50 protein-coding genes and 1 tRNA gene (1 of these 51 only partly in view) are annotated in these 56,805 nt (G+C 73.4%); 23 read left to right on the top strand and 28 right to left on the bottom strand.

Translation table 11 applies throughout. From position 1 onward, the window contains the following. On the top strand, positions 1-593 hold the 3' portion of the coding sequence (locus tag EDF18_RS15025; RefSeq protein ID WP_123548657.1) for a DUF1697 domain-containing protein. It extends 1 nt beyond the left edge of the window; the window shows 593 of its 594 coding nt (coding positions 2-594); its start codon straddles the left edge of the window (only 2 of its three bases are visible, at positions 1-2); its stop codon occupies positions 591-593. Between the two features lie 30 nt (positions 594-623). On the opposite strand, the gene EDF18_RS16515 is transcribed toward EDF18_RS15025, so the two are convergent. Continuing rightward, positions 624-1,412, bottom strand: a complete 789-nt coding sequence (locus tag EDF18_RS16515) for a CYTH domain-containing protein (RefSeq protein ID WP_199732468.1) — start codon at positions 1,410-1,412, stop codon at positions 624-626. 119 nt (positions 1,413-1,531) lie between these two features. On the opposite strand from EDF18_RS16515, the gene EDF18_RS15015 reads away from it, so the two are divergent. Next, on the top strand, positions 1,532-2,887 hold the full coding sequence (locus EDF18_RS15015; RefSeq protein ID WP_123548656.1) for a phosphotransferase: 1,356 nt from the start codon (positions 1,532-1,534) through the stop codon (positions 2,885-2,887). Positions 2,888-3,002: 115 nt separating this feature from the next. Here EDF18_RS15015 and EDF18_RS15010 read toward each other — a convergent pair whose 3' ends face one another. After that, positions 3,003-4,760, bottom strand: a complete 1,758-nt coding sequence (locus EDF18_RS15010; protein ID WP_123548655.1) for a pyruvate dehydrogenase — start codon at positions 4,758-4,760, stop codon at positions 3,003-3,005. A gap of 75 nt (positions 4,761-4,835) precedes the next feature. Between EDF18_RS15010 and EDF18_RS15005 the strand changes: the two genes are divergently transcribed. Then, positions 4,836-5,108, top strand: coding sequence for a mycoredoxin (locus EDF18_RS15005; protein WP_123548654.1), 273 nt, complete (start codon positions 4,836-4,838; stop codon positions 5,106-5,108). An 88-nt stretch (positions 5,109-5,196) separates the two neighbouring features. On the opposite strand, the gene EDF18_RS15000 is transcribed toward EDF18_RS15005, so the two are convergent. The 3 genes from EDF18_RS15000 to EDF18_RS14990 all read right to left on the bottom strand — a co-directional run bounded on the left by EDF18_RS15000 (position 5,197) and on the right by EDF18_RS14990 (position 9,578). Next, on the bottom strand, positions 5,197-5,592 hold the full coding sequence (locus tag EDF18_RS15000) for a VOC family protein (RefSeq protein WP_123548653.1): 396 nt from the start codon (positions 5,590-5,592) through the stop codon (positions 5,197-5,199). Positions 5,593-5,775: 183 nt separating this feature from the next. After that, entirely contained in the window at positions 5,776-7,908 is a 2,133-nt protein-coding gene (locus EDF18_RS14995; RefSeq protein WP_123548652.1) for a DEAD/DEAH box helicase, read from the bottom strand. Positions 7,909-8,333: 425 nt separating this feature from the next. Then, a complete protein-coding gene (locus EDF18_RS14990) occupies positions 8,334-9,578 on the bottom strand; it encodes an aminoglycoside phosphotransferase family protein (RefSeq protein WP_158614700.1) in 1,245 nt (414 codons plus the stop codon). Positions 9,579-9,672: 94 nt separating this feature from the next. Between EDF18_RS14990 and EDF18_RS14985 the strand changes: the two genes are divergently transcribed. Both EDF18_RS14985 and EDF18_RS14980 read left to right on the top strand, forming a co-directional pair. After that, positions 9,673-10,806: an aromatic acid exporter family protein gene (locus tag EDF18_RS14985; RefSeq protein ID WP_123548650.1), complete on the top strand. Its 1,134-nt coding sequence runs from the start codon at positions 9,673-9,675 to the stop codon at positions 10,804-10,806. Continuing rightward, on the top strand, positions 10,803-11,771 hold the full coding sequence (locus EDF18_RS14980) for an alpha/beta fold hydrolase (protein WP_123548649.1): 969 nt from the start codon (positions 10,803-10,805) through the stop codon (positions 11,769-11,771). The genes EDF18_RS14985 and EDF18_RS14980 overlap by 4 nt, the downstream gene beginning before the upstream one ends. Here EDF18_RS14980 and EDF18_RS14975 read toward each other — a convergent pair. Continuing rightward, positions 11,746-12,504, bottom strand: coding sequence for a triacylglycerol lipase (locus tag EDF18_RS14975; protein WP_123548648.1), 759 nt, complete (start codon positions 12,502-12,504; stop codon positions 11,746-11,748). The genes EDF18_RS14980 and EDF18_RS14975 overlap by 26 nt on opposite strands. Positions 12,505-12,528: 24 nt before the next feature. Beyond that, on the bottom strand, positions 12,529-12,903 hold the full coding sequence (locus tag EDF18_RS14970) for a hypothetical protein (RefSeq protein WP_123548647.1): 375 nt from the start codon (positions 12,901-12,903) through the stop codon (positions 12,529-12,531). Between the two features lie 294 nt (positions 12,904-13,197). On the opposite strand from EDF18_RS14970, the gene EDF18_RS14965 reads away from it, so the two are divergent. After that, positions 13,198-13,704 (top strand): Dps family protein, encoded by a 507-nt coding sequence (locus EDF18_RS14965; RefSeq protein WP_123548646.1) that lies wholly within the window; start codon positions 13,198-13,200, stop codon positions 13,702-13,704. 104 nt (positions 13,705-13,808) lie between these two features. Further along, positions 13,809-15,011, top strand: a complete 1,203-nt coding sequence (locus EDF18_RS14960) for an NAD(P)/FAD-dependent oxidoreductase (protein ID WP_123548645.1) — start codon at positions 13,809-13,811, stop codon at positions 15,009-15,011. 96 nt (positions 15,012-15,107) lie between these two features. Here EDF18_RS14960 and EDF18_RS14955 read toward each other — a convergent pair whose 3' ends face one another. After that, a complete protein-coding gene (locus tag EDF18_RS14955) occupies positions 15,108-15,983 on the bottom strand; it encodes an SMP-30/gluconolactonase/LRE family protein (RefSeq protein WP_123548644.1) in 876 nt (291 codons plus the stop codon). Positions 15,984-16,106: 123 nt separating this feature from the next. On the opposite strand from EDF18_RS14955, the gene EDF18_RS14950 reads away from it, so the two are divergent. The 3 genes from EDF18_RS14950 to EDF18_RS14940 all read left to right on the top strand — a co-directional run bounded on the left by EDF18_RS14950 (position 16,107) and on the right by EDF18_RS14940 (position 20,822). Continuing rightward, positions 16,107-18,068, top strand: a complete 1,962-nt coding sequence (locus EDF18_RS14950) for a glycoside hydrolase family 15 protein (RefSeq protein ID WP_123548643.1) — start codon at positions 16,107-16,109, stop codon at positions 18,066-18,068. Next, positions 18,065-20,470, top strand: coding sequence for a phosphoketolase (locus EDF18_RS14945; RefSeq protein WP_123548642.1), 2,406 nt, complete (start codon positions 18,065-18,067; stop codon positions 20,468-20,470). Before EDF18_RS14950 ends, EDF18_RS14945 begins: the two co-directional genes overlap by 4 nt. 76 nt (positions 20,471-20,546) lie before the next feature. Continuing rightward, on the top strand, positions 20,547-20,822 hold the full coding sequence (locus EDF18_RS14940; protein ID WP_123548641.1) for a Rho termination factor N-terminal domain-containing protein: 276 nt from the start codon (positions 20,547-20,549) through the stop codon (positions 20,820-20,822). Positions 20,823-20,852: 30 nt separating this feature from the next. On the opposite strand, the gene EDF18_RS14935 is transcribed toward EDF18_RS14940, so the two are convergent. Further along, positions 20,853-21,863 carry a Ku protein gene (locus EDF18_RS14935; RefSeq protein ID WP_123548734.1) on the bottom strand — a complete coding sequence of 337 codons (1,011 nt, stop codon included), beginning with the start codon at positions 21,861-21,863 and terminating at the stop codon, positions 20,853-20,855. Between the two features lie 92 nt (positions 21,864-21,955). Here EDF18_RS14935 and EDF18_RS14930 point away from each other — a divergent pair, with 92 nt between their 5' ends. The 3 genes from EDF18_RS14930 to EDF18_RS14920 all read left to right on the top strand — a co-directional run bounded on the left by EDF18_RS14930 (position 21,956) and on the right by EDF18_RS14920 (position 27,097). Continuing rightward, the gene (locus EDF18_RS14930) at positions 21,956-22,843 is read left to right on the top strand and encodes an SDR family oxidoreductase (RefSeq protein WP_123548640.1); all 888 of its coding nucleotides are present in this window, start codon (positions 21,956-21,958) and stop codon (positions 22,841-22,843) included. A 160-nt stretch (positions 22,844-23,003) separates the two neighbouring features. After that, on the top strand, positions 23,004-25,589 hold the full coding sequence (locus tag EDF18_RS14925) for an ATP-dependent DNA ligase (protein WP_123548639.1): 2,586 nt from the start codon (positions 23,004-23,006) through the stop codon (positions 25,587-25,589). Between the two features lie 113 nt (positions 25,590-25,702). Then, positions 25,703-27,097, top strand: a complete 1,395-nt coding sequence (locus EDF18_RS14920; protein ID WP_123548638.1) for an MFS transporter — start codon at positions 25,703-25,705, stop codon at positions 27,095-27,097. A 21-nt stretch (positions 27,098-27,118) separates the two neighbouring features. Here EDF18_RS14920 and EDF18_RS14915 read toward each other — a convergent pair whose 3' ends face one another. Further along, on the bottom strand, positions 27,119-27,763 hold the full coding sequence (locus EDF18_RS14915; protein WP_123548637.1) for a MerR family transcriptional regulator: 645 nt from the start codon (positions 27,761-27,763) through the stop codon (positions 27,119-27,121). Between the two features lie 113 nt (positions 27,764-27,876). On the opposite strand from EDF18_RS14915, the gene EDF18_RS14910 reads away from it, so the two are divergent. Continuing rightward, positions 27,877-28,374, top strand: coding sequence for a DUF4188 domain-containing protein (locus EDF18_RS14910; RefSeq protein ID WP_123548636.1), 498 nt, complete (start codon positions 27,877-27,879; stop codon positions 28,372-28,374). Positions 28,375-28,450: 76 nt separating this feature from the next. Beyond that, complete coding sequence (locus tag EDF18_RS14905) at positions 28,451-29,011, top strand: GNAT family N-acetyltransferase (protein ID WP_199732467.1); 561 nt, start codon at positions 28,451-28,453, stop codon at positions 29,009-29,011. Positions 29,012-29,121: 110 nt separating this feature from the next. Here the strand turns inward: EDF18_RS14905 and EDF18_RS14900 are convergent, their stop codons facing one another. Continuing rightward, complete coding sequence (locus tag EDF18_RS14900; RefSeq protein WP_233569201.1) at positions 29,122-29,607, bottom strand: gluconokinase; 486 nt, start codon at positions 29,605-29,607, stop codon at positions 29,122-29,124. Positions 29,608-30,000: 393 nt separating this feature from the next. Here EDF18_RS14900 and EDF18_RS14895 point away from each other — a divergent pair, with 393 nt between their 5' ends. From EDF18_RS14895 to EDF18_RS14880, 4 genes are all read left to right on the top strand, one after another. After that, positions 30,001-30,312: a hypothetical protein gene (locus tag EDF18_RS14895; RefSeq protein ID WP_133738628.1), complete on the top strand. Its 312-nt coding sequence runs from the start codon at positions 30,001-30,003 to the stop codon at positions 30,310-30,312. Positions 30,313-30,348: 36 nt separating this feature from the next. Beyond that, positions 30,349-31,059 carry a 4'-phosphopantetheinyl transferase superfamily protein gene (locus EDF18_RS14890; protein ID WP_123548632.1) on the top strand — a complete coding sequence of 237 codons (711 nt, stop codon included), beginning with the start codon at positions 30,349-30,351 and terminating at the stop codon, positions 31,057-31,059. A 106-nt stretch (positions 31,060-31,165) separates the two neighbouring features. Further along, entirely contained in the window at positions 31,166-35,173 is a 4,008-nt protein-coding gene (locus tag EDF18_RS14885) for a Pls/PosA family non-ribosomal peptide synthetase (RefSeq protein WP_123548631.1), read from the top strand. A gap of 35 nt (positions 35,174-35,208) precedes the next feature. After that, positions 35,209-36,579 (top strand): M1 family metallopeptidase, encoded by a 1,371-nt coding sequence (locus EDF18_RS14880; RefSeq protein WP_233569198.1) that lies wholly within the window; start codon positions 35,209-35,211, stop codon positions 36,577-36,579. A 78-nt stretch (positions 36,580-36,657) separates the two neighbouring features. On the opposite strand, the gene EDF18_RS14875 is transcribed toward EDF18_RS14880, so the two are convergent. After that, the gene (locus EDF18_RS14875) at positions 36,658-37,173 is read right to left on the bottom strand and encodes a MarR family winged helix-turn-helix transcriptional regulator (protein ID WP_123548630.1); all 516 of its coding nucleotides are present in this window, start codon (positions 37,171-37,173) and stop codon (positions 36,658-36,660) included. Next, the gene (locus EDF18_RS14870; RefSeq protein ID WP_123548629.1) at positions 37,170-37,433 is read right to left on the bottom strand and encodes a hypothetical protein; all 264 of its coding nucleotides are present in this window, start codon (positions 37,431-37,433) and stop codon (positions 37,170-37,172) included. Before EDF18_RS14870 ends, EDF18_RS14875 begins: the two co-directional genes overlap by 4 nt. 116 nt (positions 37,434-37,549) lie before the next feature. Here EDF18_RS14870 and EDF18_RS14865 point away from each other — a divergent pair, with 116 nt between their 5' ends. Continuing rightward, positions 37,550-38,449, top strand: a complete 900-nt coding sequence (locus tag EDF18_RS14865; protein WP_123548628.1) for an SDR family oxidoreductase — start codon at positions 37,550-37,552, stop codon at positions 38,447-38,449. A gap of 87 nt (positions 38,450-38,536) precedes the next feature. Here the strand turns inward: EDF18_RS14865 and EDF18_RS16680 are convergent, their stop codons facing one another. From EDF18_RS16680 to obgE, 10 genes are all read right to left on the bottom strand, one after another. Next, the gene (locus EDF18_RS16680) at positions 38,537-39,259 is read right to left on the bottom strand and encodes a general stress protein (RefSeq protein WP_233569197.1); all 723 of its coding nucleotides are present in this window, start codon (positions 39,257-39,259) and stop codon (positions 38,537-38,539) included. A 335-nt stretch (positions 39,260-39,594) separates the two neighbouring features. Next, positions 39,595-39,670: transfer RNA gene (locus EDF18_RS14855), tRNA-Ala, on the bottom strand. Between the two features lie 117 nt (positions 39,671-39,787). After that, a complete protein-coding gene (locus EDF18_RS14850; RefSeq protein WP_123548627.1) occupies positions 39,788-40,495 on the bottom strand; it encodes an AAA family ATPase in 708 nt (235 codons plus the stop codon). 68 nt (positions 40,496-40,563) lie between these two features. Further along, positions 40,564-40,971, bottom strand: coding sequence for a ribosome silencing factor (rsfS, locus tag EDF18_RS14845; RefSeq protein ID WP_123548626.1), 408 nt, complete (start codon positions 40,969-40,971; stop codon positions 40,564-40,566). Positions 40,972-41,016: 45 nt separating this feature from the next. Next, positions 41,017-42,243, bottom strand: a complete 1,227-nt coding sequence (locus EDF18_RS14840; protein ID WP_123548625.1) for a hypothetical protein — start codon at positions 42,241-42,243, stop codon at positions 41,017-41,019. Then, positions 42,240-42,875: a nicotinate-nucleotide adenylyltransferase gene (gene nadD / locus EDF18_RS14835; protein WP_123548624.1), complete on the bottom strand. Its 636-nt coding sequence runs from the start codon at positions 42,873-42,875 to the stop codon at positions 42,240-42,242. Before nadD ends, EDF18_RS14840 begins: the two co-directional genes overlap by 4 nt. Positions 42,876-42,892: 17 nt before the next feature. Continuing rightward, positions 42,893-43,111, bottom strand: a complete 219-nt coding sequence (locus EDF18_RS14830) for a hypothetical protein (RefSeq protein ID WP_123548623.1) — start codon at positions 43,109-43,111, stop codon at positions 42,893-42,895. Positions 43,112-43,145: 34 nt separating this feature from the next. Continuing rightward, positions 43,146-44,426, bottom strand: coding sequence for a glutamate-5-semialdehyde dehydrogenase (locus EDF18_RS14825; RefSeq protein ID WP_123548622.1), 1,281 nt, complete (start codon positions 44,424-44,426; stop codon positions 43,146-43,148). A 45-nt stretch (positions 44,427-44,471) separates the two neighbouring features. Then, complete coding sequence (proB, locus tag EDF18_RS14820) at positions 44,472-45,308, bottom strand: glutamate 5-kinase (RefSeq protein WP_123548621.1); 837 nt, start codon at positions 45,306-45,308, stop codon at positions 44,472-44,474. Next, on the bottom strand, positions 45,305-46,840 hold the full coding sequence (gene obgE / locus EDF18_RS14815) for a GTPase ObgE (protein ID WP_123548620.1): 1,536 nt from the start codon (positions 46,838-46,840) through the stop codon (positions 45,305-45,307). Before obgE ends, proB begins: the two co-directional genes overlap by 4 nt. Positions 46,841-47,092: 252 nt before the next feature. Between obgE and EDF18_RS14810 the strand changes: the two genes are divergently transcribed. Then, positions 47,093-47,365, top strand: a complete 273-nt coding sequence (locus EDF18_RS14810) for a DUF4031 domain-containing protein (protein ID WP_123548619.1) — start codon at positions 47,093-47,095, stop codon at positions 47,363-47,365. Between the two features lie 19 nt (positions 47,366-47,384). On the opposite strand, the gene EDF18_RS14805 is transcribed toward EDF18_RS14810, so the two are convergent. From EDF18_RS14805 to EDF18_RS14785, 5 genes are read right to left on the bottom strand one after another with little or no spacing between them, the layout of a single operon-like run. Continuing rightward, positions 47,385-48,791: a hypothetical protein gene (locus EDF18_RS14805; protein ID WP_123548618.1), complete on the bottom strand. Its 1,407-nt coding sequence runs from the start codon at positions 48,789-48,791 to the stop codon at positions 47,385-47,387. Then, positions 48,772-49,683, bottom strand: coding sequence for a TIGR03943 family protein (locus tag EDF18_RS14800; RefSeq protein ID WP_233569196.1), 912 nt, complete (start codon positions 49,681-49,683; stop codon positions 48,772-48,774). The genes EDF18_RS14805 and EDF18_RS14800 overlap by 20 nt, the downstream gene beginning before the upstream one ends. Continuing rightward, complete coding sequence (locus EDF18_RS14795; protein WP_233569195.1) at positions 49,676-50,731, bottom strand: permease; 1,056 nt, start codon at positions 50,729-50,731, stop codon at positions 49,676-49,678. Before EDF18_RS14795 ends, EDF18_RS14800 begins: the two co-directional genes overlap by 8 nt. 58 nt (positions 50,732-50,789) lie before the next feature. After that, positions 50,790-51,611, bottom strand: coding sequence for a hypothetical protein (locus EDF18_RS14790; RefSeq protein ID WP_148050108.1), 822 nt, complete (start codon positions 51,609-51,611; stop codon positions 50,790-50,792). Positions 51,612-51,629: 18 nt separating this feature from the next. Next, positions 51,630-54,536, bottom strand: a complete 2,907-nt coding sequence (locus EDF18_RS14785) for an Rne/Rng family ribonuclease (RefSeq protein ID WP_123548616.1) — start codon at positions 54,534-54,536, stop codon at positions 51,630-51,632. Positions 54,537-54,978: 442 nt separating this feature from the next. On the opposite strand from EDF18_RS14785, the gene EDF18_RS14780 reads away from it, so the two are divergent. Continuing rightward, the gene (locus tag EDF18_RS14780) at positions 54,979-55,611 is read left to right on the top strand and encodes a vitamin K epoxide reductase family protein (protein WP_233569194.1); all 633 of its coding nucleotides are present in this window, start codon (positions 54,979-54,981) and stop codon (positions 55,609-55,611) included. A 16-nt stretch (positions 55,612-55,627) separates the two neighbouring features. Beyond that, complete coding sequence (locus EDF18_RS14775; protein ID WP_123548614.1) at positions 55,628-56,605, top strand: thioredoxin domain-containing protein; 978 nt, start codon at positions 55,628-55,630, stop codon at positions 56,603-56,605. Positions 56,606-56,805: the final 200 nt, after the last annotated feature.

Raw genomic sequence — 56,805 nt, 5'->3', positions numbered from 1 at the left:
TGGGGCACCTCGCGCAGGACACGGCCGCGCTCGACCAGGTCGGGCTCGACCACGTCGCGCTGCTGCGCGGGATCAACGTCGGGACGGCGAAGCGCGTGCCGATGGTCGAGCTGCGCGCGGCCGCGGAGGACCTCGGACACCAGCGCGCCGCCACGCTGCTGAACAGCGGCAACCTCGTGTTCTCGGCCGATCGTCCGCTCGGGGCCGAGGACGCCGACGCCCTGCGGGCAGCCGTCCGCCAGCGCACGGGCGTCGACGCCGAGCTCGTCGTGCTCGGCGGCGACGCGTTCGCGCGGATCGCGGCGGCGAACCCGCTGCGCGACGGGTCACGTGAGGCGAAGCTGCTGTCGGTCGCGTTCGCCCAGGCGGGGCGTCCCGTTGTCGAGGAGGCGCCTCCTGCGTCCGACCTCGCCCCCGAGCTGATGGTCGTGACGGGCGAGGCGGTCTACCAGTGGCTGCCCGACGGCGTGCTCGCCAGTCGCGTGCCCGCCGCGTGGTGGCGGTCGCTCGCCGCGCCGGTCACGGCGCGGAACGACGCGACCGTGCGCAAGATCGAGGCGCTGCTCGCCTCCCGCGGCGTCCCCTCCCCCTGACGTCCGTCGCCTGACCTCGAGGGCGCGGGCTCAGGCGGGCTCGGCGCCGAGGCCCCGGGCGAGCTTCGAGCGCGACGTCGAGGGGACGGCGCCGGCGGCGAGCAGGCGCGTCTCGATCGCGTCGAGCAGGGCGTCTCCCGACGGGCCGTCGACGCCGGGGGCGAGCTCCGCCTCCCACTCGCGCCAGCGACGGACGACGGGCTCGGCCCCCTCGCGGCCCGACACGGTCGCCGTGACGACGTCGTCGGCGAGCTCGGCCAGGGGCGCGCCCTCCCGGTCGCGGAGCGTCGTCGCCGTGCGCGTCGTCTCGAGCACGATCACGGGCGCGACCGTCCGGCCGCCGAGCTGCTCCTCGACCCGGGCGAGCAGCTCGGCGGGGACTCCCTCGTCCTCCGAGCCGAGGGGCGCGTGCACCTCGCGCCGCCCCCGGGTGCTGCCGTCGGAGGCTGATGCGGCCGTCGAGTGGTCGGTTCCTGTCCCCTGAGAGGTCTCGGAGGACATCTCCTGACCACTCGAGTCCTCACCACTCGAGGCCGAGCCGGCGGCCGCGGGAGGGAGCTTGAGGTGCCAGCCCTCGTCGTGGCCTCCCGTCCGTCGGCGGAGCGTGATGCGAGAGCCCAGCAGGAGGTGGTCCTCCGTGTCGTGGTAGACGGCACGGAGGTGCGCGGGGGCGGAGCGCTCGACGCGGGCGACCTCGAGGACGGAGCCGGCGCCTCCTGCGGGGTCCGCGACGCTCGAGACGCGGGCGAGGTCCGGGACGACCGCCTCCTCGTCGACGTCGTACTTGCGCTCGATCTCGGTCTGCTCGTTGGTGCTCATGGAGACCGTTCTAACGCACCGGCCTCCGGACCGCCTTCGCCCCGAGCCCGGCGGGTCCGGACCCGCCAGCCTCCGGACTCGCCGGTCTCCGCACCTGCCCGCGGGCGTAGGGTCGGGGCATGAGCGACGTCGCGCCGACCCTTGCCGGATGGATGGCGCGACAGCGCTGGTACGCCACGAAGGGCAGCACGCCCGCGATCCGGGTGATCGGGTCGTTCGAGGCCGACCTCGACGGCGTCCTCGCGATGACGCTGCTCGTGATCGACGAGGCGCCCGAGCTGCCCGTGCTGTACCAGGTGCCCGTGGTCGCGCGCCGCACCCCGCTGCCCGGCGGCGACGCGGCCTTCATCGGCTCGGCCGACGACCTCTACCTCTACGACGCCCCGCACGACCCCGCGTACGCGCGTCACCTCTTCGAGCTGATGTCGAGCCGTGCCCACGTGGAGGGGTCCGACGTCGTCGTCGACGGCACGCCGCTGGTCGAGGCCGGGCGGGTGCGGAGGTCGCGCGTGCTGAAGGGCGAGCAGTCGAACACGTCGATCATCTACGACCTCGAGGGCGGGCCCGTCGAGCACGCCATCGCGAAGGTGTTCCGGGTGCTGCACCACGGCGACAACCCCGACGTCACGACCCAGGCCGCGCTGACCGAGGGCGGCTCGACCAGGGTGCCGACGACGTTCGGGTCGCTGCACGCCACCTGGCCCGACCCCGGCCGCGACCACGGCGAGGCGCGCGGCCACCTCGCCTTCTCGCAGGAGTTCCTCGCCGGAGCCGAGGACGCCTGGCGCGTCGCACTCGACGCCGCCTCCGCCGGCCAGGACTTCACCGCCTCCGCCCGCGAGCTCGGGACCGCCGTCGCCGAGGTGCACGCCACCCTCGCCGAGCAGCTCGGCACGGTCGACGCCGACGCCTCGGCCGTCGCCGAGGCCCTCACGAGCATGCGGCGCCGCATCTCGATCGCGGCGCGCGAGGTGCCCGAGATCGCCGAGCACGAGGAGGCGGTCCTCGCGGTCTACGACGCGGCCGAGTCCCTGACGTGGCCGCGCCTCCAGCGGATCCACGGCGACCTGCACCTCGGGCAGGCCCTCCAGTCGCCCAGCCGCGGCTGGACCCTGCTCGACTTCGAGGGCGAGCCTCTCCGGCCGATGCCCGAGCGCTCGCGTGCCGACCTCGTGCTGCGGGACATCGCCGGCATGCTCCGCTCGTTCGACTACGTCGCCGGGTCGCTCGCGCAGCAGTCTCCCCCGGTCGACGCGGCAGCCTGGGCGCACGACTCGCGGGTCGCCTTCGTCGACGGGTACATCGCCTCCTCGGGGGTCGACGTGCGCGCCCAGCGCGCCCTGCTCGACGCGTTCGAGATCGACAAGGCCGTGTACGAGGCCATCTACGAGAAGCGGAACCGGCCGGACTGGATCGGCATCCCGCTCGCTGCGGTCGCTCGACTCGTCGCGCGGTCGGGTCGCCGCGCGGGCTGAGGCCCGCACCGCCGCCTCTGCCTTCGGGCCACGCGCAGTGGTGACGGAGCGGAGGAGGCGCGGCGCCGGCCCTCGGGACCAGTGCCGCGCCTCCTTCGTGCTGCCGTGCCGGGCCCTAGGGCCGCGGCACGTTGCGCAGGTTCGAGCGCGCCATCGACACGACCTCGCCCGCGCCTCCGTTCATGACGATCTTCGACATCGCCAGCGAGAAGCCCTTCACCTGGGCCCCCGTGATCGCGGGAGGCAGCGAGAGCGCCTGCGGGTCGGTCGCGATGTCGATCAGCGCCGGTCCGTCGTGCTCGAACACGGCCTCGAAGCCGTCGCGGAGGTCGCCCGGCTGGTCGACGTGCACCGCGTGGATGCCGATCGACCGCGCGACCGCGGCGTAGTCGACGTAGGGCACGTCGACGCCGAAGTCCGGGTAGCCGTCGACGAGCATCTCGAGCTTGACCAGGCCGAGGGTCGAGTTGTTGAAGACGACGATCTTCACGGGGATCTCGTACATCTTCGCCGTGATCAGCTCGCCCATCAGCATCGAGAGCCCGCCGTCGCCCGACATCGAGACGACCTGGCGGCCGGGGAACGCGAGCTGGGCTCCGAGCGCGTGCGGCAGGGCGTTCGCCATCGAGCCGTGCAGGTACGAGCCGAAGACGCGACGATCGGCCGTCGGCGTGATGTACCGGGCCGCCCACACGTTCGCCATTCCCGTGTCGGCCGTGAAGATCGCGTCGTCGGCGGCGATCTCGTCGAGGATCGACGCCGCGTACTCGGGGTGGATCGGGACGAGCTTCTCGGCCCTCTTCGTGTACGCGCCCACGACGCTGCCCATCAGCTTCTCGTGCTTCTTGAGCGTCTTGTCGAGGAACCGACGGCTCTTCTTGGGCTTCACCAGCGGCTTCAGCATGCGCAGGGTGGGCAGCACGGCACCGTGAACCGGCACGTGCACCGTCGCGCGACGACCGATCACGGCGGCCTCGACGTCGACCTGGGCGACCGTCACCTGGTCGCCGTCGGGCAGGAACTGCGGGTAGGGGAAGTCGGTGCCGAGCAGCACGAGCAGGTCGGCGTCGTGGATGCCCGCGTGCGCGGCCCCGTAGCCGAGCAGGCCCGTCATGCCGACGTCGTAGGGGTTGTCGTGCTGGATGACGTCCTTGCCGCGCAGGCTGTGGCCGATCGGCGCCCCGACGACGCCGGCCAGCTCGATGATCTCGTCGTGGGCGCCGCGGCCTCCCTCGCCGACGAAGAAGGCGACGGTGCCGGCCGCGTTGATCGCGTCGGCGAGGGCCTGCACGTCCTCCTGCGCGGGGACGAGCTCGGGGGCGCGGGTCGTGAGGTGGGGCGGCGTGGCGCCCTGCGCCTCGAGCTCCGCGATGTCGCCGGGCAGCGTCACGACGCTGACGCCGTGCCCGGCCACCGCGTGCCGGATGGCGGAGGCGACGACCGACGGCGACTGGACGGCCGTCGAGATCATCTCGGAGTAGCCCGAGCACTCGACGAAGAGCCGGTCGGGGTGCGTCTCCTGGAAGTAGTCGGTGCCGATCATCGCGCTGGGGATGTGGCTCGCGATCGCGAGCACCTTCGCACGGCTGCGGTGGGCGTCGTAGAGGCCGTTGATCAGGTGCAGGTTGCCGGGGCCGCAGGAGCCGGCGCAGACGGCGAGCTCGCCGCTCATCTGCGCGTCGCCGGACGCCATGAAGGCCGCCGCCTCCTCGTTGCGCACGTGGATCCAGTCGATGCCGCCCTTCGCCGAACCTCCGGTGCGGCGGACCGCGTCGACGATCGGGTTCAGGCTGTCGCCGACGATCCCGTAGATGCGCCGGACCCCGGCGGCGACGAGCTGGGCGATGATCTGGTCGGCGACGGTGTCTGCCACGGTGTGTCCTCCTCGTGTCGTTCCTCCCAGCCAACTCCCCCGTCCCTCACCGCCGACCGGGCATAGCCTGTGCCCATGACCGACACCGCCACCTCCTACGTCCCCGAAGCCGGCTCCATCACGATGTTCAGCACGTCGTGGTGCGGCTACTGCGCCCGCCTGAAGCAGCAGCTCGGCAAGCAGGGCATCGGCTTCACCGAGGTCAACATCGAAGAGGTCGCGGGCACCGCCGAGATCGTCGAGAGCGTCAACGGCGGCAACCAGACGGTGCCGACCGTGATCTTCCCCGACGGCTCGACCGCGACGAACCCGTCGCTCGCCGACGTGAAGGCGAAGCTCGGGCTCTGACAGCCACCAGGCGCACCGGCGCCTGCGACGCGAGAACGCCCCGTCCCTCCCTCAGGAGGCGCGGGGCGTTCTCGTGCGCCGAGTCGCGTCAGCTCTGCGGTGCGGCCGCGAAGAACTCGATCTGGTTGCCGTCGGGGTCCTTGACCATCAGGGTGGTGCCGAAGTCGGGGTCCTCGAGGTCGGACTCGATGCCGACCGACGCGGCGTGCTCCTGCCAGGCGACGACGGCGTCGCGGTCGGCCACGGCGAAGCCGATGTGGTCGAGGCCGGGCACGGTCGGGTCGAAGGGGACCGCCTTGCCCTCGGTGTAGGCGGTCACGCCGAGGATCTGGCCGTTGCCGACCGAGAAGAGGCGACGGTCGAGCCCGTCCAGCACGATCTGCCCGACGGGCGGAGCACCGAGCAGCGACTCGTAGAACGCGAGGCTCGCGTCGAGGTCGGACACGGTGATGGCGACGTGGGCGTAGCCCTGGATCTCGGGCATGGGGTGCTCCTTCGGGTGCGTGCGTGTGGTGGTCACCCGACCCAACTCCGGCCTCCTGGGAGGCGTCCCTCGACGGCGGGCGAGTTCGTCGCAGCCGGGCTGCCATGACGGCCCGGGACCGACGAACTCGCCCGCCGGGGCGGCCGGTGCAGTGTCGAGACGGCAGTCCGGCGCGAGGTGCAGCTACTCGGCGAGGGCCTCCGTGAGGAGGGCGACGAGCGCGCTGAGCTGGATGTCGGTCGAGTCGACCACCTCGCTGTCGTCGCCGTCGAGGGCGCGCGCCGCGAGGCCCGCCTTGCTGTCGATCAGCTCGGCGATCTTCGTGTCGATGGTCTGGGCGGCGATGACGCGCCAGGCGGTGACGGGTTCTTCCTGGCCGATGCGGTGCACGCGGTCGATGGCCTGCGTCTGCTCGGCGTCCGTCCACGACAGCTCGGCGAGCACGACGTTCGACGCGACCTGCAGGTTGAGCCCGACGCCGGCCGCCGTGAGCGAGCAGACGACGACCTCGACCTCGGGGTCGTCCACGAACGCGTCGATCTGGCGCTGGCGCACGGCCGGCGTCTGGTCGCCGCGGATCGACGAGTACTTGATGCCGCGCTTCGCGAAGGTCTGCTCGGCGACGTCCATCACGTCGATGTGCTTGGCGAAGAAGACGACCTTGCCGACGTTGCGGGCGAGCTGCGCGGTGTAGTCCGCGGCGAGCCCGGCCTTGGCCTGGCCGATGCGGCGCACCATGCTGAAGACGTTCTCGCCGTTCTTCGCGGTGGTCGTGTCCTCGAGCTCCCACTTGGCGACCTGGCGCACCAGGTCGTGGTCGATCCCCTCGACCCGGACGCCGGAGGTGCGGGCCGCGAGCGCGGACCGGTACCGGGAGACGAGACGGCGGGCCAGCTCGCGCTCGGCCTCGCGGATGGAGCGACCGGCCTCGTCGTCGAGCTCGACGGGGAGGTCGGCGATGCGGCGGGCCGGGATGTCCGCGGCGACGTCGACCTTGCGGCGTCGGACGATGCCGAGGTCGATGACGATCTCGCGGGCGGACGAGAAGAAGCCGGGATCGGCCGGCGTGAGGCCCGCCTCCTCGAGCTGTTCCATGAGCTCGGCGGCGGGCTTCTTGTCGCCGATCCAGCCGAGGAACTCCCAGATCGCCCGGAAATCTTCGATGTCGTTGATCAGCGGCGTGCCGGTGAGCGCCATCAGCAGCGGGTGCGCCGTGCGCGAGCGGATGCGCTCCGACAGCTGCAGCACGTGCCGTGACCGCTGCGACTCCTTGTTCTTGATGAAGTGCGCCTCGTCGACGATCATGCCCTTGAAGCCGAGGTCGCCCAGCCAGCCGACGTGGCGGTCGAGCACCTCGTAGTTGACGATCACCACGTCGGCGAAGGCGTCGAGGGTGTCGCCGTCGCCGTGGATGACCGTGGCCGTGCGGGTCGGCGTCCAGAGCTGGACCTCGCGGGCCCAGTTCGTCTTGACGACGTTGGGCACGACGACGAGCAGCGGGTAGGCGCCTGCCGCCTGCGCGGCGAGCAGCGACTGGGCCGTCTTGCCGAGGCCGGGCTCGTCGGCGAGCAGGTAGGTGCGGTGGCCCTGGCGGGCGGACTCGACGAGCTGTGCCTGGTGGTGCATGAGAGTCGCGCCGGCCGGGGCGTCGACGGTCGTCGGCTCGGGGAGCGGCATGCACGCGGATCCGCCGCCGGCGCCGTACTCGAACGACTTGAAGAGCGGGCCGAAGAGCTCCCAGTTGGCGAGGCGCACCGGGTGCACCTCGCGGGTGACCTCGGCGAGCGAGAAGTCCGGCGGCAGGAAGGGGTTGGCGAGCTGACGCGAGACGACCGACTGCGGCACGACCTGGCGCTCGGAGACGGGCGCGACGGGCGCGGCCTCGCGCACGACGACCTGCTCCTCGGGCGCGAGCTCCATGCCGGCGGACATCTGCATGTCGCGCTTGAGGGCCTTGGCGCTCTCGGACACGACCGCGTCCTCGCCGAGCAGGGCGATGAGCGACGTGTCGCGGGCGGCGGTCTTCGCGAGGATCTGGGCGACGCCGTCGAGGCGCTTCATCTGCTCGGCGCGCTCGGAGTCGCTGATCGCCTTGTCGACCTTGACGCGGGCGCGCTCCTCGCGCATCAGCAGCGCGATGACCTGGAACTTCGTGCGGCTGGAGGGCTTCACCTGCCCGCGCTGGGCGGCGGCCTCCACCTCGCGCACGGCCCGGGCGAGGACGGGGATGAGCCCGTCGTTGTCCACCTCGCGGCGGCGGTGCTTCTGGGGGGCGGTGCGGGTGCCGCCCTGCTGACGCTGGCCTGGTCGAGCCAAGGCTCCTCCTCGTGGTCGACGCGACGGTCGACGGTGCTGTGTCGTCGAGCGACGACGGGTGGTGCTGCGGTGCGGCGCTCCGGCCCGGGGGCTGGCCCCGGCTCTCGTCTGCGCCGGCTCTCGTGTGCCCCGGCCTTCGCCTGCCCCGACGCGACGGACCGCCGCGGTGCGGACACCGGGGCGAGACGAGACACGACCGGACGACTTCGGGTCGGACGGCGGGAAGGCACGGACGGACGGAACCAGCCTCAGACGCGAGGTGCGGAGGAGGCGCGGTGCCGGCCACACGTCACCGGGCCCGTGCAGACCTGGCCGACACGGACCTGGCCGACACGGACCTGCGAGGCGGACGAGCCGCCGCCGGTCGTGTCGGACCCACCGTGTCGGACGACGACACGGACGGTGCTGCGCCCTACTTTACGCGCTCACGTGCCCGCGACGCCACCGGGCGCCGCCGTGTCGCGGGCGGCGGGGGCCGGCCAGCCGCCGAGGGCCCCGGCCGCGGCGCCGAGCAGCTGCTCCGCCTTGCGCCGCCCGGTGTCCGTGCCGAGCGTCGCCTGGCCCCCCGCGTGGGCGAGCAGCTGGGCCGCGGCCGCCGGGGCGAGGCGGTCGGCGAGCTCCGGCGCCGCGCGCGCCCAGGTGCGCGAGAGCTCGTCCGCGAGCCGCTCGCACGCGCGAGCCTCGGACTCGTCGCCGTTGCCGCGGTGCCACTGCCCCGTGACGACGAGGTGGGCGACCAGGGCCGCGGCGTCGCGGGCGGGGTGGCCGAGCCCCGCGGTGTCGATGTCGAGCAGGCCGGTGACGTGCCACGGCCGCTCCGGGTCCACGAAGAGCTGCTCGAGGTGGAGGTCGCCGTGGATGACGGCGAGGGCGTCGCCCGTCCAGGACGACCGCCGACGCTCGATCTCGCCGTACAGGGCGTGGATCTCGGGCGCACGCTGCGGCAGGGCCGTCGACAGCGTGCCGCGGTGCCAGTCCGCGTGGTCGAGGGCGTCCGACTGGGCCCGGTTCGTGATGTGCACGCCGGCGACCAGCCGGCCGAGGTCGACGATCTGCCGCACGAAGCGCGGCTCGTCCGCGAGGTCGGCGACGCGCTGCCCCGCCGGCACGCCGGGGACTCGCTCGAGCACGAGGAGCCCGTCGGGCCGCGACGCGAGCACGCGGGGCACCGGGAGGCCCTGCGCTCGGAACGCCTCGTGCTGGGCGACGATCGGGGCGACGCGGTCGGGGCGGACGACCTTGACGAACACGGTCGTCTCGGGCGAGTCGAGCCGGATGACCGCCCTCTTGCCCGGCCGGTACGCGGCGACGCTGAGGGTCGGCGAGGTGACCACGATGCCGAGCGCGGCCAGCGACTCGGTGACGCGGTCGGGGTAGGTGACGCCGGCGAGTGCAGGGAGGAGCGGGTCGGCCGGGTAGGCCCAGACGGCGAGCTGCTGCCCCGTCGACGGGTCGGTGGTGAGGACGCTCGTCGCGTCCGCGGTCGACACGTCCGTGTCGATGAAGGTCAGGACCGTGTCGGAGGTGCCCGCCTCGTCGACCGTGTCGACCTCGTAGCCGTAGAGGAACCCGTGCCCGGAGGGCTCGACCGAGTGGGGCCGGAAGGCGACGACGGTGAGCCCCGAGCCGGCGAAGGCCGCGGGGAGCACCTCTGCTGAGTTCGGCCACACGCGTTCAGTAAACCCGTCGGAGGCCGCCACCGCGGGCCGACGGCGCGGCACGGTTACCCGATCGTGATGCGGGCGCGACGGTATCCTCGGGAGCGTGCACCTCGTCTCGCGCATCCGTCAGACGCGGCGCACCCCTCTGCTCCAGGTCGCCAAGACGTCCGCCGCGGTCGTCGTCGCCTGGTTCGCGTCGGTCGCGCTGCTGCAGCAGCCCCTGCCGATCTTCGCCGCGATCGCCGCGCTGCTCGTCGTCCTGCCGAGCGTCAACCAATCGCTCGTGCGCGGGCTCGAGCGGAGCGTCGGCGTGGTCGCGGGCGTGCTGATCGCGTTCGCAGCAGGTCAGCTGTTCGGCGCCTCCACCTGGATCGTCCTCGGCATCGTCGTCGTCAGCCTGCTCGTCTCGTGGGCGCTCCGCCTCACCCCGAGCAGCGCGAACCAGGTGCCCATCTCGGCGATGCTCGTGCTCGCGATCGGGGCGCAGACCCCCGACTACGCGCTCGACCGGGTGCTCGAGACCGTCATCGGCGCCGTGGTCGCCCTGGCGATCAACGCCCTCGTGGTCCCCCCGGTGCTGCTCGCGCCCGCCCACCTGGCGGTCGGCCGCCTCACCCGCGACCTCGCGGCGGTGCTGGACGAGCTCGGCGCCGTGCTCTCGACGCCGAGCGACCGCGACCGTCTCGGCGCCGTGCTCGTGCAGGCGCGAGGCCTGCGCGACCTCCAGGCGAAGGCCGCCGCCGCCGTCGCCGCGGGCGAGGAGAGCCTCATGCTCAACCCGCGCGCGAGCCGGCAGCGGACCGTGCTCGAGGCGGACGCGGCGCTGCTGGTCCGGCTGACGGCGCTCGTGCACCGCGCCGTCGGAATGACCCGCTCCGTGCACGACAACTACGACGTCGAGCTCGTGGACGACCCGGCCGTGGGCCAGATCGCCGAGGAGCTGCACCGGGCGGCACACGACCTGCGGCTCCGGGGACGGGAGGCCGAGGCCGGCTCGGCCCCCGCCTCCTCGGGGCCGTCGCCGGACGAGCGCCGGCTGCACGGACAGCCCCCGCTCGGCGGCGAGCGCCCGCCGTTCGACGTCGGCGACGCCGACACGAGCCACGACGCCTGGCCCGAGGCCCCCGCCCTGACGGCGCCGGTGCGGGTGCTCCGGCCCGACCCGGAGCACTGGGTGCTGATCGGTTCGCTGCTCGAGGACATCCGCCGGGTGCGCGAAGAGATCATCGACGAGTGACCGGCGACCGGCGGGCGGCCCCCGGCGACCCCTACGCGCCCTTCGGGCTCGACCCCGAGGAGGCGCGCGACCTGGCCGAGGGCGTCGTCGACACCGCCGACGGCCGGGTCGTGCTGCACCGGTCGGCCGTCCTCGACGACGCGGGCGCTGCCGGCGACGCGGCCCGCGCCTCCGCGACGGTGATGCTGCACGGGGCGGCCGGCTCGTGGACGACGTGGCTGCCGCTCCGCCGTGCCGTGCGCGAGGCCGGCGCGGACGCCCCGGCGGCTCTCGCCGGCCCGCTCGTGCTGATCGACCTGCCGGGCTGGGGTGCCAGCCCGGCCCCCGCCGTCGCCCTCGACGTGCACGCGGCATCCCGGGTCGTCCACGCCGTGGCCGACTCCTGCGGGCTCGACCGCTTCGACCTCGTCGGCCACTCGCTCGGCGCCCTGGTCGCGCTGCACGTCGCCGCCCAGACGCCCGGTCGCGTGCGGTCGCTGGGGCTCGTCTCCCCTACGACGTTCTCCGCTCTCGAGGCCGCGTCGCGGCCGTGGCGCGGGCTGCGGACGGTGCCGGCCCTCGTGCTGCTGCGGGTGGTGTTCCGGGTGCTGCCCCGCGCCTCCGGCCCCCTGCTCGCCGGTGCCGCCAGGGTCGGCCTGCTGCGCACGCTGTCCGCTCCCGTCTTCCGGCACGTGCGTCGGGTGCCCCGGTCGGTGCTCGAGGCGTTCGTCGCCGAGATCCGGCCGCGGGCCTTCGTCGCGGCCGTCGAGTCGGGCGTGGGCTACGACACCGGCACGTGGGCGCGGATCACCTGCCCGGTCGCGGTCGTCGCCGGGGCGGAGGACGCGTTCGCGCGGCCGGACGACCTCGTGCGGCTGCGGGACCTGCTGCCGGAGGCACGGACGACGGTGCTGGTCGGCTGCGGGCACTTCGCGCACGTCGAGCGACCGCGGGAGACGGTCAGGGCGCTGAGCCCTCGGCGCTGAGGGCGTCGACGGCAGCGTGGGGGTCCTCCCCCTCGACCGCGGCCACGATCATGTCGACGCACGCGGGGTTCCCGAGCGGCCGGAAGTGCCCGTCGACGGGGAACGTCACGTTCTCGGCTCCCGGCAGCTCGCTGCCCTCGGTCACGTGCGCGTCGAAGCCCGAGGCCATCGAGACGATGCGCTCGTTCGCCTCGAGCTGCTCGGCGAGCTGCAGCAGCGCGGCGTCGCTGGGCGAGAACGCCCGCAGCGCGGGGTTCGGCAGCACCCGCGACCAGCGCGTGCCCGAGAACGGGCTGTTGATCGCGACCATCCGCTCGATGCGCCGGTCGACGTCGGTGCCGACCATCATCGACTTGCCGACGAGGCCGCCCTTGCTGTGGGCGACGACGACGACCCCGCGCAGGTCGTGCGCGTCGAGGACGCGCTGCGCCGCCTCCGCGGTCGCCGGGATCGGCTGCCGGTTGTGGCGCATGCCGGGCACGACGACGACCGGGTGCCCGAGGCCGGACAGGCGCTCGCCGATGACCCGGAGGTGCCGCCAGGTCTCGTAGACGCCCGGCAGCAGCAGCACGGGGGCGCGGTCGCCGTGCCGCCACCGTGCGGGGACGACGCGGCCGGACCGCGGCACGAGGTGCACGCGCCAAACGAAGGCGTAGTCGGTCACCACGGTCGCGGCGAAGCGGACCAGGCCGACGCGACGGCGACCGCGGCCCCGGGACGGTGCAGAGGTCATGGCCCCGACGCTAGGCCGAGGTGCTCAGGCGACGCTGTGCGCCGGAGCCGAGCCGGCAGCGGTCCCGGCGGGCTCGTCGTCGACCCAGACCGGGGCGTCCCGGAACTCGACGGCAGCGCGCGAGGCGGCGAGCGCACGCACCCAGCCGGTGCAGATCGACGCCCACGGCGGCGGGAACTGGGCCGCGTCGTCGAGGAGGCGGAGGGCCAGGCCGGCATGGCCGGCACGGGCTGCGGCGCTGGCCGCGTCGGGCAGCGCTCCGATCACGTAGCGGACGACGAGGACGCGGTGGTCCCACGCCATCTGGTCGATGTCGTCGAACGCGCCCCAGGCGCTCTCGATCTCGCGGCGCAGCCGCGTCACCTCGACGGACTCGAAGCCCTGCGATCCCTCGCTCATGTGCCCCCCTCAGAGCTGGACGGGCGCCGGTGCCCGTCGGAACGCGACCGGTCGGTCGCCGTCGAGAAGATACCACGCCACCGGTTTCGAGACGAGGTCGAGAGCTGCAGCGCGCGGGGGCCGATCCCCGCCTGCTCACCTGGGTGTCCCCCGGAAGCTGGACCGCCGCCGGGCGGGACGGGACTACCGTCCACGACGCACCCTCACCGGTGCGACGCAGCGGCTCGACGGCCGCACGCCCCCACGACTGAAGGAGTCCCCGTGTTCCAAGGATCCCCCGCCCTGCGCGAGTCCATGCAGAAGGTCCTCGTCGACCTCATCGAGCTCCACATCCAGGGCAAGCAGGCGCACTGGAACCTGCTCGGCAGCAACTTCCGCGACCTGCACCTGCAGCTCGACGAGATCGTCGACGCGGCCCGCGAGTTCAGCGACGAGGTCGCCGAGCGCATGCGCGCCGTCTACCTCGTGCCCGACGGCCGTTCGAACACGGTCGCGAACGAGACCAGCCTCGTGCAGTTCCCCGCCGGCCCGGTAGAGACCACCTCGGTCGTCGACCTGATCGTCGACCGCATGTACGCCGTCGTCGACACCATGCGCACGGTGCACGACGACGTCGACGACGAGGACCCGACGACGGCCGACGTGCTGCACAGCATCCTCGAGCGCCTCGAGCAGCTCGCCTGGATGACCGGTGCCGAGAACCGCCACCCGGAGAAGGACGCCGCGTCGGCGGACACGCGCGGACGCGACGAGGACGCCATGGCCGAGGGCCAGGACCGCGTCGGAGCCGTCGCCAACTAGCGACCCGCCGCCCGCCCCTGCGGGCACCACCGACTGGGCACCGCCCCGGAGATCCCCTACGCGACCTCCGGTGCGGTGCCCTTCCCACGACCTGGAGGCACCACATGAGCGACAGCACCAGCACCGGTTCCGACTCCTTCGACCACGTCGTCGTGGGCGGGGGAATGACCGCGGACGCCGCGGCGAAGGCGATCCACGAGACGGCCCCTGAGGCGACCGTCCTGATCCTCAGCGACGACGTCGACGAGCCCTACACGCGCCCCGCGCTCTCGAAGAAGCTCTGGATCGACCCCGAGTACACCGAGTCGGACAACGACCTGGGCACCCGCGACGCGTCGGGGGCCGAGATCCGCCTGCGCACCTCGGTCACCGCCGTCGACCGCGAGGCCCGCACCGTCACGACCGACGACGGGCGGACCGTGTCGTGGGGGCGCCTCCTGCTGGCGACCGGCGGCACGCCGACCCGGCTCGACCTGCCCGAGGACCACCGCGTCGTGCACTTCCGCACCGCGGCCGACTACCGGCGGCTGCGCGAGCTCTCAGGAGAGGGCCGCCGGGCCGTCGTCGTCGGCGGCAGCTACATCGGCACCGAGCTCGCCGCGGCGCTCGTGCAGAACGACACCCGCGTGACCCTGGTCACGCCCGACGATGTGCTCGGCGGCTCGGTGTTCCCGGCCGAGATCGCCACGCGCTTCGAGGCGGCCTTCGAGGAGGCGGGCGTCACGCTGGCGAAGGGACGTCGCGTCGAGGGCAGCTCGGCCTCCGACGCCGGGCTGCAGGTCGCGCTCGACGACGGGTCGTCGCTCGAGGCCGACGCCGTGGCCGTCGGCCTCGGCATCACGCCGTCGACCGAGCTGGCCGAGGCGGCCGGCCTCGAGGTCGAGGACGGCATCGTCGTCGACGCCTCGCTGCGCACCTCGGACCCGAACGTCTTCGCCGCGGGTGACGTCGCCTCCTACCCGGACCGCATCCTCGGCCGCCGTCGCGTCGAGCACGTCGACAACGCCAAGGAGCAGGGCGCGTTCGTGGGGCGCGTCATGGCCGGGGCCGACGAGCACTACGGACACACGCCGTACTACTACTCGAAGGTCTTCGACATCTCGTACGAGGCGGTCGGCAGGCTCGACGCGTCGCTCGAGACCGTCGTGGACGACAAGGGCGACGGCTCGGCCGTGGCGTACTACCTGTCGGACGGCGCCGTCGCCGGGGTCCTGCTCTGGAACGTCGACGACGCCCGTGACGCCGCCCGCGCGGTCCTCGCCGAGGGCACGGACGTGTCGCGCGACGGGCTCGTCGGGCGGATCTGAGCCGGGACGAGACCGGACGGCAGGGCCTCGGGGACGCGCGCCGTGCCTCCCCGGGGCCCTTCGTCGTGTGTGGACCGTCGGGTCTGGCCTGCGAGCTCAGGCCTGCGGACCGAACAGGAACGGCGCCCGGCCGGCGCGGTCGAGGCCGAGCGCGAACACGCCTCCGCTGAGCGGGTGCTCAGCGAGCTGCTCGTCGTCGAGCCCCTCACGCGCCGACAGGACGAAGAGGGTGCGCAGGTCGGCACCGCCGAACCCGATGCCGGTCAGGAGGGGCACGGGGAACTCGATGCGCTCGACGACCTCGCCGTCGCGGTCGAGGTGGACGACGACGCTCTCGCCGTGGACGGCGCCCCAGAACTCGCCGAGCTCGTCGCGGGCGAGTCCGTCGTGCGACCCGCCCGACGAGAACGGGACGAGCTCGCCGAGCGTCCCCTCGGCGTCCCACGAGGCGCGGTAGATCGTCTCCCGGTCGGTGTCGGTGAGGTAGATCTCGGAGCCGTCGTCGTTCCACTCGAAGCCGTTGGTCGTCGTGAAGTCGTCGCGCAGCATCGTGACGTCGCCGTCGGGCCCGACGCGCCAGAGGCCGGCGACCGGCGCCCCGTCCGGGTCGAGGGCCCCGACGACGAACGCGCCGAACGGGTCGCACTTGCCCTCGTTCAGGCGCATGCCCTCCTTGGCGAGCTCGACGGCCGCGAGCACCTGCAGCGAGCCGCCGTCGTCGTCCGTGAGCACGATCTGGTCCTCGAGGGCGGCGACGAGCCCGCCCCCGCGACGGCGCTGGAAGCTCGGGAGGGGCGGGTCGACCGGCAGGGACCGGTCGCGCAGGCCGTCCGCCGAGGTGCGGTGCAGCAGCCCTGGGGTGATGTCCGTCCAGACGAGTTCCTGTGCGTCGACGTCCCAGACGGGGCTCTCGCCGAGCGTCGCCCTCGCGTCGAGGAACAGGCGGGGGCGGGGTGGGGTGCGCTCGGTCATCCGTCCCGTCTACGCGTCCGGCCTGGCCGCCGCCTCCTCCCCAGGGGTACGGAGAGGTCCCGTTCCGCACAGACCCCTGGCAGCGGCGGGCACGAGGAGGCGCGGGAGAGCACCGTAGACACCGTGACCGACACCCTCCAGAGCGCCCCCGACGACACCGACGACTTCCACGACGACGCCTGGTCGGCCCCCGACCCCCGGGAGGACGGCTACGTCGCCCTCCGCTCGTACGGCGCGATCGGAGACGGTCGCACCGTCGCGCTGATCGCCCGCGACGGGCAGATCGACTGGCTGCCGTTCCCGTCGCTGCCGAGCGACCCGGTCTTCTCCGGCATCGTCGACTCCGCCGACGGCGGCCGCGTCGAGCTGCGCCCGGTCGACGACGACTTCGAGGTGCAGCGCGCGTACGTGCCCGGCACGAACGTCCTGCGGACGCGGTTCCGCACCTCCGCCGGCACCGTCGAGGTCACCGACGCCCTCGTCACGGGCGTGGCCGGCCGCCTGCCCTGGGGCGAGCTCGCGCGCCGCGTCGACGGCCTCGAGGGCTCCGTCGAGATGCGCTGGGCGGTCGTGCCCGGCAACGCGTTCGGGACGCACCCCATCGTGCGCGTCGACACCGTGCACGGCCCCCTGCTGCGCGCCGCGGACATCAACCTCGCGCTCGTCGGCTTCGAGCACGGCCGCACCGACCCCACCGAGCCCGGCGACGGCCACCCCGACGGTCCGCTCGAGTTCCGCGGGGCGTTCACCACGTCGCCCGGGTCGCGCTCGCTGCTGTGCCTCTGCGGCGTCGAGGACGAGCCGCTGCACCTGCCCGACCCGCACGTGGTCGACGAGGGCATCGACCGCACCATCGAGAACTGGGAGGGCTGGTCGACCGAGTTCAGCTGGGAAGGCCCGTGGGCGGACGCCGTGCACCGCAGCGCACTCGCCCTCAAGCTGCTGATCTACAGCCCCACCGGTGCCATCGCGGCGGCGGCGACCACCGCCCTGCCCGAGAACTTCACGGGCGACAAGAACTGGGACTACCGCTTCGCCTGGGTGCGCGACCTCGCGTACACCGTCGACGCGCTGCTGCGCTTCGGGCTGCGTGAGGAGCCGCACGCCGCCGTCTCGTGGATGCTCAAGGCCCTCAAGGAGAACGGGCGCGAGATGCACATCTTCCTGCGCCTCGACGGGACCGTCTCCGACGGCACGCACGAGACCGGTTCGGAGGGCTGGCGGGGCATCGGCCCCGTCTACAAGGGCAACCCCGCCGGCGACCAGCTGCAGCTCGGCGTCTTCGCCGACATCCTCGCCGTCGCCAGCCAGTACGCCCACGGCGGCAACCTGCTCGACGAGTCCACCCAGGATCTGCTGGCCGGGTTCGCCGACGACGCGTGCCGGCGCTGGCAGGAGAAGGACAGCGGCATGTGGGAGCTGCCGGACGAGCAGCACTACGTCAGCAGCAAGATGGGCTGCTGGCAGGCGATCACCTCGGCCCTCGAGCTGACCGAGCTCGGCCAGATGCACCCCACCGCCGACGACAAGGCCCACTGGGAGGAGAACCGCGACCTGATCGTCGAGTGGATCGACGAGCACGGCTGGTCGGAGGAGCGCGGCGCGTACCTCATGCACCCCGACAGCGACGCCCTGGACGCATCGGTCCTGCTGCACGCGCCCAGCGGCTTCGACCGCGGCGACCGGATGTCGCGGACCATCGACGCGATCCGCGACGAGCTGGGCGCGGGACCGCTGGTGTTCCGCTACAGCGGCGTCGACGCGGAGGAGGGCACCTTCGTCGCCTGCGCCTTCTGGCTCGCGGGCGCCCTGGCCTGCGTCGGCCGGGTCGACGAGGCAGTGGAGCTGATGGACGAGCTAGTGGTCCAGTCGAACGACGTCGGGCTCTTCACCGAGATGATCAGCGCCGACGACGGGCAGTTCCTCGGGAACATGCCCCAGGGCCTCAGCCACCTCGCCCTGGTCAACGCGGCCATCACCATCGACGAGATGCGCACGGAGCTCGGCATGCAGCCCGGGGACCGACGCGAGGACGCCGGCACGGACCGCCGGACGGAGACCGACGACCGACAGGAGAACCGATGACCGACACCACCTCGCCCGCCGCACCCGCCGTGCCCGCGACGCCGGACGACCTCCGGCTCGTCGACGCCTGGTGGCGCGCGGCCAACTACCTGACCGTCGGGCAGATCTACCTGCGCGACAACCCGATGCTCGATCGTCCGATCGCGCGGGACGACATCAAGCCGCGCCTGCTCGGCCACTGGGGCACGTCGCCCGCGCTGAGCCTCGTCTACGCGCACCTCAACCGGGTGATCCGCCGCGACGACCGCGACCTGCTCTACGTCTGCGGCCCCGGCCACGGGGGCCCTGCGATGGTGGCGAACACCTGGCTCGAGCACACCTACTCCGAGCTGTTCCCGCAGGTGCCCCTCGACCGGGACGGCATGCATGAGCTGTTCCGCCAGTTCTCGTTCCCGGGCGGCATCCCCTCGCACGCGGCCCCCGAGACGCCGGGCTCGATCAACGAGGGCGGTGAGCTCGGCTACTCGCTGAGCCACGCCTACGGAGCGGTGCTCGACGACCCCGACCTCGTGGCCGTCTGCGTGATCGGCGACGGCGAGGCCGAGACCGGTCCGCTCGCGACGAGCTGGCACGCCAACAAGCTGCTCGACGCCGTGCACGACGGCGCCGTGCTGCCGATCCTCAACCTCAACGGCTACAAGATCGCGAACCCGACCATCCTCGCCCGCATCCCCGAGGGCGAGCTGCTCGAGCTGTTCCGCGGATACGGGTACCAGCCGATCGTCGTGTCGGGCGGGTTCGACGGCGAGGACCCGATGGTGGTGCACGCGCAGATGGCCGCGGCGCTCGACGAGGCCTTCGGCCGCATCGACCAGATCCAGCAGGAGGCGCGCTCGGGCGAGAGCACGGAGCGGCCGCGCTGGCCGATGATCGTCCTGCGCACCCCCAAGGGCTGGACGGGCCCGAAGGTGGTCGACGGCAAGAAGGTCGAGGGCACGTGGCGTGCCCACCAGGTGCCGCTGAGCGGCGTCCGCGAGAACGACGAGCACCGCGATCACCTCGACGCCTGGATGCGCTCGTACGGCGCCGACGAGCTGTTCGACGAGACCGGGGCACCCGCCGCGTTCCTCGACGAGCTGCGCCCCCGCGGCGAGAAGCGGATGAGCGCGATCCCCGCGTCGAACGGCGGGCTGGTGCGTCGCCCCCTCTCGCTGACCGACTACCGCTCGCACGCCGTCGAGACCAGCGACGACCGCCGCACCACGGCCGAGGCCACCCGGGTGCTCGGCCGCTGGCTGACCGACGTCGTGCGCGACAACCCGGCGAGCTTCCGGCTCTTCGGCCCGGACGAGACGGTCTCGAATCGCCTCGACCCGGTCTTCGACGTGACTGACCGCGTGTGGGCGGCCCGCATCGAGGAGGAGGACGAGCACGTCGCGCACAGCGGCCGCGTGATGGAGGTGCTGAGCGAGCACCTGCTGCAGGGCCTGATGGAGGGCTACCTGCTCACCGGGCGTCACGGCCTGCTCAACACCTACGAGGCGTTCGTGCACATCGTCGACTCGATGTTCAACCAGCACGCGAAGTGGCTCGAGAGCGCGACCGACATCGCCTGGCGCGAGCCGATCTCGTCGTTCACGTACCTGCTGTCGTCGCACGTCTGGCGTCAGGACCACAACGGCTTCTCGCACCAGGACCCGGGGTTCCTCGACGTCGTCGTCAACAAGCAGGCGCACCTCGTGCGGATCTACCTCGCACCCGACGCGAACACCCTGCTCGCCGTCGCCGATCACGCCCTGCGCACGACGGACACGGTGAACGTGATCGTGGCCGGCAAGCAGGAGGCACCGGCCTGGCTGTCGCTGCCCGAGTCGGAGGCGCACGTCGCCGCCGGCGCGGGCATCTGGGAGTGGGCAGGCACCGAGGGCACGCCCGTCGCGGGCGTCGACCCGGATGTCGTGCTGGCCTGCGCGGGCGACGTGCCGACCCTCGAGACGGTCGCCGCGGCGGACATCCTCCGCCAGCGCCTCCCCGACCTCGTGACCCGCGTGGTCAACGTCGTCGACCTGATGCGCCTGCAGGACGCCGACGAGCACTCGCACGGCCTGACGAGCGACGACTTCGACACGCTCTTCACGACGTCGAAGCCGGTGATCTTCGACTTCCACGGCTACCCGACCCTCGTTCACCGGCTGACGTACCGCCGCACGAACCACGACGGCATCCACGTGCGCGGTTTCCAGGAGAAGGGCACGACCACCACGCCTTTCGACATGGCGATGCTCAACGACATCGACCGGTACCGGCTCGTGCTCGACGTGCTGCACCGCGTGCCGGGTCTCGCCGAGGCGCACCCCGACCTGGTCGCCGAGTTCGAGGCGAAGCGCGCCGAGGCCCGCGAGTACGCCTACGAGCACGGCGAGGACCTGCCCGAGGTCGTCGAGTGGGAGTTCGGCCACTAGGTCGTCTCCGGCACGGGGGCGCGCGCCGGTCCTGCCGACCGGTCATGCGCCTCCGTCGCGGAGTACGGTCTCGAGCATGCCGAAGGACGACACACCCCCGCAGCTGAAGAACCCCGAGATGTACGAGGCCCTGCGCGACGAGGGCAACTCGAAGGAGAAGTCGGCGCGCATCTCCAACGCTGCTGCCCAGAAGGGCAACAGCGAGGAGAAGGTGGGGGCGAAGGGCGGCCGCTCGGGGTCGTACGACGACTGGACCGTCGACGACCTGCGCGGCCGCGCGAAGGAACTCGGGCTCAGCGGCTACAGCGACGCCAAGAAGGACGACCTGATCGAGATGCTGCGCGACCACTGAGGTCGCGGCCCCTCGCCGAGGCGGGCGTCGTCAGCTCGCCTCCTTCTCCGCAGCGGGCTCGTCCTTCGCCGCGGCGGCCTTCTTCCCGGCCGCAGACTTCTTCGCCGCAGGCTTCTTCGGAGCTGACTTCTTCGCGGCGGGCTTCTTCTCGGCAGCGGGCTTCTTCTCGGCAGGCGCCTTCTCGGCTGCAGGCGCCTTCTTCGCGGCGGGCTTCTTGGCCGGGGCCTTCTTCGCGCCCGACCGACTGCGCTCCACCGACTGGCGGAGCGCCTCCATCAGGTCGATCACCTCGCCGTCGCCGGATCCGTCGCCGTCCTCGTCGTCGTCCCCCGAGCGGCCGAAGGTCGCGTCGGTGTCGAGCGACTCGCCTTCCTCGAGCTTGGCGTCGATGAGCTTCCGGAGCTCCTCCTGGTAGTCGTCGCCGAACTGCGACGGGTCGAAGTCGTCGCCGAGCGACTCGACCAGCGAGCCCGACATGTCGAGCTCCTTTCCGCTGATCCGCACCTTCTCGTCGAGCACGGGGAACCGTGCCTCACGGACCTCGTCGTCCCAGAGCAGCGTCTGCAGCACGAGCACGTCGCCCCGCACGCGCAGCGCGGCGAGCCGGGTCTTCTGCCGCAGGGAGAAGTGCACGATGGCCGTGCGGTCGGTCTCCTCCAGGGTGCGGCGCAGCAGCACGTAGGCCTTGGGCGACGACGAGTCGGGCTCGAGGAAGTAGCTGCGGTCGAACATCAACGGGTCGAGCTGGTCCCTCGGCACGAACTCGAGCACGTCGATCTCGCGCGAGCGCTCCTCGGGCAGGGACTTCAGGTCGTCCGCCGTGAGCACCACCGTGCGGTCACCGTCGTCGAAGGCCTTGTCGATGTGCTCGTAGTCGACGACCTTGCCGCAGATCTCGCACTTGCGCTGGTACCGGATCCGACCGCCGTCGGCGTCGTGCACCTGGTGCAGCGAGACGTCGTGGTCCTCGGTGGCGCTGTAGAGCTTCACGGGCACGTTGACGAGCCCGAACGTGATCGCGCCCTTCCAGATCGATCGCATGACGGCCATGTTCCTCCGCATGCGCTCCGAATGACCGACGAGCGGGTACAAGTGCCGGGCACGTCCCCCGCCGCGCGGGCACCGTGGAGCGCATGAGCCAATACGACAAGAAGAACCCGGTCGACCTGTACCCCGCACCGCCGTTCCCGAAGCAGGAGCAGTCGCTGCCGGGCGAGGCCTGGAAGATGGACCCGAAGCCCGACCACGGCGAGACCAGCTACGTCGGCAGGGAGCGCCTCGTCGGCTTCCGCGGCATCGTCACCGGCGGCGACTCGGGCATCGGCCGTGCCGCAGCCATCGCCCTCAGCCGCGAGGGCGCCGACCTCGTTCTCAGCTACCTGCCGAGTGAGCAGGCAGACGCCGAGGAGGTGCGGGACCTGCTCGAGGGCGAGGGGCGCCGCGTCGTCCTGGTGCCCGGCGACATCTCGGACGAGCAGTACTGCAAGGACCTCGTCGCGAAGGCCGTCGAGGAGCTCGGCGGGCTCGACACGCTCGTCATGGTCGCCGGCCGGATGAAGAGCAACGACGACATCCTCACGCTCAGCACCGAGGACATCGACTCGACCATCAAGACCAACGTCTACTCGCTGTTCTGGCTGTCGCAGGCGGTCATCCCGCACCTCGAGCCCGGCTCGTCGATCGTCACGACCGGCTCGGTGCAGGGCACGCAGCCGAGCCCCGACAAGATCGACTACGCCTTGACGAAGGGCGCCATCGGCGTCTTCACGGCGGGTCTCGCCCAGCAGCTCGCCCCCAAGGGCATCCGCGTCAACCAGGTCTCGCCCGGCCCGGTCTGGACGCCGCTGCAGCCCGGCTCGGACGACGCCGAGACCGTGTCGGAGTTCGGCGGCCAGGCGCCGTACGGCCGTCCCGGCCAGCCGGCCGAGCTCGCCGCCGCCTACGTGCACCTCGTGAGCCCGGAGTCGAGCTACACCTCGGGCGCGACCATCACGATCGCGGGAGCGATGCCGGCGGTCTGACCGGTACCGCACCTCCTCGGCTCCGCTCGCGGCCCGCTCCCCCGCCCCGGCGGGGAGGCGGGCCGTCGCGGTCCGCAGGCGCGGGCGTCCGGGACGCCCCGTACGACGAACGAGCATCATCGAGTCAGGCGAGCAGGCAGACGACACGAGGAGGCGCCGGATGGCCAGCAAGGGACGCGGCGAGCGCGTGCAGGTCGGCGGGCACACGCTGCAGCTCACCAACCTCGACAAGGTGCTCTACCCCGCGAGCGGCACGACGAAGGCGGACGTCCTCGGCTACTACGCCGCCGTCGCGGAGTGGATGCTGCCGCACGTCGAGGGCCGTCCGGCGACGCGGAAGCGCTGGGTGAACGGCGTCGACGGCGAGGTCTTCTTCGAGAAGAACCTGCCCGACTCCGCCCCCGACTGGGTCGCTCGGCACGAGATCGAGCACAAGGACCACGCGAACGTCTACCCGATGGTCAACGACCTCGCGACGCTCACCTGGCTGGCCCAGGTCGCGGCGCTCGAGGTGCACGTGCCGCAGTGGCGCTTCGGCCCGCGGGGTGCGCAGCGGAACCCCGACCGGCTCGTGCTCGACCTCGACCCGGGCGAGGGCGTGGGCCTGGCCGAGTGCGTCGAGGTCGCCCAGCTGCTGCGGCCCCTGCTCGACGGCATGGGCCTCGAGCTCGTGCCGGTGACGAGCGGCAGCAAGGGCGTGCACCTCTACGCGCGGCTCGACGGGAAGCAGACGAGCGCGCAGGTCAGCGACGTCGCCCACGAGCTCGCCCGGGCCGTCGAGGCCGACCACCCCGACCTCGTGCTGAGCACGATGGGCAAGGCCGACCGCCAGGGCAAGGTGCTGCTCGACTGGTCGCAGAACAACGGCAACAAGACGACGGTGGCGCCGTACTCGCTCCGCGGCCGCGAGCGGCCGACCGTCGCGATGCCGCGCACCTGGCGCGAGCTGGCGTCCAAGAGCCTCGAGCAGCTCGAGTACACCGAGGTCCTGGCCAGGCTGAAGCGCCGAGGAGACCCGCTGGCCGATGTCTCGAGCGGCACGCCCGTGCCGCCGGGTGAGCTCGGCGACGACATGCGCAACACCGAGTCTCGCGAGCACGACCCGTCCGGCGACGGCGAGACGCGCGAGCGGCGCGACCGCCTCGCGAAGTACCGCTCCATGCGCGACGCGTCGAAGACCGCCGAGCCGGTTCCCGCCGCCGCCCCGCCGACCAGCGACGGCCGCAGCTTCGTCATCCAGGAGCACCACGCCAGCCGACTGCACTGGGACTTCCGCCTCGAGCACGACGGCGTCCTCGTCAGCTGGGCGCTGCCCAAGGGCGAGCCCGACGACCCCGGCACGAACCACCTCGCCGTGATGACCGAGGACCACCCGCTCGAGTACGGCACCTTCGAGGGCACCATCGCGAAGGGCGAGTACGGCGCCGGCGAGGTCACCATCTGGGACTCAGGCACCTACGACGTCGAGAAGTGGCGCGACGGCAAGGAGGTGATCGCCGTGCTGCACGGGGAGCAGCGCGGCACCCGCCGGGTCGCCCTGATCCACACCGGCCACGGCGGCGGCAAGGCCGACCGGAACTGGTTGATCCACCGGATGAAGGACGACGACGCGGGAGGCGCCGACGGGGGCTCCTCGGGCGGTCACGGCACGATGACGGCGAAGAAGGAGGCCGGGAAGAAGTCCGGCAGGAAGGGGCGGACGGTGATCGGCTCGGGGACCGGGTCCGGATCTGCCCGCTCGACCCGCGCCTCCTCGTCGGACCGGTCAGGCGACGATCCCGGCGATGCGCTCGATCCCGTCTCCCCGATGCTCGCCGTCGCGGGCACCGCCGCCGACGTCGACGACGACTGGGCGATCGAGATGAAGTGGGACGGCATCCGCGCGATCGCCGTCGTCCAGGGCGACCGCGTGACGCTGACCAGCCGCAACGGCCACGACCTGACCCCTGCCTACCCCGAGCTGCAGGTGCTGGCAGACCAGGTCGAGAGCGACGGAGGCGCGGTGCTCGACGGCGAGGTCGTGGCCGTCGACGAGGCCGGTCGCCCCGACTTCGGGCTGCTGCAGACGCGGATGGGCCTGACGAAGCCCCGTGAGGTCGAGCAGGCCGCGAAGGGAGCGCCGATCCGGTACCTGCTCTTCGACGTGCTGCACGCCGAGGGCAGGTCGCTGCTGCGGTCGACCTATGACGAACGACGCGAGGTGCTCGAGCGGATCGTGACCTCCGAGGGCCCGGTCGACGTGCCCGCCGTCTTCGACGGCGACCTGGAGGAGGCGATGCGGACCTCGCAGCGCCTCCGGCTCGAGGGGGTGGTCGCCAAGCGCCGCGACGCGACCTACAGCGCCGGCCGACGCTCTCGCGCCTGGATCAAGACGAAGCACCACGCGACGCAGGAGGTGGTGATCGCGGGCTGGCGTCCCGGGAACGGGCGTCGCGCCTCCGGCGTCGGCTCGCTGCTGATGGGCGTGCCCGGCGAAAAGGGGCTCGTGTACGTCGGACGGGTGGGCACCGGGTTCCGCGACCGCGATCTCGACGAGCTGCTGACCGAGTTCGGCAAGGTCGAGCGGAAGACGAGCCCGCTCGTCGACGTGCCCGCCGCGGACGCGCGTGACGCGCACTGGATCACGCCGTCACGGGTCGGCGAGGTGTCGTTCGCCGAGTGGACCTCGACCGGTCGCCTCCGCCAGCCGTCGTGGCGCGGCTGGCGCCCCGACAAGTCGCCCGACGACGTCGTCCGCGAGAGCTGACCCGTCTGGCACCCCGGAGTGGACGATGCACCCCGTCGTTGCGGGGTGCATCGTCCACTGCAGGGTGTGAGGGCGAGACCACGGCCGACCCCGGCAGGGAGGAGACTCGGGGGATGACAGACGCCCGCGGCCAGCGCATCGTCCTCGTGGTCGCGGTCCTCGCCTCCTTCGTGGCGTTCCTCGACGGGTCGATCGTGACCGTCGCGCTGCCGGCGATCGCACGGGACCTCGGCGACGGAGGCGCGGGCCCGGCGGGCGGGGCGGACCTGACCCTGCAGCAGTGGGTCGTCGACGCGTACCTGCTCGCCCTCGGCTCGTTGATGCTCGTCGCGGGCTCGCTCAGCGACACGTTCGGCCGGGTGCGGGTGCTGCGAGCCGGCCTCGTCGCGTTCGCGCTGACGAGCGTCCTCGCCGCGCTCGCGCCCGACCCCGGCCTGCTCATCGCCGCCCGCGCGCTGCAGGGCGTCGCGGCGGCCCTGCTCGTCCCGTCGAGCCTCGCACTCATCACGTCGACCTTCAGCGGGCCGGCCCAGGGCCGCGCGATCGGCTCGTGGACCGCCTGGACGGGCGTCGCGTTCCTGATCGGCCCGCTCGCCGGCGGCGCCCTCGTCGACACCCTCGGCTGGCGCTGGGTGTTCGCCGTGGTCGTCGTGCCGGTGGTGCTGACGCTCGCGCTGATGACGCGCCTGCCCGGCGACGCGCACCGGGGCGGGCCCGACCAGCCTGCCCGCGTCGACGTCGGCGGCGCCGTGCTCGCCGCGGTCGGCCTCGCGGGCCCGGTCTTCGCGCTCATCGAGGGCCAGCGCGTCGGGTTCGGCGCCTGGTTCGTCGTCGTGCCGCTCGTCGTCGGCGTCGTCGCGCTCGTCGCCTTCGTCTGGTGGGAGCGGCGGGCGCCGCAGCCGATGATGCCGCTGGACCTGTTCCGCACCCGCGAGTTCGCCGTCGGCAACCTCGCCACCGTCGGCCTCTACGCCGCCATCAATCTCGGCACGCTGACCATCCCCCTCGTCGTGCAGGAGCTCGCCGGCCTCTCGGCCACGCTCGCCGGCCTCGTCACCCTGCCGACGACGATCGTGTCGCTGCTCTTCTCGACGATGTTCGGCACGCTCGCCGCGACGCACGGGCCCCGCCTCTTCATGACGGTCGGGCCGCTGATCACGGCGAGCGGGTTCCTCTGGATGCTGCTCGTCCGTGACCCGATCGACGTCTGGTGGCAGGTCGTTCCCGGGGTCGTCCTCTTCGGGCTCGGGCTCTCCGTCACGGTCGCGCCGCTCACCTCGGCCGTGCTGTCGGGCATCTCGCCGGCCAGGTCGGGCATCGCGTCGGCGGTCAACAACGCGATCTCGCGGGTGGCCGGGCTGGTCGCCGTGGCGTTCCTGGGGGTGATCGCCGGAGGCGCCCTCACGGTCGACGGGTTCCACCGCGTCGTCGTCGTGGTCGCGGTGCTGCTCGTCGGCAGCGCGCTCGTCTCGTTCGTCGGCCTGCGGGGCTCGCGCCGCGCCTCCTAGGGTCGCCGCCCCTGTCGAGCCCTAGACCGGAGGCGGCGGCACCGGCAGCCCGCCGACGAGGTCGCCGAAGCGCCGCCACGACGAGTCCTGCTGCGCCAGCCGCCGGAGCGCCAGCAGCAACGGCTCGACCAGCACCGTGCCCAGCACCACGTACTGCACGGCCGCGTCGACGCTCTCGAGCGGGACACCCGCGATCTCGGCGTCCGCGACGTCGTGCATGGCCCGCGCGTAGCCGTCGAGGCGCTCGGGCGGCAGGTCGAAGCCGGCGGCCTCGAGCCCGTCGACGGCGACCTCGAGCGCGGCGAGCACCGGGCCGTCGCCGGGGTCGACGGTCCAGCCCCAGCGCTCGACGAGGCCGCGGGCCCGGGCGTGGTCGACTCCCTCGGGAGCGTCGGGCGTGACCGCGTGCTGGGCGACGCCGAGCACCTCCCCCACCGAGTCGTGCTCCAGGTCGAGGAACTCGAGCACTCCGCGTGCCCGCGCCACGCTCAGCCCGCCGGGGCCGACCAGCGCCCGCACGAGCCTGAGCCGCCGCACGTGCTCGTCGCCGTAGCGGGCCTGCGTCGCCGAGGTGCGCTCGCCCTCGGGCAGCAGCCCCTCGCGCAGGTAGTACTTGATGGTCGCGATCGGGACGCCGCTGACGTCGGCGAGCTCGGAGATGCGCATGGGTCCCCCTTGACATTGGATAGCTGCACTCTCCAAGATGGGAGCGCACTGGAGAGCAACACTATCCAATCACCAGGCACCCACCCGCGCAGACGCGTCGAAGGAGCGAGATCATGGCCCGTGTCATCCCCGGCAGGACGACCCACCGGCACGACGGCGAGCTCGTCGTCTTCCTGATCGGCATGCGCGTCAACAAGGTCTGGCGGCCCGACCAGTGGCTGCCCGTGTTCGCCGCGATGACCCCGATGATCGTCGAGCTGTTCAGGGACAAGGAGTCGGGGCTCCGCGGCCTGCGCACCACGATCGGCTCGCGAGGGCCGGTGCTGGTGCAGTACTGGGACTCGCTCGAGAAGCTCTACGCCTACGCCGGCTCGGCCGACCAGACCCACCGTCCCGCGTGGAGCGCCTTCAACCGCCGTGCCCGCAAGGCGCCGGGCGCGGTCGGCATCTGGCACGAGACGTTCGTCGTCGAGCGCGCCGAGAGCATGTACGTCGGGATGCCCGCCTCCGGCCTCGCCCTGGCGACGGAGGCGGTGCCCGTCGGCCCGCGCGCCGACACGGCCCGCGCGCGCGCCGCCGCCGGACGCACCGCGCCCGGCCCCGCAGCCTGACAGCAGCCGCAGCATGAACCGCGGGTCGGCCCGCAGGAGGCGCGGGTCGGCCAGTCGTCTCCGCTACCGTCGACCCGTGCCCACCACCGACCGCCTCCTCCTCCGCCGCTGGCGCGACGCCGACCGCGAGCCGTTCGCGGCGCTGAACGCGGACTCCGTCGTGATGGAGTTCTTCCCCTCGACGCGCACCCGGGCCGAGTCCGACGCGATGATCGACCGGATGGAGCAGGGCTTCGACGCGGACGGCTTCGGCCTCTGGGCAGTCGAGCGACGCGCCGACCACCAGCTGCTCGGCTTCGTCGGCCTGTCGCGACCGTCGGTCGACGTGGTCGTCGGCGGCCGGCCGCTCGCCGACCAGGTCGAGATCGGCTGGCGCCTGCGCCGTGACGCCTGGGGACAGGGCCTCGCCGCCGAGGCCTCGCGCGAGGTGCTCCGCACCGCCCTCGACCCCGACGGGCTCGACCTGCCCGAGGTCGTGAGCTTCACGGCCGCGACCAACCTCCGCTCCCGTGCCCTGATGGAGCGGCTCGGCCTGACGCGCGACCCGGCCGACGACTTCGAGCACCCGGCCCTGCCGCCCGGCCACCGCCTCCGGCCCCACGTCCTGTACCGCGCCACCCGCGCCTCCGGCGCCTGATCGGCAGGCGCATGCCCGATCAGCAGGAGCGCGAACCGACGGGAGAGGTCCTTCCCGAACACGGGCAGGACCTTCTCCGACGGCTCAGGCCGCGCGTGAGGCGGCCGTCGTCAGGCGACGGGCGTCAGGCCGAGCAGGCGGAGCACGTCGTCCGCCTCCTCCTCCGGGGTGCGCGTGGCGTCGACGACGACGTGTCGCTCGTCGGCCTGCGGCGGCTCGAGCGTCGCGACCTGCGAGTCGAGCAGCGTCGTCGGCATGAAGTGCCCCGAGCGCTCGGACATCCGGCCGCCGATCAGGTCACCGCTGCCCTGCAGGTAGACGAAGACGACGTTGTGCTCGCGCAGCACGTCGCGGTACTTCCGCTTCAGCGCCGAGCAGGTGATGACGCCGGGCACGCCCTGCATCGCGTGCTCGACGATCCACGACGAGACCGTGTCGAGCCAGGGCGCCCGGTCGTCGTCGTCGAGCGGCTGACCGGCGGCCATCTTGGCGACGTTCTCGTCGGGGTGCAGGTCGTCGCCCTCGGCGAGGTCCCAGCCGAGGCGCTCGGCGACGAGGGCGGCGACGGTCGACTTGCCCGACCCCGACACCCCCATCACGACGAGCACCGGGTCCGAGTCGTGCGCCGGGTGGCGGGCCGACCCCGGCACGAGCGGCGCCGAGGAGGCGGCGCCCGCGTTCTCGAGGGTGGCCATCAGCGAGCCTCGCCCGAGGCCGAGGCCGAGGCGGAGGCGGAGGCGGAGGGGACGGGCGCGGGGCTCGGGGTGGTCATGTCGTGTCCTCTCGAGGTCGCGACCGTGCGATCTCGTCGTCGGATGGGGCTGCGAGCCGACCGGCGACGCAGAGGCGTCGGCGCCGCTCTCGGCCCAATGGTAATACGAATGGGGCGGCGGGTGCCCCCGGCCGCCGGGAGAGGCACCGGCCGGCCGCGCAGGAGACCGTCACCTCGCGTTCACGTGCTCGTCGCTCGCGGGGTGCACGATGCCCGCATGATCGCGATCAGCGCCGAGGTGCGGCAGGCCGACGGCATCGACTCCGTCCGCCAGCTCGAGACGAGCCTGCGGCGGCACTGGGAGAGCATCCCCGTGAAGTCCCACCAGTACCTGCTGCGCTTCTGCGACGGCCCCGTGCTCGTCACCGACGAGCTGCGCTCGCTGCGCCTCGACGTCGTCGTCTCGGACGAGCGCTCCGCAGCGCACTTCGTCGAGTCGTTCCGCAGCGAGATCGAGTCGCGGGTGGTCGGCCGGCCGGTCGACGTCCGCTGGTCACGCCCGGCTGTGGCCCCGCAGCCGCTGCGCTGAGCTCGTGAGCCACTGGCCCGACGAGCCGCTGACCCGATGACCACCACCGCCCTGCTGCCGTCGGCACCGGTCTCGACCTGGCTGGTGCCGCTCGACGACACGGCCGACGGCGTCGTCGCCTCCCTCGGCCTCGCGCGGCCCCCGGGCGATGCGGCCTCGTGGCTCGACGCCGACGAGCGGGCCAGGGCCGCGCGGCTGCACGACGCGACCGACCGCCATCGCTGGCTGGTCTCGCACGTCGCCCTCCGCCTCCTGCTGGGCGCGTCGCTCGAGGTGCACCCGTCGGCGGTCGAGCTCGTCCGTGAGGCGTGCCCGCGCTGCGGCGGCCCGCACGGCCGCCCGGCGCTGGCGTCCGGCCGCCCGCTGCGCTTCTCGCTGAGCCGCTCGGAGGGGCACGCGTTGATCGCGCTCCGCCGCGGGCTCGACGTGGGCGTCGACCTCGAGGCCGCGTCAGCAGGCATCCGCCCGTCAGGCGACCTCGCCCGCTGGGTGCGCACGGAAGCGCTGCTCAAGTCGACGGGCGAGGGCCTGACCCGCGACCCCGACGCGGTGACCCTGCGGCCGACGGCGCCGGGCGTCTGGAGCGAGCAGGTCGAGGGCGACGCTGCCCCGGAGTCGGACCTCCCCGGCCCGGCCCCCACCGTCGCCGACCTGGCGCTGCCGAGCCCTCTCGTGGCCGCCGTGGCCGGCCCCGGGCTCGACCGTGCCCGCGTCCGCGTTCACCTCCCGGCCACCGCGGCGGCCTAGGTTCCCGAGCGACCACGCCGCCCGCCGCGCGCCGCCCCCACGACCGAGCAGCTCGCTCGATCGATCGGGCAGCCCTCGCCCCGAGCCCACCCGGAGAGCCCGACCGATGCCGGACACCCCCTCGACGCCGACGCCCGACCCGTTCCCCGCCGCGACCTTCCTCCGGTCGCCGCTCGCGGCCGAGCCGCGCACCCTCGTCGACGTGCTGCGGGCGACGACGCTCGCGCACCCCGAGGCCTCGGCCCTCGAGGACGAGCGCGGGGCACTGAGCTACCGCGAGCTCTCGGCGCAGGTCGCGACGGCGGCCGGCGTGCTCGTCGACGCAGGCGTGGGCCGGGGCGACCGGGTCGGCGTGCGGATGCCGTCGGGCGACCGGCGCCTCCACCTGGCGATCCTGGCCGTGCTCACGGCCGGTGCAGCGTACGTGCCGGTCGACGCCGACGACCCCGAGGAGCGAGCCGCGCTGGTCTTCGGCGAGGCCGACGTGGCGGGCGTCGTGGGCGCCGGCGGCGTCTACCGGACGCCCGGGCAGGGCGACCTCGAGGGCGCCGCCCTGTTCAGCGGTCGGGTCCCGCACGCCAGCACGACGACGCAGGGCGTCCCGTCGGTCGCCGCCGCCGCTCCCCGGCCCGCGGACGACGCCTGGGTCATCTTCACCTCGGGCTCGACCGGCACGCCAAAGGGCGTCGCCGCCAGCCACCGGGCAGCGTCCGCCTTCGTCGACGCCGAGGCGCGGCTGTTCCTGCAGGAGGAGCCGCTCGGGCCGGGCGACCGGGTGCTGGCCGGTCTCTCGGTCGCCTTCGACGCCTCCTGCGAGGAGATGTGGCTCGCCTGGCGGAGCGGCGCCTGCCTGGTGCCCGCGCCGCGCAGCCTGGTCCGGTCGGGGGCCGACCTCGGGCCGTGGCTCGTGACGCACGGCATCACCGTCGTCTCGACCGTGCCGACCCTCGCGGCGCTGTGGCCGGCCGAGGCGCTCGAGTCGGTCCGGCTGCTGATCTTCGGCGGCGAGGCGTTCCCGTCCGACCTCGTCGGCCGGGTCTGCGCCGACGGCCGCGAGGTCTGGAACACCTACGGGCCGACCGAGTCCACCGTCGTCGCCACCGGCGCACTGGTCGTGCCGGGCGAGCCCGTCCGCATCGGCGTGCCCCTCGACGGCTGGGACGCCGCCGTCGTGGACGCGGCGGGCCGGCCGGTCGACGAGGGCGAGGTCGGCGAGCTGATCATCGGCGGCGCGGGACTCGCGCGCTACCTCGACCCCGCGAAGGACGCCGAGAAGTACGCGCCGCACGAGGGGCTCGGCTGGGCCCGCGCCTACCGGAGCGGCGACCTGGTGCGCCTCGAGCGCGAGGGCCTCGTGTTCCAGGGCCGCGCCGACGACCAGGTCAAGGTCGGCGGTCGCCGCATCGAGCTGGGCGAGATCGAGTCGGCCCTGCAGGCGCTGCCGGACGTCGCCGGCGCGGCGGCGTCGGTGCGGACGACCGATGCCGGCAATCAGGTGATCGTCGGCTACCTCGCCCTGGTGGCGGGCGCCGCCCTCGACCGCACGGAGGCGCTGGCCCGCCTCCGCACGGAGCTCCCCGCCGCGCTCGTCCCGCTCCTGGCCGTCGTGGAAGGCGACCTGCCGACGAAGACGTCGGGCAAGATCGACCGGGAGGCGCTGCCCTGGCCCCTGCCCGAGCAGGGCACCGCCGAGACGGGGCTGCGCGCCGAGGAGGCCGTCCTCTCCGCCGACTGGCAGGCCGTGCTCGGGCTGCCCGTCGTCGACGCGGCCGCCGACTTCTTCGACCTCGGCGGCGGCTCGCTGGCGGCGGCGCAGCTCGTCGCCCGGATCCGTTCGCGCGACCCGGAGTACACCGTGGCCGACGTCTACTCGCACCCGCGGCTCGGCTCGATGGCGGCCGACCTCGCCGCCCGCGCCGAGGAGCGAGGTGAGACAGGCGGTGGCACCGGCACCGGCCGGGACGACTACCGCCGCTCAGCCCCCACGCCGCTGCGCGCGCAGTGGCTGCAGACCCTGCTCGCGCTCCCCCTGCAGACGCTCGGCGGGCTCCGCTGGCTCGTCTGGGCCCTCACCGCGTCGGCGGTGCTGCGGACGGTCGACGGCTTCGAGTTCCTGCCCCGCACCTCCCCCTGGCTCCTGGCCGCCGGCCTCGTCCTGTTCGTGACGCCGCCAGGACGCATGCTGATCTCGGTCGTCGCCGCGCGCCTCCTGCTGCGGGGCGTCCAGGCCGGCGACCACCCGCGCGGCGGCAGCGTTCACCTCCGGCTCTGGGCCGCCGAGCAGGTGCAGGAGCAGGTCGCCGCGGTCGGCCTCGCCGGCGCCCCCTGGGTGAGCTACTACGCGAGGGCGCTCGGCGCACGGATCGCCCCCGACGTCGACCTGCACGCCCTGCCGCCGGTCACGGGCATGCTGCGGGTCGGCCGGGGCGCCTCGATCGAGCCCGAGGTCGACCTCTCGGGCTGGTGGCTCGACGGCGACGTGCTCCGCCTCGGAGCCGTCCGGATCGGCGCGGGCAGCACCGTGGGCATGCGCAGCACGCTGCTGCCCGGCACCCGCATCGGCAAGCACGCCACGGTCGCGCCCGGTTCGGCGGTCTTCGGGCGCGTGCCGGCCGGGCAGGCCTGGTCGGGCTCGCCGGCCGCCCGCAGCGGGCGCGCCAAGGCCTGGTGGCCCGCGGAGCGTCCTCCTCGCGCGACCCGGTGGCTGTGGGCCTACGGCGCCTCGTCGGTGCTGCTGTCGCTGCTGCCCGGGGTCTCGCTCGTGGCCGGCGCCGTCGTGGTCGCGGCCGGCGTGCGCGGCTCGGCGACGTTCGGCGAGGCATGGTGGCGCGCGGTCGTCTGGGCCGTCCCCGGCACGCTCGTGGCCGGCGTCGTCGCCGCCGTGGCGGTCGTCGTGCTGGTCCGTCTGCTCGGCGTGGGCGTCTCCGAGGGGACGTGGCCCGTGCGCAGCCGGGTCGGCTGGCAGGTCTGGAGCACCGAGCGGCTGCTCGACCTCGCGCGCACGTACCTGTTCCCGATCTACTCGAGCCTCGCGACCCCGGTCTGGCTGCGCCTCCTGGGGGCCCGCGTGGGCCGGGACGTCGAGGCGTCGACGGTGCTGCTGCTGCCCGTCATGACGACCGTCCGCGACGGGGCGTTCCTCGCCGACGACACGCTCGTCGCCTCGTACGAGCTCGGCGGCGGGCACCTGCGCGTGGCCCGGGCCGAGATCGGGCGCCGCGCGTTCCTGGGGAACTCGGGCATGGCAGGGCCCGGCCACCGGGTGCCCGACGACGGCCTCGTCGCCGTGCTCTCGGCGGCTCCCCCGAAGTCGCGTCCCGGCTCGTCCTGGCTCGGGTCGCCGCCCGTCCGGCTGCGGCGCACCGTGGCTGCTGCCGACGAGTCGCTCACGTTCCGCCCGCCGACGCGGCTGCGGGTCGCGCGCGCCGCGTGGGAGCTCGGCCGCGTCGTCCCCGTCGTCGTCACCGTGCTGCTCGGCACCGCGGTGCTCTTCGCCCTCGCCGGCCTCGCCGCCGCGTGGGGCCCGCTGCTGGCGGGGCTCGCGAGCGGAGTCGTCCTGATCGCGGCCGGGCTCGTCGCCGCCGTCGTGACCACCGCCTCCAAGTGGGCCCTGATCGGCCGTGTGCGGGCCGGTGAGCAGCCGCTCTGGTCGTCGTTCGTCTGGCGCAGCGAGGTGGCCGACGTCTTCACCGAGATGCTGGCCGCGCCGTGGTTCGCCCGGGCCGCCACGGGGACGCCCGCGCTCGTGTGGTGGCTCCGCAGCCTCGGGGCCCGCATCGGCCGCGGCGTCTGGACGGACAGCTACTGGCTGCCCGAGGCCGACCTGGTCACCCTGGGCGACGGATCGACCGTCGGCCGGGGCTGCGTGGTGCAGACGCACCTGTTCCACGACCGGATCATGTCCATGGACGCCGTGACCCTCGACGCCGGCGCCGCCCTCGGCCCCCACAGCGTCGTGCTGCCGGCGGCCGTGGTCGGCAGCCACGCCACCGTCGGCCCTGCCTCCCTCGTGATGCGCGGCGAGGGCGTGCCCGTCGGCAGCCGGTGGAGCGGCAACCCGATCGGGCCGTGGCGCGAGGTCCGCCACTCCGACTACCACGCGGCCACCTCGTGAGCGGGCCGGCCGACGGCACGGCGACCGACGAGAGCGTGTTCGATGGCACTGTGCCCGAGACCTACACGCCCGGCAGCGGCGCTGACGACGCTGTGCCCGACCAGTACACGCCGGGCAGCGGCGCCGACGACTTCACCGTCGCCTCCTACGACCTCGAGCTCTCGTACCGGGTCGCCACCAACCGGCTCGACGGCCGGGCGACCGTCTCGGCCGTCGCCACGGCGCCGCTGCGTCGTGCGGTCTTCGACCTCGTCGGCCTCCGCGTCTCGCGCGTGCGCGTCGACGGACACAAGGCCCGCTTCAGCCAGAGCGCGACGAAGCTGACGGTGACGCTGCCCCAGGACGCGGAGGCGGGCGCCCGGTTCACCACCGTCGTCGACTACTCGGGCCGGCCGGCCCCACGGCGCGGCCCGTGGGGCGAGGTCGGCTGGGAGGAGCTCACGGACGGGGTCATCGTCGCGGCGCAGCCGGACGGCGCCGCGACCTGGTTCCCGTGCAACGACCGCCCGGGCGACAAGGCCACCTACCGCACCCGGATCGACGTGGAGCACGGCTACCACGTGGTCTGCAACGGCGACCTCGTGTCCCGTCGCTCGAGTCCCGGCAAGGTCACCTGGACCTTCGAGCAGCCCGAGCCGACCCCGAGCTACCTCGCCACCGTGCAGATCGGCCGCTACGAGTCGCGCGAGCTCGCCCTCGGCACCGACGACGCGCCCCTCCGCGGCGCCCTCGTCGGGCCGCCCGACCTGCGCGCGCGGATCGACCACGACTTCGGCGCCGTGCCCGAGATGGTGCGCTGCTTCACGGCCGCCTTCGGCCCGTACCCCTTCGGCGGCTACACGGTGGTGGTGACGGCGGACGACCTCGAGATCCCGCTGGAGGCGCAGGGCGTCGCCGTCTTCGGGGCCAACCACGCCGACGGGCGCTCCGGCAGCGATCGGCTGATCGCGCACGAGCTCGCCCACCAGTGGTTCGGCAACAGCGTCGGCGTCGCCTCCTGGCGGCACATCTGGCTCAACGAGGGGTTCGCCTGCTATGCCGAGTGGCTCTGGTCGGAGTGGTCCGGCGGCGCCTCGGTCGCGACCCACGCCCGCCGCACGCACCTGCGGCTCGCCCTGCCGCCGCACGACATCACGGTCGGCGACCCCGGACCGGACGCGATGTTCGACGACCGCGTGTACAAGCGCGGCGCCCTGACGCTGCAGGCCCTGCGGCTGACGATCGGCGACGACGCGTTCTCCGCCGTGCTGCGCGGCTGGGCCGACGAGAACCGGCACGGCGCCGTGTCGACCGACGACTTCGTGCGGCACTGCGTGCGCGTCAGCGGCCACGACGCCGGCGAGCTCGAGGTGCTCTTCGCGGCCTGGCTCTCCGAGCGCCCGCTGCCGCGCCTGCCCCGCGACTGACCCGAGCTGCACCCCCGATCCGGCACTGCACCCCTGGTGCCGGGGGTGTTCTGCGGTTTCGGGGGTGCAGCTCGCCGCTCAGGCCTCGGCCGCCGCGATCAGCTTCGCCATGGTGCGGTGCAGCAGCACCAGCTCGTCGCGGGTGACGTCGAGCCGGGCCATCATCCGCCCGGGGATCGACTCGGCCTGTTCGCGAAGGGCGATCCCCGCGCCTGTCAGCTCGATGCTCAGCGCTCGTTCGTCGTCCGCGCTCCGACCGCGGGTCACCAGGCCCTGCACCTCGAGACGCTTCACCAGCGGCGACAGGGTGCCGGGATCGAGCCGCAGCAGCCGGGCGAGGTCGCGGAGCGCCAGCGGCTGCTGCTCCCAGAGGGCGAGCATCACGAGGTACTGCGGGTGGGTCAGCCCCATCGGCTCGAGCACGGGACGGTAGGCGGAGACGACGCTGCGGGAGGCGACCGAAAGGGCGAAGCAGATCTGGCTCTCGAGCGCGAGCGGATCGACGGCGGACGGGTCGACCGGCGACGGGTCGACGGCCGACGGGCCGACCGGCGACGGGTCGACCGGCACGGAGGCGCTGGCCGGGCCGCTCATTCGCCCGCGTCCCGCGGGCAGTGCAGCATCGTGCGCGGGCCGGAGCGGTCGACGACGTGCTCGTCCATCGGGCGGCCGCAGAGCGGGCACGCTCCGCCGTGCGCCGGGGCCACGACCGGCGCCTCGTCGCGGATGCCGAGCTGCGCGCCGCCGATGTACGGGCGGAGTCGGGCGTTCATCCGCTCGACGGCGTCGCCGAACCAGCTGCCGTGCTCGTGGCCGGGCTCACGCCCGGCCCGGGAGGATCTCGTCGATGCCATGTCGTTAGTGTACCAACTATTGGTGCACCACACGATGGTCAAGGAGGCGGTCCGTCCGTACCCCGGCAGGCCCCGGGCCTGAGCAGGCGGCCAGCCCGACGGCGTATCACGGGTGCATGACCCGCGATCAGTACACCTTCGACGACCCCCGCACCCGCTATCCCGTGATCAGCCCGGAGGTGCAGCAGCAGCCGGAGCCCGGGCTCCAGTCGCGCATGACGCCCGTCCCCGACCTCGGCGAGGAGACCTACCGCGGCACCGGCCGCCTCACAGGGCGCAAGGCGCTCATCACCGGCGCCGACTCCGGCATCGGCGCGGCCGTGGCCATCGCCTTCGCCCGGGAGGGCGCGGACGTCACCCTCTCGTACCTGCCCGAGGAGGAGGAGGACGCGCGCCACGTCGTGTCGCTCGTCGAGGCGGCCGGGCAGAAGGCCGTGGCCGTCCCCGGAGACCTGACCAGCGCCTCCTTCTGTCGCGAGCTCGTGCAGCAGGCCGTCGACGGCATGGGCGGACTCGACGCGATCGTCAACGTCGCCGGGGTCCAGGTCTGGCAGGAGTCGATCGACCAGATCACGGACGAGCAGTTCGACCGCACGTTCAAGACCAACGTGTACGCGCCCTTCTGGATCATCAAGGCGGCCCTGCCGCACCTGCAGCCCGGCTCCACGATCGTCAACACGGCCTCGCTCGAGGCCTACACGCCGGCGCCCGACCGCCTCGACTACGCGACCACCAAGGGCGCGATCAACAACTTCTCGAAGGGCCTCGCGCAGCAGCTCGTCGGCAAGGGCATCCGCGTGAACGTCGTCGCTCCCGGGCCGACCTGGTCCGTGCTGCAGGTGACGCAGGGCGTCGACCCCGAGACCCTGCCCGAGTTCGGCTCGAGCGAGTCGCCGATGGGACGCGCCGCCCAGCCCGCCGAGCAGGCGCCCGCCTACGTGTTCCTCACCAGCGCCGAGTCGAGCTTCGTCGCGGGCGAGACGCTGAACGTGAACGGCGGGATGGTCACACCGTGAGGCGGTGACCGTCGGGACGCCCTGACACGACGAAGTGCCCCGCAGATGCGGGGCCCTTCGTCGTCGGTGCACTTCCGGAGGCTGTTGCTAGCCGACCTTGCGACCCTGCGCGAGCACCTGGTGGGCGCGGGCGGAGAGCTCGCCACGGACGAGCACCTCGTAGCGGCCCGCCTCCATCGTCTTGACCGAGGCGAAGTCGCGACGACCACGCGTGGCGGCGTGGCCGACCGCGCCCCACAGGGCGCCCCACAGGGCACCGGCGCCGAGGGCGATGAGCAGGACGCCGATGAACGCGACGCCCGGGGCGAAGATGCTGAAGAGCAGGCCGAGCAGGAGCCCGAACCACGCACCGCCCGCGGCACCGCGCGCCGCGGCCTTGCCGGTGGTCAGGCGGCCGGCGACGTTCTCGACCGTGCGGATGTCGTGGCCGACGATCGACACGCTCTCGACGGGGAAGCCCTCGTCGCTGAGCAGGTCGACGGCGGACTGCGCGTCTTCGTACCGCGTGAAGGTCGCCAGCGTCTGGGGGTGGCCCTCGCCGGCGAAGGCGCCGATGCCCTTGGGGCCGGGGGCGCCGGTCGTGGGCGACGACGCGGGCGCGGCCTGCTGCGGGGCACCGTAGGGCGAGCCCTGCTGAGGGGCGCCGGAGGCGACCGGCTGCTGCTCGGACGGCGCGGCGGCACCACCCGCGGGCGTCGGGGCGTACTCGCCGTACGCAGGACGGGGGCGGTCCGCACCCGTCGGCGTCCCGGAGGCGCGGGTCGCGTCGTCGTCGGGGGCGGGGGTCTGGCCGTGCTGCTCGTTGCTCATGCATGATGTCTACCGCGTCCGCCGCCCGCGTGGAGCCGATGCACAGCGCACGTCCAGACGGTCGGGGCTCTCTGCGGGGGCCGACCCGCGCCTCCTGCGCTCTCGCCTGCTCGGCCCTGTCTGGCCTTGCCCCTCATGATCCAGGAGGTGGACCCGGCCGACTCCTGCATCGTGCGCAGCTCAGGACCCGTAGTCCTGCACGACGCAGAGTCAGGCCTCACGTTCCTGAATCGCGGAATACACAGGAACCGTCAGCACAGCAGTCGGCGGCTCAGCAGCGGAACGAAGAATGGCCCCACCCGGAGGTGAGGCCATCTCTACTGTTGTCTTTCTTCTGGTGGATCTGAGGGGACTCGAACCCCTGACCCCCTGCATGCCATGCAGGTGCGCTACCAGCTGCGCCACAGACCCAGATGATGTTGCCGTCTTGCTCGTGTTCCGCTGCCGAAGCAACTCGTCAACCTTACTACAGAATCCAGTGGCGCAAGTACACCCGCCGCCGGGGCACTCATCGCACTGCGTCGTGCCTCAGAGATGCCGCAGGTACCGCCCAGGCTCGTCGAGGAACGCCCGCCAGTGCTGCACGAGGTCGAGCTCGCCCCAGGTCGTCCGCTCGATGCCCCGCTCGCCGAGCTGCAGCACCGACGAGCCGGGCAGGGCCGTGAGCACGGGCGAGTGGGTCGCGCAGACGACCTGCCCGCCGGCGTCGGCGACGTCGGCCAGCGTGCCCATCAGCTGGAGGCAGGCCGTGAACGACAGGGCCGCCTCGGGCTCGTCGAGCAGGTACAGCCCCTTCTCGGCGAGCCGGGCATCGAAGGCGTGCAGGAAGCTCTCGCCGTGGCTCACGTCGTGGAACCCCGGGTCGCGCTTCTCGTACCGCGCGAACATGTCCAGCGCCGTCTCGGACCGGAGGAAGTATCCCTTCGCCTTGCGGCCGACCATGCGGCTGCCCGTCGGCGTGCGTCCGAGCTCGAGCACGGCACCCAGCTCGGACGGCTCGAGCTCGGACGACCACCTGCCGTGCGAGCGACCGCCGCGGACGTCGGCACCCCACGCCTCGGCGAGGGCCTCGACGATCGTCGACTTGCCGCTGCCGTTCTCGCCGACGAGGAAGGTGACGGGCGCGTCGAGGGACACGCCCGAGCCGACGAGCGCGGCGACGGCCGGGACGGTGAACGGCCACTCGACCGGGTCGGCGACGAGCGCCTCCGGCACGCGGACCCGGTCGATGATCATGACGTCAGGGTCGCTCGGACCACCGACGTCGCGGACGTCATCGACGTCCGGAGACGCGAGGTGCGGGCCTAGGCCTCGGAGGAGGCCGGAGCCGAGGCGGCCTCGGCGGAGGAGGCGGTCACCACGTCGAGCGGGATCGCCGGGCAGTCGCTCCACAGGCGCTCGAGCGAGTAGTACTGGCGGTCTTCGTCGTGGAAGACGTGGACGACGACGTCGCCGAAGTCGAGGAGGATCCAACGGCCCTCGGCGCGGCCTTCACGGCGCAGGGTGCGGGCGCCGGCCTCGAGCATCTTGTCCTCGATCTCGCCGGCGATCGCGACGACGTTGCGCTCGCTGCGGCCGGAGGCCAGGAGGAAGATGTCGGTGAGGGCCAGCGGCTCGGAGACGTCGAGCGCGACGAGGTCGTCGGCCTGCTTGTCGTCGGCGGCGCGGGCTGCGATCTGCAGGAGCTCGATGGCACGAGGGGTGGCTGTCACGGATTCCTTCGGGGTGGGTCGCCCCGGGACGGGACGACGGCGGCGTCAACCGCCGAGGATGCCCGTGGCGAACCCGGCGATGACGACACCGATGATACCTGCTCCGAGGACGCCCCCGCCGATCCCGAGGATCAGGGGCAGCTTGCTGGAGGCGGGCTGTGAGGCCGCGAGGACGACCGACCGCGTCGACGTGTGGGTGCTGATGGCCCGGCTGGCCCGGACGGGAGCCGCGTCGGTCTCGGCGCTCTCGGCGTCGCCCTGCTCGAGCAGGCGGTCGATGTCGGAGTTGTCGATGCGGGCCTGCGACCCCGTGGCGCCCAGGCTGCGGGGCAGGTCGATCGAGCCCGTGATGATGATCTCGCCGGTCGCGTTGAGCGCTCCGGTGACGTCCGCGACCTGCTGGTCGGTGAGGATGAGCGCGTTCGTCTGGCCGGTGTGGGTGCCGAGGGCACGACCGGGGGCCGTGTCGTCGTCGGGCTCGTCCGACTGGGTCGTCCAGTGGCCGACGGGCGGCACGAAGCCGCTCGGCTCGGGGACGGACGCGGGCGCGGGCTCGGCGACGGCTGCCGCTGCGGGCGACCCTGTGCCGTCGGGGGCGGCGGCCGACCCGCCGCCGTCGGGGGTCGAGGCCGAGCCGGGACGCGAGCCGCTGAGGTCGAGGGGGAAGACGGAGGGCGCAGAGGTGGGCGCGACCGCAGGCCCGGTGGGCGAGGCAGTCGGCTGCCCCGTGCGGCGCGGGCCGGGCGCGCGCCCGTCGTCGTCGCTGTCCGCGGCGACGCTCGGCACGACGGACGAGTCGTCGCCGACCGGCTGCCGCGCGCTGGCAGGGGCGCTCTCGTCGAGCGGCGCCACGATCTCGTCGACCGTGCTGAGCGCGTCGACCAAGCGGCGACGCGGCTCGGGGCCGGGGGCCTGGAGCGGGACGGGCGCCGACGGCCCCGTCTGCTCGGCGCGCTGGGCCCGCATCTGGCGTCGGGTGAGCCCGTCGGGCCCGGCGACGGAAGCCGGAGGAGGCGTGGGGGCCGAGGCGGGGACCGGTGCCGCGGCCGGGGCCGGGGCCGGGGCGCCTGCAGCCTGCGGGGCCGAGGCCGGCACGGGCGTGGCGGGCACCGGCGTCGACGTGGGGACCGGGGCGGCTGCGGACGCGGGCGTCGAGCCCGAGGCGGGTGCGCCTCCTGCGGTGCCCTCGGCGACGGCGCGGCCTGCCTCGCGGGCACGTTCGCGCTCGCGGATCTGGCGCCGGGTCAGCGGCTGCTCGTCGGACGTGCTCATGCGTTGCTCCGATACAGGTGGTGCTTGGAGATGTACTGGACGACCCCGTCGGGGACCAGGTACCACACCGGGAAGCCGCGGCCCACCCGAGCGCGGCAGTCGGTCGACGAGATGGCGAGGGCGGGGACTTCGAGCAAGCTTACGTCGCTCTCCGGGAGGCCGCCGACGCTGAGGTCGTGGCCCGGACGGGTCACGGCGACGAAGTGCGCGAGGTCCCAGAGCTCTCTCACGTCTTTCCAGTCGAGGATCTGCGCGACGGCGTCGGCCCCGGTGATGAAGAAGAGCTCGGAGTCGGGTCGCTGGGCCCGGATGTCGCGGAGGGTGTCGATCGTGTAGGTGGGGCCGTCACGGTCGATGTCGACCCGGCTCACGGTGAACATCGGGTTGGAGGCGGTGGCCACGACCGTCATCAGGTAGCGGTGCTCGCTGTCGCTGACGCCCGATTTCATGTAGGGCTGGCCCGTGGGCACGAACAGGACCTCGTCGAGGTGGAACGACTGCGCGACCTCGCTCGCGGCGACGAGGTGACCGTGGTGGATCGGGTCGAACGTGCCGCCCATGATGCCCACGCGGGGTCGACGACCGGTGACGAACGCCCCGGGGGTGCTCGTCGCAGGCGTCGTGCCGACCATTCTGCGGTGCCGCCGGGTCAGTGCTGCTCGGGGTGCCCGAACTCGTCGATCGGCCCGGCGTGGTGCGCCTGCGTCGACGCCTTGCGGGGCGAGCGGTTCGCGACGTCGCGGTAGCTCCACACGACGAAGCCGAGGAACAGGAAGAACAGGCCGAAGGTGGCGGCGATGACGACGGGGGGCGCGATCAGCGGCGCGAGGTCTTCGTGGGCTGCGGCCAGGAGGGCGACGTCGAGCATGGGTTCTCCGTTCCGAGGGGCGATCCCCGACAGTCTAGCCGCGCGGCCGGGCCTGGCCGCGCACCTGGCCCTGCCCTCGAACGACCCACTTCGTGCTGGTGAGCTCCGGCAGCCCCATCGGCCCCCGGGCGTGCAGCTTCTGCGTCGAGATCCCGACCTCGGCGCCGAAGCCGAACTCGCCCCCGTCGGTGAACCGGGTCGAGGCGTTGACCATGACGACCGCGCTGTCCACCTCGTGCAGGAACCGCTCGGCGACCGCGTGGTCGTTCGTCAGGATCGACTCGGTGTGGTGCGTCGACCAGCGCGCGATGTGCGCCATGGCCTCGTCGACGTCGGCCACGACGCGCACGGCCAGGTCGAGGCTCATGTACTCGGCGGCCCAGTCGGCGTCCGTCGCGGGGACCGCGTCGGGGAACGTCCGGACGACGCGCTCGTCGCCGTGCACCGTCACGCCGGAGGCGCGGAGGGCCCCCAGCACCGGCGGCAGCAGGCGGTCGGCCGCGTCCGCGTGCACGAGCAGGGTCTCGAGCGCGTTGCAGACGCTCGGCCGGCTGACCTTGGCGTCGACGACGACGTCGACGGCCATCTCCTCGTCGGCGGACGCGTCGAGGAACACGTGCACCACGCCCGCCCCGGTCTCGATCACGGGGACGGTCGACTCACGCACGACGGTCTCGATCAGCTCGGCGCTGCCGCGCGGCACGAGGACGTCGACGAGCCCGCGAGCCCGCATCAGCTCGGCGGCCCCGGCCCGGCCGTGCTCGTCGACCGTGACGACCGCGTCGGCGGGCAGCCCCGAGGCGACCAGCGCCTCCTGCACGACGGCGACGAGCACCTGGTTCGTCTCGCGCGCCGCGCTGCCGCCCCGCAGCACCGCCGCGTTGCCGCTCTTGAGCGCGAGCGCGGCGATGTCGACCGTCACGTTCGGGCGGGCCTCGTAGATGACCCCGACGACGCCGAACGGCACGCGGACCTGGTCGAGCCGCAGGCCGTTGGGCAGGACCCGGCCCCGGATGCTCTCGCCGACCGGGTCGACTAGGCCGGCGACGAGCCGCACGGCGTCGGCCAGCGCCTCCAGCCGGGCGGCGTCGAGGCGGAGGCGGTCGCGCAGGGCGTCGCCGCCCCCCTCGTCGAGCGCCCGCGCCAGGTCGAGCTCGTTCGCGGCCACGATGCGCGGGCCCTCGGCGACGAGGGCACCGGCGACGGCGTGCAGCGCGGCGTCCTTCTCGGCGGCGGTGAGGGTCGCGAGACGGACGGACGCCGCCTTCGCGGCGCGCAGGGTCTCGGTGAACGACGGGGCGACGACGGACGACATCCCAGGAGCCTACGGCGACGGGCTCGCCGTCGCGTCGGGGGCGTGTCAGCGGCGGGGCGCCGCCGAGAAGAAGGTCCCCACCGACGCACCGGACAGGGCCGCGGCGACGTTCGCCGCCGAGGTGACGAGCACGGGGGTGCCGGCCGCGGCCGCGTAGCGCGCGGCGGCCACCTTCGTGCCTGCTCCCCCGGTGCCGACCCCGGCCGCGCCTGCGTCGCCGAAGGTCACCCCGGCCAGGTCGTCGCCGTGGGGCACGTCGTCGATGCGCACGGCGCCCGGTTCGTGCGGCGGGCGGGTGTAGAGCGCATCGACGTCGCTGAGCAGCACGAGCACGTCCGCGCCGATCAGCTCGGAGACGAGGGCGGCGAGGCGGTCGTTGTCGCCGAAGCGGATCTCCTGCGTGGCGACGGTGTCGTTCTCGTTGACGATGGGGAGGATGCCGAGCTCGAGGAGGCGCCCCATCGCCCGCTGCGCGTTGCTGCGCGGCGTCGGGTCGGCCATGTCGCCGGCCGTGAGCAGCACCTGCCCAGCGACGATGTCGTGCCGACGGAGGCTCTGCTGGTACCGGTAGATGAGCACGTTCTGGCCCACTGCCGCGGCTGCCTGCTGCGTCGCGAGGTCGGTCGGCCGCGAGTCGAGCCGCAGGTGCGGCATCCCGGTCGCGATGGCGCCGGACGAGACGAGCACCACCTCGGCGCCGCGGGCGTGGGCGCCGGCGAGGGCGTCGACGAGCGGCTCGATCTGGTGCGCTGCGGCGCCGCTGATCGACGACGACCCCACCTTGACGACGATGCGCCGGGCACGGGCGATGTCGCCCCGGGCGGCGACGACCGGGTCGCCGCCGGCGTGCGGCAGGGCCTCGACGGGACCGTCGGTGCTCATTCCTGCTCGTCGCCCTCCTTGACGAGGAAGCCCTCGTCGTCGGTCCAGAGACCGGCAGCTCGCTCGCGCTGCAGCTCGGCCCGGGCCTCGGCCTTGGCGTCCATGCGCTCGAAGTAGTCCTCGCGGCGCTGGTTGCGGGTCGGGCGGTCGTTCTTGATCAGGCGCGGGTCCGTGCCGCGGGCCGAGGTCATCAGCTCGGCGGTGGAGGTCAGCGTCGGCTCCCAGTCGAAGACGATGCCGCCCTCGGGACCGATGACGACGGTCGAGCCGGCCTGCGCACCCGCCTTGAACAGGGCGTCCTCGATGCCGATGGCGTTGAGCCGGTCGGCGAGGTAGCCCACCGCCTCCTCGTTGTTGAACTGGGTCTGCACGACCCAGCGCTCGGGCTTCTGGCCGAGGATGCGGTAGACGTTGCCGTACGTGCCGCCCTCGACCTTGATGACGAACGGCTTCTCGTTGACAGCGCGGGGGCGCATGACGAGACGAGGAGGCGCGGGCCGGGCCGCGATCTCGGCGCGGCTCTGCTCGACGACCTCGGCGAGGGCGAAGGAGAGGTTGCGGAGGCCCTCGTGGCTGACGGCCGAGATCTCGAAGACGCGGTAGCCGCGGGCCTCGAGCTCGGGCGTGACGAAGTCGGCGAGCTCGCGGCCGTCGGGGACGTCGACCTTGTTCAGCGCGATCAGCTGGGGGCGCTCGAGCAGGGGCGTCTGCCCCTCGGGCACCGGGTACGCCTCGAGCTCGCGGCGGATGATCTCGAGATCGGTCAGCGGGTCGCGGCCGGGCTCGAGCGTGGCGCAGTCGAGCACGTGCAGCAGGGCCGAGCAGCGCTCGACGTGGCGGAGGAACTCGAGCCCGAGGCCCTTGCCCTCGCTCGCGCCCTCGATCAGGCCGGGCACGTCGGCGACCGTGTAGCGGGTCTCGCCCGACTCGACGACGCCGAGGTTCGGGTGCAGGGTCGTGAAGGGGTAGTCGGCGATCTTCGGCTTGGCGGCCGAGAGCGCGGCGACGAGGCTCGACTTGCCTGCCGACGGGTAGCCCACGAGCGCGATGTCGGCGACGACCTTCAGCTCGAGCAGCACGTCGCCCTGCCAGCCGGGCGTGCCCAGCAGCGCGAAGCCGGGGGCCTTGCGCTTGGTCGACGAGAGCGCGGCGTTGCCGAGCCCGCCGATGCCGGCCTCGGCGATGACGTAGCGCATGCCGTGCTCGGTCATGTCGATCAGCTCGTCGCCGTCCACCGTCTTGACGACCGTGCCGAGCGGGACCGCGAGCTCGAGCTCCTGGCCCTGGGTGCCGCTGCGGTGGTCGCCCATGCCGGGGCCGCCGTTGTCGCTCGAGCGGTGCGGCGCGCGGTGGAACCCGAGCAGCGTGGTCACACCGGCGTCGGCGACGAGCACGATGTCGCCGCCGTTGCCGCCGTTGCCCCCGTCGGGGCCGGCGAGGGGCTTGAACTTCTCGCGCTTGACGGAGACGCAGCCGTTGCCCCCGTTGCCTGCTCGCAGGTGGAGGGTCACGTGGTCGACGAATGTGGCCATGTATCGATCTCTTCTAGCTCTGGTGCCGGCGCGCGCTGCCCCGGGTCTGTCGCGCACGGGCGACCGGTGTCGGGCCGTGCGGTGGTGCCTCGCCGTCGGCGGACGGAGGCGACGATGGTGTCCCGACAGGCCCTGTGGCCTCGCGGGCTCCCGCGGAGCCGGGCGCACCTGGGCCGGGTGAGCACCAACTTGTGATGATACAGGGCCGGTCGGAGGCGGTCAACGCGACGGCCGCCCGACTAGCATCGGCGCGTGACCATCCTGATCGACGAGCCGATCTGGCCCGCCCACGACACCGTCTGGGCCCACCTGGTCAGCGACGCGTCGTACGACGAGCTGCACGCCTTCGCCGCCGCCCAGGACATTCCCCGACGGGGCTTCGACCACGACCACTACGACGTGCCGGAGTCGCGCTGGCACGACCTCGTCGCCGCCGGGGCCGAGCCGGTCACCGGTCTCGACCTCGCACGACGGCTCGAGCGCAGCGGCCTGCGCGTCTCGCAGCGGGTCAAGCGGGGGCTCTGACCTCAGCCGCTCCTCCTGCTCACCAGGCCGCAGCGTGGCCCGTGAAGCTCGCGACGACGGCCCCGGTCTCGACGTCGACGACCGTCGTGGTCGTCCCCTGCGGCACCGGGTCGATCGTGTAGCTGTAGTCGGTGGAGTCGTCCGCCGAGGCGGTCTCGACGGCCAGGTACTGCCCGTTCGGCGAGACCGAGAACCCCTCGATCTGCGACGACTCGCCCGCGGGGCGGAACAGCACCCGCGCCTCCTGCTCGTCGTCGAACACGATCAGGTTCGTGAAGCTGGCCCCGCCGTCGGCCGGCACGGCCACCTGCTGCACGTACTCGGTCGCGGCGACGGCGACGAGGTCGCCCCGGTAGGGCGTGCCGCCGTCGACCGCCGAGAACGGGATCGGCGTCTGCTCCCCCGTCGCCAGGTCGACGCGGAACGCCTGGAGCGCCGTGGCCGCCACGATGCCCCGGCCGTCGAGCGAGACGCCCTGCAGGGCGACGAACGTGCCGAGGGGACGAGGAGGCGCGGTGCCGGTCAGGTCGTAGACGGCCACCTGCTCGTCGCCCGCCTGGGCGACGAGGCTCGCCTGGCCCGGGACGACCGCCCAGTCGAGCACCGACACGGGCTGGCCGGAGAGGGACAGGACGGGGGCGACGGCGCGCTGGCCCTGGAGGGGCAGCGTGTAGAGCAGCTCCTGCTCGGAGCCCTGGGGCCGCCAGGAGAACGCCAGCGTGGTCGTGGCGGCGTCCGCGCCCAGCTGCGTGATCAGCCCCGTCCCGTCGGGCAGCGGCAGGGTCTCCGCGGCGACGCCGTCGTCGGACACGAGGCTCAGGGTCGACTGCTCGCCGTCGTCGGTCACGACCGCGACGGCCGTGTCGAAGGCCTCGAAGGCCTGGATCCGGGGGGCCGACCAGACCGCGGTCCGGTCGCCGCCTCCCAGGAGGGAGGCTCGTTCGAGGACGTCGTCGGTTCCCTCGGCGCCGTGGACGACGCGCCAGGTCACGGCCGGGTCGGTGCTGAAGGTCGTGCGGAGCGTCGCGTCGCGAGCCTGGTAGACGCTCGAGACGCCCTGCACCGTGACGGTGTAGTCGGTGCCGTAGCGGAGCCGGTCCGCGAACTCGACCGCGACGACGTCGCCCGACGTCTGCACTCGGAAGTCGGCGACGGGCGAGATGGTCACCTGCTCGGGGTCGACGTGCGCCACGGGCTGGTTGGCGAACAGGCGCAGCTGCTGGCCCGACCGGTCGACGACGGCCGTCGTGTCGACCTGGACGTCGGTCAGCTTGGGCCCCTGCAGGTGCGTGAGGACGCCGAACACCGTGCAGACGAGCGCGAGCGCGACGACGAGCGCGACGAAGCGACGCCGCTGCCGGGCGTGCCGGTCCGCCTCGTCGAGATCGCCGTCGGCCGCCCAGAGATCAGTAGAGGTAGGGGTCACTCGGCTGGCCGACCTTCTCGAGCTCGTCGGGCACCAGGGCGATCGGGTCGCTCGACGTGCGGCTCGGGTTCGTCTGGAAGCCGCCGGAGACGTCGAGCCACTCGTCGGCCGACACCTGGCTGCGCCAGTCGACGAGGTGCACCGGCACGCCCACCGGCTGCGCGTCGACGGCGCAGCAGGTGACGACGAAGCGGGACACGTAGAACACGTCGGGATCGTCGCCGGCCGGGACGACGAAGCCGACCACGTCGGCGGTCTTGCCCTCGAAGAACGACAGGTCGCTGGTCTGCCGCAGCAGCCCCGCCCAGTCGAGCACCGAGAACGCCGCGTAGGCGTCGGCGTCCGCGGACGCGGCGTCCTCGACGCTCGTGCCGGCGAGGGAGGCGGTGGACGAGTTCACGTCGCGCTGGCCGGCCGTCGCGCTCGTCAGCGTCGCGGGCGGGAGGACGACGAGCGACACGGCGACGGCGGTGGTGACGAGCGCGCCTCCGGCGACGGCGGCCGTGCGGGCGGCGGCACGTCCACGACGGCGGCGGCGGGGACGCTCGGCCGGGGCACGGAGCTCGTCCGCGTGTGCGTCGTGGTGGTGGCCGTCGTGGCCGTGCCCGTCGTCCTCGGCTCCCGCGTCGCGGGACGACGGCGCGAGGACGAGCACGCCGAGCGAGAGCACCATGCCGATCGCGATCATGATCACGGTGAACACCACGTAGCGCGGGTGGATGTAGAGCACGAGCTGGCCCGTCGCCGACAGCCACAGTGTCGAGGTGCCGACCACGAGGGTCAGGAGCACGCCCTGCCAGCGATCGGCGAGGCGCGAGACGGCGTCGAGGCGGAGCGGCGTGCGGGCAGCGCCGGGAGCGCGCGTGGAGTCGCGCGGGGAGGAGTCAGGCAAAGTAGTTCACCACCAGTCCGATGGCGGCGCTGGTCAGCGCCACCACGAGGGTCAGCTGCGCGAGGGTGCGCGGTCGGTACGTCGTGCGGAGCAGGGCCAGCATCTTGACGTCGATGATCGGCCCGAAGACGAGGAACGCCGCGATGCCGCCGGGCATGAAGGTCGACGCGAAGGGCAGCACGAAGAACGCGTCGACGTTGGAGCAGAGCGAGATGACGAAGGCCAGGACCATCATCGCGAGCACCGACCAGACGGGGTTGCTGCCCAGGGTGACGAGCACCGAGCGCGGCACCGCGGTCTGGATGCCGCCGGCCACGGCGGCGCCGATGAACAGGGCCGGCATCATGGTCGACATCTCACGACGGAACAGCTCGACGCTCTCGCGCAGCTTCGAGGCGCCGCTGTGGCCGTGCTCCTGGGGCAGCGCGCACTCGGCCGCGAACGAGCGGGTGAGCAGGCTCTCGGGGTCGGGGTGGCGGCTGTAGAGCCAGCCGATCAGGTTCGCGATGAGGAACCCGCCCGCCAGCCGGGCGACGAGGATGCCGTCGCTCCAGCCGAACGCCTGGTGCGTCGTGATGATCGTGATCGGGTTGAGGATCGGGGCGGCCAGCAGGAACGTCATCGACTCGGAGACGGTGAAGCCCTTGAGGACCAGCCCCCGCGCCAGGGGCACGTTGCCGCACTCGCAGACCGGCAGGAACATGCCGAGGAACGAGATGACGGCCCGGCGCAGCAGCGGCTGTCGAGGCAGCCACGAGGTGAAGAACGCCTGGGGCAGCCAGACCTGCACGATGATCGACAGGACGATGCCCAGCAGCACGAACGGCACCGACTCGACGATCACGCTGATGGTGAGGGTGACGAAGTCCTGGAGCGTGTCGGGCAGCAGCTGCGAGCCGAGCGCCGGGCTGGCGACGCGCACCACGAGCAGCACCGCCGCGATGCCGATCCCGACCGCGAGCAGCGGTCCGCGCCTCGACCGGCGGGCAGGGGCGTGCTCGTGGGCAGCTCGGCGGAGGGCGTCGCGTTCGCGGAGGGGCGCGCTCACCGGTCGTCCCCGTCGGCGGCGGCCCGGCGGAGGACGTCGCGTTCGCGGAGGGAGGCGCTCACCGGTCGTCCCCGTCGGCGGCGGGGGGCGCGAAGCGCGACCAGTCGTCGGCGGCGGAGGCGCTCCGAGGAGGCGTGGGCCGGGTCGCGGGGGCAGGCTCGCGTGCCGTGTCGTGGACGCGTCCCCGGGGGCCGGCCGGCGCCTCCTCGACGGTCGGGACCTCGACGGGGGCAGGGTGGGGCTCGACCTGGTCGGCGGCGGGCATCTCGTCGCCGCCGGACTCGACGTCGACCGGGTCGCCCGGGATCGTCGCCGCACGGGACGCGTGCCACGCGAGCACCACGCCGACGAGCAGCAGCGCCGTGTCGACGACGCCCGCGGCGAAGGGGATGGTCGTGAGGTAGAGCGCGAGGTTGACCCAGGTGCCCCCGCTCAGCGACGCCGCCACCCCGGGCACGATGCCGACCAGGGCCAGGGCGACGGTGCCCGCGGCACCGGCGACGAGACCGTTGCGCAGCGCCCGGGGCAGCGACAGACCGGCGTCGACGGGGCGCACGAGCAGCAGGACGACGAACGCGACGAGGTAGAACGGGAACGGGTAGAGCACGAAGCTGCCGAGGAACTGGCCGACCGGCGTCGCCGTGAAGTCGCTCGGCCAGGGCGTCACCGAGTAGCCGAGCGCCGAGCCGACGAGCGCCGCGAGGCCCAGTGCGAACCGTGCGACGAGCACGACTCCGAGGGCGGTCGCGGCGGAGAGGAGGCGGCTCCGGCCCCGGTCGGACCGCAGGCCTCGGACCTCGGAGGCCGCCCGGCGCACGAACACCGCAGCCCGACGGGACGACCGGTCGGTCGCCGCGCCGGGCTGCGGTGTCGAAGTCACTCCGTCACCCTAGACGAGTCACAGTTCGTCGGAGCTGACCCCCACGCCGAGGATGAACGGTCCGCCCTCGGCCTGCTCGGACGCGTCCGACGACGCGGCTGCCGTCGTCGTGCCCGAGCTCGAGGCCCGGCGCGAACGGCCGCGGCCCTGTCCGGGCTGCTTGGGCTCGGGCAGCGCGCCGAGCACGCTGTCGAGGATCTGCTCGGCGTCGTGCGTGCTCATCTTGCGCGGCTCGCGACGGGTCGCGGCCACCGGGATGTCGAGGATCGCGACGGACGCCTCGGGGGTGACCGTGGCGGTCGACGCCGCACGGCGGCTGCCGCGCTTCGCCGGGGCCGCGGGCTCGGCGGCTGCGGCCGGCTGCTGCGCCGCCGCGGGGGCGACGTCGGCAGCCGGGGCCTCGACGACGGGTGCCGACGTCGGCGCCTCGGCGACCGGGGCCGTCTCGCGGGCCGACTGGTCGTCGGCCTGCGCGTCGCGCTGTCGTCCGCCCTGCTGGCCGCCCTGCTGCTCGCCCTGCTCGGCGTCGCGCGACCGCGAGCCACGACGGCCCTTGCGGCCGCCACGGCTGCGACGCGGCTCGTCGGACGAGTCGTCCTGGGCCTCGTCGGCTCGCGTGGACGACACCGAGGCCGCGGCGGCGTCGATGGCCGCCTCGACCGCGGCCGCCGCCGTGGCGGCGCTGTCGCTGTCGGCCGGCCGGTCGCCGTCCTCGGCGTGCGCGATGGTCGACGCCGCGATGCGCGAGAGCGCGTTCTTCACGTCGTCGGTGATGGCGTGCGTGCCGGTCGTCGGGTGTGCCGACGAGCCCGCCTGGCCGCCCTGGCCGCGGCCCTGACCGCCGGAGGCGCCCGCCGCGCCGCCCTGCTTGCCGGCCTGGGCTCCGCCACGGCGGCGCTGCTCCTGGCCCTTGCGGGGCTGCTGCTCCTGCACGCGTGCGGCGCTGCCTGCCTCGGCGAACGACTCGGCCAGGCCGAGGCCGAGCTTCTTGCGCGTCATCTGCACGAGGCCGAGCGAGGTGACCTCGGCGACCTGGTGCTTGGTCCGGTCGCGGCTGAGGCACTCGACCAGCCGGCGGAGCACGAGGTCGCGGTTCGACTCGAGGACCATGTCGATGAAGTCGACGACGATGATGCCGCCGATGTCGCGGAGGCGCAGCTGGCGGACGATCTCCTCCGCGGCCTCGAGGTTGTTCTTCGTGACCGTCTCCTCGAGGTTGCCCCCGGAGCCGACGAACTTGCCCGTGTTGACGTCGACGACCGTCATGGCCTCGGTGCGGTCGATGACGAGCGAGCCGCCGGAGGGCAGCCAGACCTTGCGGTCGAGCGCCTTCTCGATCTGCTCGTTGAGGCGGTGCTCGTCGAACGCGTCGCGGTCGCCCTCGTAGCGCTTCACGCGGTCGAGCAGGTCGGGCGCGACGGCCGACAGGTACGACTGGAGGGTGTCGTAGGCGTCGTCGCCGTCGATGACGAGCTCGTGGAAGTCCTCGTTGAAGACGTCACGCACGATCTTGATCAGCAGGTCGGGCTCCGAGTGCAGCTGCGCGGGGGCGTTGCCGGCCTCGACCTTGCTGCTGATGTCGGCCCACTGGTTCGTGAGGCGCGTGATGTCGAGGGTGAGCTGCTCCTCCGTGGTGCCCTCGGCCGCGGTGCGGACGATGACTCCCGCGTTCTCGGGCAGCGCCTCCTTCAGGATCTTCTTGAGGCGCGCGCGCTCGGTGTCGGGGAGCTTGCGGCTGATGCCGTTCATCGAGCCGTTGGGCACGTAGACGAGGTAGCGGCCGGGCAGCGAGATCTGGCTGGTGAGACGGGCGCCCTTGTGGCCCACCGGGTCCTTCGTGACCTGGACGAGGACGCGGTCGCCGGGCTTGAGCGCGAGCTCGATGCGGCGGGGCTGGTTGCCGTTCGACAGCGAGTCCCAGTCGACCTCGCCCGAGTACAGCACGGCGTTGCGGCCGCGTCCGATGTCGACGAACGCCGCCTCCATGCTCGGCAGCACGTTCTGGACGCGACCGAGGTAGACGTTGCCGATCAGCGAGACGTTCTGCGCCTTGGCGACGTAGTGCTCGGCGAGGGTGCCGTCCTCCATGACGCCGATCTCGATGCGGTCGCCCGACGAGCGGACGATCATCTTGCGGTCGACGCTCTCGCGGCGGGCCAGGAACTCGGCCTCGGTGATGACGGTGCGTCGGCGGCCGGCGTCACGGCCGTCGCGGCGGCGCTGCTTCTTGGCCTCGAGACGGGTCGAGCCCTTGATGCGCTGCGGCTCGGTGATGAGCTCGACCTGGCGCTGCGGGCGCTCGCGACGGTCGCCGCGGTCGCCGCCCTGGCGCTGCTCGGAGTCGCGCTCTTCCCTGTCCTGCGAGCGGCCGCGCTGGCGACGGCGGGAGGTGCCGCGCTGCGGCTCGTCGAGGTCGTCGTCGTCGCGGTCGTCGTCACGCTGGTCGCGGTCGTCGTCGTCACGGTCGTCCCACTCGTCGTCGTGGCGACGACGCCCCGGCCGGGCCGGCAGGGGGAGGATCTCGGGCGCGTGGAAGATCAGGCTCGTCGTGGTGAGCTGGGCCGGGATGGGACCCGACTCGGCCGCGGAGACGTCGCCCGCGTCGTCGGCCGGGGCCTCGGCACGCGGCGGCGCGACGGCGGCGATGTCGGCCTGGACGGCCTCGGTGTCGACGACGGCCTCGGGCTGGGCGGGGCGGGCGGTGTCGATGCTGGTGCTGCTGGTCGCGGCCTCGGCCCCGACCTCCTTCTCGGTGGTCACGGGGGAAGCCTCCTGGGCGTCGTCGTTCCGGTCGTGGGGGGCGGTGCCGAGCGCGCGGCGCGCGGTCGTCGCCGGTGCGGGCACCTGGCGCGACAGGAGCCCGGCGAACAGGCCCCTCTTCTTCTTCGGCTGGCCGTCTCTGTCGTTGTCGTTCTTGTCCACCACTGCTGGTGTGCTCCTCGACCCGCCGTCGGCATCGCCGTCGCCGGGTGGTCTCGTGTCGTGGCCGGGAGGCGCCGTGCACCTGCCTGCGGCCACCGCGCCCTCTCACGGCGCGCATCGTCAGCGACGTCGCGTTCGGTCAGCCGGAGCCGGCGCCCGTCTCTGCGGGCGTCTCCCCGGATGTCGTTCGTCGACGTCAGGTTCTTCGTTGCTCTGTCCGGAACTGGCTGTCCGGCGGTGGGCGACTGCGCCCTGGCCCGGATCTAGCTGCCACCTGACGGTGCCCGCCCGCGAGGACGGCCACTCGTGGAGGCCGACCTGCCGACGGCCCCGCGGTGCAGCACGGCCCGGAAAGTCTTGATCCCGGGACTCACGCCCCGCGACTGGCTCGATTATCGCACGCCTCACCCGGGACCACGATCGGGACGGTGAGATGATCGTCGTCGTGACCGAGCAGAGAGCGCCTCAGCGCACCCACCCGTCGACGGGGCGACCCGTCGTCGTCCCGGCCGTCCTCCTGGTGATCGTCGGGCTCGTGGGGCTGCTCGGGTCGTTCGCGCTGACCGTCGACAAGTTCCGGCTGCTCGAGGACCCGACGGCCTCGCTCGGCTGCGACGTCAACCCGTTCGTCGGCTGCTCGCCCGTCATCAACAGCTGGCAGGCCTCGCTGTTCGGCTTCCCCAACCCGATCCTCGGCCTCGTCGGGTTCGCGGCCCCCGTCGCCGTGGGCGTCGGGCTGCTCGCCGGCGCACGGTTCGCCCGGTGGTTCTGGGTCGCCTTCACGGTGGGCGTGTTCCTGGCCTGGGCGTTCGTCACGTGGCTGTTCACCCAGACGGTGTTCGTCATCGGGGCCCTCTGCCCGTGGTGCATGCTCGTCTGGTCGGTGACCATCCCGCTCTTCTGGATCCTGCTGGTGTGGGGCCTCGCGCGCGGCGTGACCGTGCCGCACGGGCGGCTCCAGCGGGCCGCCGCGGCGTTCCTGCCGTTCTCCTGGATCCTGCCCGTGCTGAACTACGTCGTCGTCGCCACGGTGATCGTCGTGCAGTTCCCGCTCCTCCTGCCCACACTGCTCCGCTGAGCCGCTCAGCCTCCCCATGGGGAGGTACGAGAAGGTCGACGAGGCCACCGACACCGACGAGCGAGGAACCATGACGCCACCAGCCGGACCAGGAGAGACCAAGCGCGAGCGACGGGAGTCCGCCCGCGAGAAGGCGCGCGTCACGCGTGAGGCGGAGGCCAAGCGCCGACGCCGCAACAAGTGGGCCCTGCAGGGCGGCCTCGTGGTGGGCGTGCTCGCGATCCTCGCCGTCGTGGCACTGGTGATCACGCGATCGCTCGCGCCCGCCGGCCCCGGCCCCCTGAACATGGCCAGCGACGGCATCGTGCTCTCGGGCGACGGCACGACCGTCTCCGCCGTCACGACGGACGCCACGCCCGCCGACGGCTCCCCCACGCCGTCCGCGGCCGGCACGGCCGAGAAGCCGAGCATCGTCGTCTACCTCGACTACATGTGCCCCTACTGCGGCCAGTTCGACACCACGAACGCCGAGCAGCTCGAGACCTGGGTCACCCAGGGCGCGGCCGACCTCGAGATCCACCCCCTCGGGTTCCTCGACAACGCGAGCCTCGGGTCGAAGTACTCGACCCGGTCGGCGAACGCCCTCGCCTGCGTCGCGAACTACCAGCCCGACACGGCGCTCGACGTCAACACCGCCCTGTTCGCGCAGCAGCCGACCGAGAACACGACCGGCCTGACGAACGACGAGCTGGTGACGCTGGTCCAGGGCGCCGGCGCCGACGACCCTGCCGTCGCCTCCTGCATCACCGACGGCGAGTTCACCGACTGGGTCGCGTCCGCGACCGAGCGCGCGCTGAACGACCCGCTGCCGAACTCCGACCTCGCGGCGGTGTCCGCGACGCCGACCGTGCTGGTCAACGGCCAGCAATACCAGGGCTCGCCCACCGACGCCGCCGCGTTCGCGCAGTTCGTGGCCGAGGTCGCCGGTGGCCAGCCGACCGGCGACACGAGCACGGGCGAGCTGCCCGGGTCGACGGCCACGCCGACCCCCTGAGCGACGCCCGGTCCTGAACGACGAAGGAGGGGCGGGGGGGGGGGGGGGGGGGGGGGGCCCCCCCCCCCCCGGGGGGGGGGGGGGGGGGGGGGGGCGCGCCCCCCCCGCGACCGGGCCCGCACCTCCTCGTCTCAGCCCTTGACCGCCCCCGAGGTCAGCCCGGAGACGATCGAGCGGCGGAAGATCAGCACCAGGATCAC

This window comes from Frigoribacterium sp. PhB107, from assembly GCF_003751515.1.
GTDB lineage: Bacteria > Actinomycetota > Actinomycetes > Actinomycetales > Microbacteriaceae > Frigoribacterium.
Note: the sequence above shows the minus strand (reverse complement) of the source record. Positions and strands in the feature narration are given on the sequence as shown.

Bases quoted from the DNA above. Each gene is read 5' to 3' on its own strand.
- EDF18_RS16515 (WP_199732468.1), bottom strand. From the start codon at position 1,412: ATGAGCACCAACGAGCAGACCGAGATCGAGCGCAAGTACGACGTCGAC.
- EDF18_RS15015 (WP_123548656.1), top strand. From the start codon at position 1,532: ATGAGCGACGTCGCGCCGACCCTTGCCGGATGGATGGCGCGACAGCGC.
- EDF18_RS15005 (WP_123548654.1), top strand. From the start codon at position 4,836: ATGACCGACACCGCCACCTCCTACGTCCCCGAAGCCGGCTCCATCACG.
- EDF18_RS15000 (WP_123548653.1), bottom strand. From the start codon at position 5,592: ATGCCCGAGATCCAGGGCTACGCCCACGTCGCCATCACCGTGTCCGAC.
- EDF18_RS14975 (WP_123548648.1), bottom strand. From the start codon at position 12,504: ATGACCTCTGCACCGTCCCGGGGCCGCGGTCGCCGTCGCGTCGGCCTG.
- EDF18_RS14970 (WP_123548647.1), bottom strand. From the start codon at position 12,903: ATGAGCGAGGGATCGCAGGGCTTCGAGTCCGTCGAGGTGACGCGGCTG.
- EDF18_RS14965 (WP_123548646.1), top strand. From the start codon at position 13,198: ATGCAGAAGGTCCTCGTCGACCTCATCGAGCTCCACATCCAGGGCAAG.
- EDF18_RS14960 (WP_123548645.1), top strand. From the start codon at position 13,809: ATGAGCGACAGCACCAGCACCGGTTCCGACTCCTTCGACCACGTCGTC.
- EDF18_RS14955 (WP_123548644.1), bottom strand. From the start codon at position 15,983: ATGACCGAGCGCACCCCACCCCGCCCCCGCCTGTTCCTCGACGCGAGG.
- EDF18_RS14945 (WP_123548642.1), top strand. From the start codon at position 18,065: ATGACCGACACCACCTCGCCCGCCGCACCCGCCGTGCCCGCGACGCCG.
- EDF18_RS14940 (WP_123548641.1), top strand. From the start codon at position 20,547: ATGCCGAAGGACGACACACCCCCGCAGCTGAAGAACCCCGAGATGTAC.
- EDF18_RS14935 (WP_123548734.1), bottom strand. From the start codon at position 21,863: ATGCGATCGATCTGGAAGGGCGCGATCACGTTCGGGCTCGTCAACGTG.
- EDF18_RS14930 (WP_123548640.1), top strand. From the start codon at position 21,956: ATGAGCCAATACGACAAGAAGAACCCGGTCGACCTGTACCCCGCACCG.
- EDF18_RS14925 (WP_123548639.1), top strand. From the start codon at position 23,004: ATGGCCAGCAAGGGACGCGGCGAGCGCGTGCAGGTCGGCGGGCACACG.
- EDF18_RS14920 (WP_123548638.1), top strand. From the start codon at position 25,703: ATGACAGACGCCCGCGGCCAGCGCATCGTCCTCGTGGTCGCGGTCCTC.
- EDF18_RS14915 (WP_123548637.1), bottom strand. From the start codon at position 27,763: ATGCGCATCTCCGAGCTCGCCGACGTCAGCGGCGTCCCGATCGCGACC.
- EDF18_RS14910 (WP_123548636.1), top strand. From the start codon at position 27,877: ATGGCCCGTGTCATCCCCGGCAGGACGACCCACCGGCACGACGGCGAG.
- EDF18_RS14900 (WP_233569201.1), bottom strand. From the start codon at position 29,607: ATGGGGGTGTCGGGGTCGGGCAAGTCGACCGTCGCCGCCCTCGTCGCC.
- EDF18_RS14895 (WP_133738628.1), top strand. From the start codon at position 30,001: ATGATCGCGATCAGCGCCGAGGTGCGGCAGGCCGACGGCATCGACTCC.
- EDF18_RS14890 (WP_123548632.1), top strand. From the start codon at position 30,349: ATGACCACCACCGCCCTGCTGCCGTCGGCACCGGTCTCGACCTGGCTG.
- EDF18_RS14885 (WP_123548631.1), top strand. From the start codon at position 31,166: ATGCCGGACACCCCCTCGACGCCGACGCCCGACCCGTTCCCCGCCGCG.
- EDF18_RS14875 (WP_123548630.1), bottom strand. From the start codon at position 37,173: ATGAGCGGCCCGGCCAGCGCCTCCGTGCCGGTCGACCCGTCGCCGGTC.
- EDF18_RS14870 (WP_123548629.1), bottom strand. From the start codon at position 37,433: ATGGCATCGACGAGATCCTCCCGGGCCGGGCGTGAGCCCGGCCACGAG.
- EDF18_RS14865 (WP_123548628.1), top strand. From the start codon at position 37,550: ATGACCCGCGATCAGTACACCTTCGACGACCCCCGCACCCGCTATCCC.
- EDF18_RS16680 (WP_233569197.1), bottom strand. From the start codon at position 39,259: ATGAGCAACGAGCAGCACGGCCAGACCCCCGCCCCCGACGACGACGCG.
- EDF18_RS14850 (WP_123548627.1), bottom strand. From the start codon at position 40,495: ATGATCATCGACCGGGTCCGCGTGCCGGAGGCGCTCGTCGCCGACCCG.
- EDF18_RS14840 (WP_123548625.1), bottom strand. From the start codon at position 42,243: ATGAGCACGTCCGACGAGCAGCCGCTGACCCGGCGCCAGATCCGCGAG.
- nadD (WP_123548624.1), bottom strand. From the start codon at position 42,875: ATGGTCGGCACGACGCCTGCGACGAGCACCCCCGGGGCGTTCGTCACC.
- EDF18_RS14830 (WP_123548623.1), bottom strand. From the start codon at position 43,111: ATGCTCGACGTCGCCCTCCTGGCCGCAGCCCACGAAGACCTCGCGCCG.
- EDF18_RS14825 (WP_123548622.1), bottom strand. From the start codon at position 44,426: ATGTCGTCCGTCGTCGCCCCGTCGTTCACCGAGACCCTGCGCGCCGCG.
- proB (WP_123548621.1), bottom strand. From the start codon at position 45,308: ATGAGCACCGACGGTCCCGTCGAGGCCCTGCCGCACGCCGGCGGCGAC.
- obgE (WP_123548620.1), bottom strand. From the start codon at position 46,840: ATGGCCACATTCGTCGACCACGTGACCCTCCACCTGCGAGCAGGCAAC.
- EDF18_RS14775 (WP_123548614.1), top strand. From the start codon at position 55,628: ATGGGGAGGTACGAGAAGGTCGACGAGGCCACCGACACCGACGAGCGA.